The following is a 55,134-nucleotide window of genomic DNA, read 5'->3' as shown; positions in this document are numbered from 1 at the left end:
GTCAGCGACCGGGCGCTGAACGTGCATTTCGCGCCCGGTGTCGTCGCCACCGCCGTCGATGCGGTGAGCGGGATGCAAAGCCTGCAAGGCTTTGTCGAGGCGCGCCAGCAGGTGGCGCTGGCCAGCCGGCTGCTGATCACGAAAACGGATATCGCCGACGACGACGGGATCGCTGTGCTGGAGCGGACGCTTGCTGGCCTCAACCCGCTGGCGCCGCCGGTGCGGCTTTCCATGCAGGCGGCGCCGCGCTTCGCCGACCTGTTCGCCCTCCGGCCGCAGGACGATCCGCTCCCCGCCGGAAGCGGCTTCTCCGCCAGTTGGACGTCGCATAGCGACGGTATCGGCTCCTTCACCGTTTCGCTCGACTGCCCGGTGCCGCGCGCCGCTTTCATCGAATGGCTCGAACTGCTGCTTGCCGCCCGGGGCGAGTCCATTCTGCGGGTCAAGGGCCTTCTGGCCGTCACCGGCAGCGACCTGCCGCATGTGGTGCAGGGGGTGCAGCAGCGCGTGTTTCCGCTGGAGACTTTGCCGGCGTGGCCGGCGGGCGCGACGCGGACCGGCCTCGTCTTCATCGCGCGCGACCTGACCCGGACGGCGATCCAGAGATCGCTGGAAAGCCGGCTGAGCTGAGGGCTCGGCCGGCGTCCCTTCCGGTCAGGCGGCGGCCCCGGTCTCGTAAAGCTCGATCTTGGTGCCGTCGGGATCGCGGACATAGATCGACAGGCCATAGGGGCCGTCGTGCAGATCGTTGAAGAAATGCACGTCAGCCTCTTTCAGCCGGGCAGCAAGGCCGCGCACGTCATTGACTTCGAAGGCGATGTGATCGATCTGGCGATGGCCCGCCTCCTTGCCTGCGATCAGGGCGATGCCCTGCCGGAAGGCGGTGAAGGGGCGCCCGTCCGCCAGCGGCTTGGCCGGGCGGATGCTGAAGCCGAGCAACCGCGTGTAGAAGTCCACCGACCGGTCGATGTCCTCGACCATGATCAACTGGTGGCCGTATTCGAGCACGCGCGGCCTGCTCTTCTCATCGATCCACGACGCGACTTCCGCGCTGGTCGACAGCTCGCAGAAATATTGCTGCCAGACCTCCTTCGCCGTCGTCTCCCACGTGCCGTTGACGCCGGCGATGCAGTCGTCAACGGCAACGACGTCGAGATCGCGCAGATAGGCCTCCCGGATGGAGGTCTCGACGCAGGCGTTCGTCGTGGCGCCGGTGACGAACAGGTGCCGCACGCCCAGTATCCGCAGCAGGATCTCCAGCCGGGTTTCGTGGAAGGCGCCGAAACGGTGCTTGCGGATGACATGGGCGGGATTGACAGCGGCAAGGTCCTTCAGCTCGTCGACGATTTCCTCGTCCCAGGTGTTGGCGAGCGCGGAAATCTGCTTGCGGCGCGCGGTGTGGTTCGCAAGCTTCTTCCCGGCACGGCTGTGATCGGTCGCGAAGTGCTCCTGCAGCGTCCACAGTACGGGAATATCGGCCTGCTGGAAGCGCTCGATCAGCGTCTTCAGCGGCGGCACGATGGCCGACAGGCGGCGGGTGTCGACACCCGAAACGCCGAGTGTGCCTTCCTCATGGATGAAGGCGTTCTGCAGATCGATCACGAGAAGGGCGGATTTGCCCGGCTCCAGTACGTCGAGACTCATTGCCCCTTCTCCTCTGCGTCCGCGGCTGCCTGCGCCTGCTTGTTTTCCTGCATGTCGATGCCGAGAACGCCGGCCCGGCCCCAGCTTGCCTTCGGTGTTTCGTGGATGACCACATGCAGGTGGTCCGGCTTGCAGGCGGCCTCATTGACCATGGCATCGGTGATGGCACGCACCAGATTGCGTTTCTGCTCGACGGTGCGGCCTTCCCACATTTCGACGATGACGAATGGCATCGGTTAATTCCCCTTATCGCTCGGCCGGTTCTGCGGCCCTTTCATCGAAACCCGGCGTTAGGCGGCTGGCGCGACGGCCTCGATCCACACCGGGACGGTCATCGAGAAGCCGCGCACGAGATCGCTGCCGCCCCGGTTTTCACCGGCCAGCAGCCATAGCGGGCGGTTCGTGTAGTTGATCAGCACCTGTTCCTCCATGCAGCACCGGTTGGCGGGGCTGCGCGGATCGCGGTCGTAATGGCTCGTTGCGGGCATGACGCGGATGACATAGAGCGGCCTACCAGCGCCGCGCGCGGCCAGTTGCGGAACGGTACCCCGGCCGATGGCCGCGATATCAATCGCCTCGATGGCGGTTTCCCGGTCCTCGAAAGCGACCAGTATCACGGCGCCGGCAAGCGGCGTGGCCGGCCAGTAACGTCCCTCGCGGTCTTCCCGCAGGAAACTGCAATAGTGCGCACCGTCGAGATACAGCTCGCTGTCCCACAGCAGGATGTCCGGCCCGAGTAGCGACTGGGCCGTCGCCACGACGGGCGCGCTTTCACACAGGTCGAGAAAGGCCCATGGATCGGTGATGGCATCCGCGAGCCCCCACGGATTGTGGATGCCGGAGAGCCGCTCCTGCCGGATCGTTGTCCCGCGTGCGGCGAGATCGGCGACGTGCGCGCCGGCGCTGCGGCGTTCGGGCAGCAGCGGCAGGCGGCCTGCGAGATCGGGCAGGGCGGCCGCTTCCGGCATGGCGCTCACGCCGGCACCGTCACGCAGCGGCCGCGGCCGAAGTGCCTGTCGTCGACGGCGCCGTCTTCATAGACCACCTCGCCGCGCGCGACGGTGAGCACCGGCCAGCCCCTGAGCGTCCAGCCCTCGTAGATGCAGGTGCCCTTGCCGGTGTGACGCACCGTGCGCTCCTCGTCCGGATCGACAAGAACGAGATCGGCATCGAAGCCCGCATCGATATCGCCCTTGCGCGGCCACAGCCCGAAGCGGCGGGCAGGGTTGTAGGAATTGAGCGTCACGAGGCGCGACAGCGGCAGCCCGCGCTGATGTACGCCGAAATGCAGCATCAGCGGCAATTCCCAGGGAAAGCTGACCACGCCCGGGAACTCGGTCCAGATGTCTTCCAGCTTCTTCGGCAGGAAGGGAACGTGGTCGGTGCCCAGGCTGTAGACGGAACCGTTGAGGATGCCCGCCCACAGGCCTTCCAGCTCGGAGCGGTCGCGCAGCGGCGGCGAGATCTTGGCCCGCATGTCGAGATCCTCGTCATAGCAGGTGCGCGTCAGGTAGTGCGGGCAGGTCTCGACCGTGACCTCGATGCCGCGCGCCTGTGCTTCCGCCGCCAGCACGGGGCCCATGCCCACGGAGGTGTGGACGAGATGCAGGGAGCAGCCCGTCTTCTCCGCCAGAAAGATCATGCGACGGATGGTCTCGACCTCGCACAGCGCAGGGCGGGATTCGGTATAGGCGCCGAGATCCTGCCGGCCGGTGGCGATCATCTCCTTCTTCACCCAGGCGGCGATCTGGGTGTTCTCGCAATGGACGTTGATGACCCCGCCGGGGATTTTCGCCAGGATGCGCATCGCCGCGTAGACCCAGCCATCGGTGGCGGGGACGATGCCGATGGGGTTGTCGGGCTCGTAGCCGAAATAGCACTTGAACGAGCGGACGCCGGTTTTCGCGACAAGCTCCGGTATCTCCGCGATGTGCTCCTCGCGCTGGATGCCGAAGTGGAAGCCGAAATCGATGGCTGCATTGGCCTCGCCGATCGCCCTGCGCTCCGCGTAGAACGGCAGGTAGGATTCCTTCAGGTTGCGGATATAGAGCAGCGCCGTCGTCACCCCGCCCGATGCGGCGGCGGCTGTTTCGGTGCGCATGTCCTCATCGAACGGGAACTTGACCCCCAGATGGCAATGGGGATCGATGAGGCCCGGCATCAGCACCAGCCCTTTTGCGTCGATGATGCGATGCGCGTCGGGCAGAAGGTCGTCCCTGCCGGTGAGCGCGATCTTTCCGTCATGCACGGCGACCCCGCCATGAAATTCGCCGTCGTGGCGCACCACGCGCGCATTCCTGATAACCAGATCGACTTTCATGCCCGCTTCTCCCGCAGTTCCGCGATGCGTCTCCTGATGCCGCTCCACTGGCTGCGGCCGACCGTGACCGGCGCCCGCGCGCCCATGCCGCGCGCCCATACCGCCTTGAGGCCGAGCGCTGCCGCCGCCTCCCGGTCGATGGTGCCTGGCGGGGCGGCGATGTCGACGAGCAGCGTCGACGGCCGCAGCGTCGCCAGCAGATCACGTCCGATGATCTGTTTGGGCACGCTGCCGATGACCATGTCCATGCGCGGCAGCAGCGACGGCAAATCCTCCAGGCTCCACGACTCCGCCCCCGCCGCATAGGCGGCTGCGCGCTGGACGGGATTGCGCGCCGCCACATGCACCCGCGCGCCGAGGGAAACCAGTGTGTGAGTGAGCAGCGAGCCGATCGTGCCCTGTCCGACGAGCAGGATATCGGCCCTGTGAATGGTGATGTCGGTGTTCTCGATGAGCACCTTGAGAACACCCTCGACGATGGCCGGACCGCGCAGCAGCATCAGGTCGACGTCCCACTCGTACTCGTGCAGCGTGATCCCGAGCGCTTCGCAATGGGCCTTCAGATTGGCGTCCGCCCAGCCGAGGATGATATGGCCGGGCTGCTTCATGCCGGCGAGCGCCTCTCGGGTCGGGATGATCCGCCCGCCCGCCGCAGGTGCAAACAGTGCCCCGTCCGGCGCGATGCCGGGAATGGGAAAGAGGGCGATGTCGGCGCCATTCAACGCCTGCTCAAGGCTGTCCGCGAGCGTCACGCCCTTGATGCCGCCTTCGGGCCAGGGAAAGCCGAAGGCGCGCACGCTGGCGCCCGCGTCGCGGGCGCAGCGGGCGATTTCCTGCTCGCGCGCGTCGCCGGCGACGACGGCGATGGTGATGTCGTTCCAGCTATCTTGCCAGCTGTCTTGCCGGGTCATGACGCCCTCACTTTTTCCAGAAGCTGATCCTTCGACAGGCCGGCGATGCCCATCGCCTGCGCCGTGCGCCCGCCCTGCCGGTAATCGACGCCGACGGCAGTCTCCGCCAGCGTGTAGAGCGCCTCGGCGACCGGCACGTCGACACCGGCGATGCGTGCCAGTTCGATGAATGGCAGCAGGCCGTGGCCGAAATCCTCGCGGTAATAACGGTGTTTGAAAGAGTCGGGGGCCATGATGCGGCGGTTCGCCTCGCCGCCGGCGATCGCCGCCCGGTAGTTGCCCGGATCGTCAAAATCCGCCTCGACCGTGCCGACAAGCTGCATCTCGCCGATGAGGTCGGGAAGCGCGTGGCCAAAGGCCTGCGCCACCGCAAGCCGCTCCCCGTCCAGCCGGCGCATGGTGCGCGCGACACCGTCCGTCATGCCTTCGACGTAGAACGTGAAGTCGCCGCCGGTCGCCTCGACCCAGGCCGCGCCCAGCACGGCGCCGGGCGGGTGCAGCACAAGATTGGTGCTGCTGAGATCCGCCGCCAGCACGTCGCGCACTGGCGCCGCGCCCGGAAACAGGTGCGCCGCCAGATCAAGCTCCGCCGCCCCGCCGCCCAGCGCCGCCGCGCGAACCTGCCGGGCGCGTCCGCTGACGGTGACGCCGTCGGGGCGGTATTTGCGCGCGACATAGGTCAGCGTCGAAAAGGCGACCACCGGCGGCGGTGCGGCTCCCGCGCTCCGGAAAGCATGCGAGAATTCCAGCGCACCGCCGGTATGGCCGGGGTTGAGGATGATGGGCTTGCCGGCGGACCACCCGGCCCGCGCCAGCGTCGCCGCCATCGGCGCATGCGAAAAGGTCGGCAGTGCAATCACCGCCGCATCGACGTCCTCGATCGCCGCCGCGACGTCGCTCGTGATGCGGGCCATTTTTGCGAGGCCCGTGCCAAGCACGCCCTCATATTCCACGCCGCCCGCCGCCTGATGGGGGGCAAGCGTTTCCGGCGAGCGCGCCCAGAGATGGACGTCGTGCCCGGCGAGAAACAGCTCGCTCGCTGCCGCCGCGCCGCCTGCACCCGCGCCCAATACCGCAATCTTCATCCACTCCTCCAACGTCCGCTATCGCCGGCGGCCACGCGCCGGCCCTGTTCCCCTCGGCTGTTCGTGCAGCCGAATTCTTGTCATCCGTGCTGTTGGCGGTTTTATTTGATCACAGTTTATGATCACATAAGGGAATGTCAAGCGCGGTACACGGGCCGGGCATGACTTCCCCCGGGATGGCGGGCGCCGGCGCCCGCCGCCTTTCAGTTGCCCTCGTCGTAGAGCGTCGTGGCCGTTTCCACGTCGTCCTTGTGGAGGCCGGCGCGCACCACGGCGGCGGCGGCCAGCTCGCGCGCCTTCCGCCGCACGTGGCGCTCGTCGACGCCATGCACCTTGCCCTCGCCGTAGACCTTCACGCCGTTGACCCATGTCTGGCTGACGGAGGCTGTGGAGGCGGAGAACACGAGCGCCTGCAGCGGATCGTGGAAAGGCGTCCATTCGACGTGATCGAGATCGAACAGCACGAAGTCAGCCTTCTTGCCGATTTCCAGCGAGCCGATCTCGTCGTCCCACAGCAGCGCCTTCGCGCCCTCGATGGTGGCGGCGCGCAGCGCCTGCCTCGCCGTGAAAACGTCCGGCTTGATGCGCGCGTCCTTGAACATGCCTGCGACGAGCAGCATCTGGCGCATGAGGTTCAGGTTGCCGGCCGCCGACACGCCGTCGGTGCCGAGGCCGACCTTGACGCCCGCCTGCGCCATTTCCGGATATTTGCCGATGGCCGTCGCGCCCTTGCCGAGCTTGAAGGACGAGCAGGGGCAGAAGGCCACCCCCGCGCCGCGCTCGGCCAGCAGTTGCACTTCCTCATCCGTCACCGCCGCGCAATGGGCGATGACGAGATTGCGACGGATGCCGCCGACGCGATCGATGCGCGTGATGGGCCAGCAGCCGTATTTGCTCTCGCACACCCTGGCCTCCTCGATGGAGGTCGTGAGGTGATACGTCGTGCCGACGCCGAGCTTCTCAGCCAGCGCCACGGCACCGACATGCAGTTCCAGGGTGCAGGGCTCCTTGCCCTCGATATTGACCCAGCAGCGCGCGCGTCCGTCGAGCGCGCCGTTATACTTGACGACGCAGGCTTCGAGTTCCCGAAGCGCGGTCTGCGCATCGGGAAAGAAATGATGGTCGGCCATTTCTTCCGTCCAGCCGCGCGGCAGTTCCGCAGGGCGGTTGTCGGCGGCGTGGCGGCCGGTGATACCGCGGATGCCGGTCGGCTCCATGGCGCGGACGACGATGCCGGGGTCGTATTGCGAGCCCATGTCGAGGAAGCAGGTCGTGCCGCCGCGCAGCATCTCGGTGATGCCGAGCAGCGCGCCCCAGTACTCGTCCTCGGCCGTGATGTGGGCGTAGAAGGGCTTCGCCCAGTGGAACACCCAGGCGCGGGTGTTGAGATTGTCGGGGAAGGCTGCCCGCGACAGGGTTTCGGACAGGTGCACATGGCTGTCGACGAAGCCCGGACACATGCCGAGCATGCTGCCGTCGATCACCTGATCGAAGCTCTCCGGCGCATGCCGGTCGGCGATGGCGGCGGCCGGGCCGATATCCGCGATGCGGTCGGCATCGATGACGATGCTGGCATTGCGCAGGACCGTGTCGCTCTCGTCGACGGTAAACAGGAAATTCAGGTTCCGGATCAGGGTGCGCATTGACGGGCTCCCGCTGTAACGTGACGAAAAGGATGGGGCGGCGAGCGTGCTGCCGCCGCTCAGGCGACGGCGGCGCGCGCGGCATCCTCCCGGCCCGCGGCGTTGCCTGCCCGCGCGGTTCCGGTGCGGATCAGGGCATCGGTGTCGGCATAATCGGACAGAAGCTCGGAACCGGTGGCGGTGACGAGCAGCATGTCCTTGTTCTGCATGCCGAAGCCGTGGCCGGTATCATAGCAGAGGGGCTCGAAGCCCAGCACCATGTTTTCCTCGATGACGGCGTCGCTCCCCGGCGCGCCCAGGATCGGCGTCGTGCCGAGATAGGGATCTTCGTGCAGATGCAGGCCGATGCCGTGGCCGACGAAGGAAATGGGCGGCAGGTCGAGCTGCGCCAGTTTCGCGCAGAAGGCGTCGTAGATGGCACGGCAGCTCGCACCGGGCTTCACCATGTTCATGATCTCGTACTTGCATTCGACGAGGTGGCTCCAGATCCGCCCGGCATGGGGCGGGGCCTCGCCGACGAAGGCAGTGCGGCAGACGCCGGCCTGATAGCCGCCGATGACCGAGAAGATTTCGACGCGGCAAACGTCGCCATGCCGCAGCACCCGTTCGCTCGGTCCGACATTCGGCAGCATGCTGCGCTCGCCGGTGGCCACGATCATCAGCTTGAAATGTTCGGCGCCGAGCGCATAGACGTTGCGCGTGAGGTGGCCCGCGATGTCCATCTCCGTGTCGCCCGCGTCGACGGCGGCGAGGGCGTCGGTGATCGCCTGGTCGGCGATGCGCGACAGGCGGCGCAGCAGGGCGATCTCCTCCGCCGTCTTGATCTGGCGCAGCCGCGCGAGGACGTTTTCGGCGCGTGTGAACGCGGCGTCGGGCAGCGCCGCCCTCAGGCGGGCGAAGTCGCCGGCCGGCAGATAATCCATCTCCAGCCCGATGTGAGCCCTCGCCAGTCCGCGTGCGCGCAGCTCCTCCGCGAGAACGGTCATCGCATCGTCGGAAAACTCCGCCCATACCCGCAACGGGGTGTCCGGAGCGCGGCGGCGGATGGTGCCGGCCTCCATGTCGACGCCGACGAGCGAGACGCCGCCATCGGCCGTCACCACCGCGAAGGCGTGGCGATGGCGGATCAGCGGCTGGGAAGGCACCACGAAACCCGTGACATAGGCAAAATTTTCCGGCGATACGGAGACGATGGCGTCAAGCCCGTGCTCAGCCATGGCCTTCTTCTGCTTCTCGATGATTTCCGGTCGCATTATCGTTCCCTCTGCATCCAGATCGTGTCATCGTTTCACGGAAACGCCGACACGATATAATTATTTGATTTATAATGGGTTTTTTCGATCGAATGCTTCCGTTCGATCGGCATGCGCTCTGGAGCCCCTGACAAACCTCGCGAGGTCGGCTGGCCGGTGTTCCGGCCTTGCCGCGTCGCCGATCCCCGCCGATGCGCCACGGCGCCGCCGTCAGTCGCGCACGCGGTATTGCTCGATCTTGCGCTCGTCGACATCGATGCCCATGCCCGGTCCGGTCGGTGCCTCGATGGCGCCGTCGACCAGGCGCATCGGCCCGGCAAGCAGGTCGTCCTTGTAGTAGATGCCGCCGATCTGGCCGGTCTGCGCCTCGGCCGGAACGGAGACGGGTATGACGCACGACAGGGTGACAGCAGGCGAGGCGAGGGCGAGCTGCACGTTGGCAAGATTGCCGATGCCGGTCTCGATGGAGCCGTTCACGTTGCAGACGATGCCCGCCGCCCGGCAGACGGCGGCAACCTCCTGCGCCTTGTAGAGCCCACCTGATTTCGTGGTGTAGATGGAGACGATCTGCACCGTGCCTTCGCGGATGATCTGGAGCACGTCGTGAGCGTTCCAGGCCGATTCATCTGCCATGACCGGAATATCGATCTTGCGCGCGACTTCGGAGATGCGCTCGATGCCCATCGTCGGCTGCTCGACATACTTGATGCGGCAGGGCTCGATGCGGCGGATGACCTGCAGTGCCTCGCCCGGCGTGGCGTAGCCCTCGTTGGCGTCGACGCAGATTTCCATCTGCTCGCCCGCCGCTTCGCGGACCGCGTGCACGATACGCACATCGCGCTCGGGGTCGACGCCGATCTTGATCTTGATGGTGCGGATGCCTTCCCGCGCGAGCTGCGCCGCCTCGGCCACCGCTTCCTCGACCGATATCAGGCCGATGGAATGGGTGACGGGCACGCGGGTGCGGGCCCGGCCGCCGAGGAGAACATGGACGGGAACGTCGAGCCAGCGGCCGGCAAGGTCATAGGCCGCAAACTCGACCGCCGCCTTGGAATAGGGGTAGCCGCGGATGATGGCGTCCATGCGCCGGTGCAGCTCGACGATGTCGCCGACCTCGACGCCCGTGATAGCCGGGGCAAGATAGGTATCGATGACGGCGCGCGTGATCAGTGCGGATTCGCCGAAATAGCGGCCGAACTCGCCGCCCCAGTCCTTGAGCGCCGGCGCCTCGCCCCAGCCGACGCGCCCGTCGCTGTCCGTGATCCTGACGATCACATAGCGCCCGATGACCTCCGTCAGCCCGGTCCACTTGTGCTCGCGGCGGGTGGGCAACTGGACGATCATGGTCTCGACGGACTTTATGACTGGCATGTCGATTTTCCCCCGCAATGGTCGCCGCCGTTTGCCGGCTCTGCCGACAGAAGCCGGGCTGCCGGCGGCATTGTGATGTGATTGGAGCTGTGCTTTAATGTGCGAGATCACTTAGTGTGATCACATAATATGATCTTTGATGTCGGCCGTCAAGCGCATCGGAAATCCGGGCGCAGCCCAGGGATGGAGAAGCCGGTCATGATTGTGGAAACCACGAATTACCATGCGCAGGAAGAAAAGGTGGAGGCCGTTCTCGCCCAACGGCGGGCAGCGTGCGCCATACGCAGGGAGCTTGGCCTCGACCCGGGCGTGATCCATGTCAGGCTGGAGGGCGACGGGCCCGTCGTGCGCTGGCAATGCGCGTTCGCCAGCCGTGAGGCTTACGACGACGACATGCGTGTGCGTGGCGGTTCACCGGCGTTCCGGTCCGCGCGGGAGGCCATGCATCGGCTGATCGAACGATTCGAACGCACGCTGTACCTTGTGGATGGCGAGCAGGACGGCCCGGAAACGCAGGCTGGACGTGCTGCCGCACCCGGCAGATCACTGCCCTGAAAACGGGCAATCGGCGTAATCGTTCATCAGCGAGAGGCCGAAAACCCGCAGAAGGCCTGCAATTCGCCAATTGTCCGCCTGTTTATTATAGCAGCTTGACAGCGTATCGTTGTGATCACAGTATGAGATCAAGAAAGCGACGTCCGACGGGCCCCGTCATGACCCGCATGATGGACGGCGCCGGTCCAGAATGAAGCGCAGACAAATGCGCGTGAGGAAGGGGAATGACATGATATTCAAACGTTCGCTCGCGAGAGTGGCGGCGACCATTGCAGCTGTCGCATTCGCCGGGGGGCTTGCTATGTCCTCCGCCAGTGCCGCGGACCAGGTGAAGGCCCGTTTCAGCTGGAAGCTCAAGGGCGAGTATGCCTTTTTCTACCTTGGCCAGGAACGCGACCTCTACGGCAAGAAGCAGATCGGGCTCTCCCTCGGCGAGGGCGCGGGGGCCCAGGCGGCGCTCGGCGCGGTGCTCCAGGGGCAGGAGGATGTGGCTATCCTGCCGGGCATTTTTGCCATTTCCGCGATCCAGAAGGGCATGCCGGTCAAGCTGATCGCACTGTATCAGCCTGCCGCGCCGGTGGTGATCATCTCCCATCCGGAAAACCCTGTGACGAAGCCCGGCGAACTTGAGGGCAAGACGATCGCCCACGCCGTCGGCGAGACGGGCACGTCCTATCTGTCCGTTCTGTGCGCGAAGAACAATGTCGATTGTGGCAAGCTCAGCAAGGTGCAGATGGACTCGCAGTCGCGCGTGCCCCAGTTCCTGCAGAAGAAGATCGATCTCGTCAGCGTCTATCTGACCAACGATCTCCCGTTGCTCGCCGAGCGGACGGGCGTCGACTATCCGGTGCTCGATCTCGCGCAGTTCGGGCTGGAGGTGCCGGGCCTTGCCATCGTGGCGAGCGAAGAGGGCATCCGCAAGCGCGGCGACGTCCTGCGCCGGTTCCTGGCCGCGACCAACGAGGCGATCGAGGCAACGCGCGCCGATCCGGCGGCGGCTGTGACGGCGCTGAAGGCCGCCTGGGCGGGCAGCCCGTCGGACAAGGTGCTTGAAAAGCAGATCGTGGAGACGTCGCGCTCCATCCCCGCGCAGGGAGAGAAACCGCTCGGGTGGATCAGCGAACAGGCCATCGAAAATGCCCTGGCGCTGCTGGCGACGGAGCCGGACTTCGGCAAGCCGCGCCCGACCGCCGCTTTCTATACGAACGATCTCCTTTCCGAGTGAGGCAGCCGTGGCCAGATCCAATGTCCTGAAGCCGGAAGCCCTGAAGCCGGACGCCCGGGAGGCCCTTGCCGGCCGTGGCGGCAAGACGGCCCCGATGGCGGTACCCGTCCGCAAGAAGCGCAAGCGCCGTGTCCTCGAAAGATATTCGGCGATCATGCTCGCCGGTTTCATCCTTCTGCTGTGGCAGATTCTCGTGCCGCTTTCCGGGCTCTCCGAGTTCATCCTGCCGACGCCGGCCGCGATCGTCGCAAGGATCGTTGAAGACTTCCCGCTGCTTGCGATGCATGGCTACGTGACGCTGTTCGAGGTGCTGGCGGGCTTCGGGCTCGGCGTGCTGATCGGCGTTCCGCTCGCCCTCGCCATCTTCTATTCGCCTCCGTTCCAGTCCGCCGTCTACCCCCTGCTGGTGGCCCTGCAGACGGTGCCCAAGGTGGCGCTTGCGCCGCTGCTCGTGCTCTATCTTGGCTATGGATGGGCGCCGAAGATCACACTTGCCTTCCTGATCGCGCTGTTTCCCATCGTGATAGGGACGGTGGTCGGGCTGCAAAGCCTCGACAGGAACCTCGTCGATCTGACGCGCTCGATGGGAGCGAGCGAGTGGCAGACGTTCCGCAAGGTGCGCCTGCCGGCTGCACTGCCCAACATCTTCGGTGGCTGCAAGGTGGCGATCTCGCTCTCGGTGATCGGCGCGGTGATCGGTGAGTATGTGGCGGCGGAACGCGGTCTTGGCTATCTGCAACTGCAGGCCAATGCCCAGTTCGACACCACGCTGAACTTCGCGAGCGTCGCGGCCATTTCGGCGCTTGGGGTGACGCTCTTCTTCATCCTCTCGTTCATCGAGTCCAAGGTGGTGTTCAGGCGCGACACGGCCCGGTGACAACCGCGCGGCAATCCGGCTGTTCCCTTCGGAAAGCCGGATCATCAGAAAGGAAGTAGCCAATGAACGTTGCATCCCGGATCGCCGGCGCGCGGGTCTCCATTTCCGGTCTAGTGAAAACCTACCAGACACGGGACGACGTCGACGTGCTGGCGCTCGACAATATCGACCTCACGATCGAGCGGGGCAGTTTCGTCGCCGTCGTCGGCCCCAGCGGTTGCGGCAAGAGTACGCTGCTATCGCTGGTGGCGGGGCTTGTCGAGGCCTCCGACGGGCGGATCGAGATCGACGATCAACATATCGTCAACAGACCTCACCCCAAGATCGGTGTCGTGTTCCAATCCGATCTCCTGCTCTACTGGCGCACGGTGCTCGACAACATCCTGCTGCCGATCGAGATCAAGCATCTCGACGTCAAGCGTCACATCCCGAAGGCCGAGGAACTGCTGCGGCAGGTCGGCCTCAAGGGCTTCGGCAACAAATATCCCTCCGAGCTGTCAGGGGGGATGCGCCAGCGCGTCGCCATCTGCCGCGCGCTCATTCAGGAGCCCGGCCTGCTGCTGATGGACGAGCCGTTCGGCGCGCTGGATGCCCTGACGCGCGAACAGATGATCATGGATCTGCAGGAGATGTGGACGCGGCTCGGCAACACCGTGCTGTTCATCACCCACGGCATCGACGAGGCGGTGTTTCTCGCCGACCGCGTACTGGTGATGTCGCCGCGCCCGGGCCGCATCGCTCTCGATCTGACGATCGACATGCCCCGGCCCCGCCGCTGGAGCAACGCGCACGAGAACCCCGGCTATCAGGGCTACGTGCGCAAGATCCGCGAGATCTTCGAGGCCCAGGGCGTGCTTGTCGCGCATTGAGCGTCAGGGGAGACCGCGTCCGGGAGGCCACTGCCGCGGCGGGAATACCGCGCCGCTGCCGTGGCCGGCGTCGCGTATCATATGCCTGACGCCGCCGCCTATGCCGGTGCCGCGCGACTTTCGGTCGTCTTTCCGATGATCCATTCGGTGAACGCACTGATCAGCGCGCTGTGCTGGGTTTTCAGCGGGGTTACGATGTAGTAGGCGCCAGGCCCGGCAAATGGAACCTCATTGAGCTTGATCAGCCGGCCGTCGGCCAATTCCTGCTCAACGAGAAAGCCGGGCGCAAGCGCCACGCCCATGCCGACGGCCGCGGCCTGGATTGTCATGGCGAACTGGTCGAATATCGGACCGCGATAGGGGTGCGGATGGTCGATATGCGCCTCGTCGAACCAGTGTCGCCAGAGGCCGGGCCGCGACGCCTGCTGCAGCAAGGTGGCGTCGAGCAGATTGGCGGCGTCTCGCAGCCCCCGCGCCTGCGCATACGCGGGGCTTGCCACGGCGATGATGTTCTCGTCGCAGAGATAGGTCGCCTCGCCCTGAGGCCAGGTGGGCGCGCCGTAATGGATCGCGATGTCGACGGACTTTTCGGAGAAGTCGAACGGCTTCGGCTCCGACGTCAGGTTGACGGTGAGCGACGGGTGCCTGGCGATGAAATCCGGCAGGCGCGGAATGAGCCAGCGGGAACCGAATGTCGGCAGCACCGCGATGGTCAGTGTCGTGTCGCTTCCCGCCGACGCGACGATGGCATGCGTCTCCACCTCATAATCGCGCAGGATCTTGCGCACCGAGCGCAGGTAGCGCTCGCCGGGCCGGGTCAGCGTGACGCGGCCTTTGGTGCGGTCGAACAGCACGACGCCGAGCGTGTCCTCAAGCTGGCGTATCTGCTTGCTGACGGCGCTCTGGGTGAGGGCGAGTTCCTCGGCGGCCCGGGTGAAGTTGCCATGGCGGGCGGCCGCCTCGAAGGCCGTCATCTCCTGAAACGATGGCATCAGACTGCGCGAGAACGCCATTGCGGGCTCCTGTCATTCCGGAATGTCATGGGGCGACAACATACCATCGCTTGTCGCGATCGGCGCAAGCCGGAAGATGGGCCATCTCGCGGTTCCGCGCACAAAGCCCATACGACAACATTCCAGAGCCTGACATGCCCCGCGCGCTCATCGTCCACGAAAACTTCTTGCGGCGCGTCGGCGCCGGCGACCTGCCGGCGGGCGGCGCGCCCGCTCCCGGCCTGACGCATCCGGAAGCCGTCAGCCTGTACCGCTCGCAATGCCTCAGTCGAGCGCTCGACCGCACGAGCCGCGCCATGCAGAAGGCCGGGCAGGGCTTCTACACCATCGGCTCCTCCGGCCATGAAGGCATGGCGGCCGTGGCCCATGCACTGCGGCCAACGGACATCGCGTTTCTGCACTATCGGGATGCGGCGTTCCAGATTGCCCGGGCCGCGCAGGTTCCCGGCCAGACCATCGCCTGGGACATGCTGCTGTCCTTCGCGGCGTCGTGCGAGGACCCCATCTCCGGCGGTCGCCACAAGGTGCTGGGCTCGCGGGCTCTGAACATCCCGCCGCAAACCTCGACCATCGCGAGCCACCTGCCCAAGGCGGTCGGCGCGGCCTACTCGCTCGGCCTGGCGCGACGCCGCCCGCCGGAACATCGCGCGCTGCCGGCGGACGCCGTCGCTGTGTGCTCCTTCGGCGATGCTTCCGCCAATCACTCGACGGCGCAGGGCGCCTTCAACACCGCGCAATGGACGAGCTATCAGGGCACGCCGCTGCCGCTGCTCTTCGTCTGCGAGGACAATGGCATCGGCATCTCGACGAAGACGCCGAAGGACTGGATCGCGGCGAGCTTCGCCAACCGGCCGGGCCTGAAGTACTTCCACGCCGACGGTCTCGACATCTACGACACGTTCGTCGTGGCCTGCGAGGCGGCCGACTACGTGCGCAACCGGCGCAAGCCCGCGTTCCTGCATCTGCGCACGGTGCGCCTCTACGGCCACGCGGGCGCGGACATGCCGACCACCTACATGAGCAAGGGCGAGGTCGAGGCCGAGGAAGCGAACGACCCGCTGTTGCATACGGTGCGCCTGTTGCAGGAGGCGGGTGCGCTCGCGCCCACCGAGGCGCTCGCCATCTATGAGGAGACCTGCGCGCGCACGGAGCGCATCGCGGCGCACGCCGTCACCCGGCCCAAACTGCGCGACGCCGCAGGCGTCATGGCGAGCATCGTGCCGCCGCGCCGGGAGTGTCAGCAGGGCAATGGACCGTCCGCCGAGGCGCGCGCCGAGATGTTCGGCAGCGACATGCGCGCCATGGACGAGCCGCAGCCCATGAGCCGCCTGATCAACTGGGCGCTGGCCGACCTGATGCTGGAGCGGGGCGAACTCGTCCTCGCCGGCGAGGACGTGGGGCGCAAGGGCGGTGTCTATGGCGTCACACAAAAACTGCAGACGCGCTTCGGGCCGGACCGCGTCATCGATACATTGCTCGACGAACAGGCCATTCTCGGGCTCGCCATCGGGCTGGCGCATAACGGCTTCCTGCCCGTGCCGGAAATCCAGTTCCTCGCCTATCTCCACAACGCGGAGGATCAGATCCGCGGGGAGGCGGCCACGCTGTCCTTCTTCTCCAACGGCCGCTACGCCAATCCGATGGTGGTGCGCGTCGCCGGGCTCGGTTACCAGAAGGGCTTCGGCGGCCATTTCCACAACGACAACTCGCTCGCGGTGCTGCGCGACATTCCCGGCCTCGTCATCGCCTGTCCCTCCACGGGCACGGACGCTGCACGGATGCTGCGCGAATGCGTGCGGCTGGCGCGCGAGGAGCAGCGCGTCGTGGTGTTCATCGAGCCGATCGCGCTCTATCCGATGCGCGACCTCCATGACGACAAGGATGGCCTGTGGATGACCCGTTATCCGCCGCCGGACGAGCGCATCGGGCTTGGCGAGATTGGAATACATGGCTCCGGCACCGATCTCGCCATCGTCACCTACGGCAACGGTCATTACCTGTCCCGGCAGGCGGAGAAGGTGCTGCGTGAGCGCGGCATCGGCCTGCGCATCATCGATCTGCGCTGGCTCGCGCCGCTGCCGGAGGAGGCGCTGCTGGCGGCAACGGCCGAATGCCGGCGCGTCCTCATCGTCGACGAATGCCGCCGCACGGGCAGCCAGTCGGAAGCGCTGATGGCGCTGTTCGCGGAGCGCACGGGCATACCGGCGGCGCGCGTCACGGCTGAGGATTCATTCATCGCCACCGGCCCGGCCTATGCCGCGACGCTGCCGTCTGCCGCGGCGATCATCGGGAAGGTACTCGAACTCGTCGGAGTGAAGGCATGAGAACCGCGGTCGTCATCTGTCCCGGGCGCGGCACCTACAACAAGGGCGAACTCGGCTATCTTGCCCGCCATCATGCCGACAAGACGGAAATGCTCGCCGGCTTCGACGCCGAACGCCGCCGGAAAGGGCAGGAGGAACTCGCCTCCCTCGACGGCGCGCCAGCCTATTCGGTGGCGCGCCACACGCGCGGTGACAACGCCTCCGGCCTGATCTACGCCGCGACCTGTTTCGATTTCCTCGCCATCGACCGCACGGCTGTCGATATCGTGGCCGTCACGGGCAACTCCATGGGCTGGTATTCGGCGCTTGCCTGCGCCGGCGCCCTTTCCCCACAGGCGGGTTTCACGGTCGTCAACACCATGGGCACGCTGATGCAGGAGCACCTCATCGGCGGGCAGATCGTCTATCCCGTCGTCGGCGAGGACTGGGCCGACGACGATGCCCGGCGGCGGGAACTGCTGGCGCTCGTCGCGGGCATCCACGCGCCGCCGGAACGCCATCTCGCGCTATCCATCGACCTCGGCGGGATGCTGGTGCTGGCCGGCGATGCGGCGGGGCTCGCGGCGTTCGAGGCCGCCGTGCCGCCCGTGCAGGGCCGCTTTCCGATGCGGCTAGCCAACCACGCGGCGTTCCACACCGCCCTGCAGGAGCCCGTGGCGGGGAAGGGGCGGGCGCTGCTTGGCCCTGACCTGTTCGGCGAGCCGGATCTGCCGCTCATCGATGGGCGCGGGGCGATCCGGTGGCCGCATGCCTCCGACCCTGCCACGCTCAGGGACTACACGCTGGGCGAGCAGGTCATCGCATCCTACGACTTCACCCGCGCGGTCCTCACCGCCGCACGCGAGTTCGCACCGGACCTGTTCATCATCACCGGGCCAGGCGCGACGCTCGGCGGGGCGGTGGCGCAATCGCTCATCCGCGCGAACTGGCGCGACATGCGCACCAAGGCCGATTTCCAGCGGCTGCAGGAGACCGATCCCGTCATCGTCTCCATGGGGCTCGACGAGCAACGCCGGTCGGTAACCGCTTCCGGCTGAAAGGCTCTTCGGCCTGCGTTGTTGCCGTTCCGGACCGGCGCCTTCGGGAATGCCCGACAGGTCGTACCGTTTCCTGCGGGAATGGAATACTGATAACATGGCACTATCAAACATCGGTCGGTGCTGATTTTATCGATTCAGCCGCATACTGGCCGCCGGTACAAGCCGTGACGAAGGGGAGCGGGATGACCGCGCAAGCCCGGTCTTGTTCCGGGGCGATGCATTCCGCCGACGCTGACAGTGGGACCGTTTCCATCCGCCCGCCGTCGTCAAACCAGAGAAGGAAACTGTCATGCCATCTCATTCCTCTCCCCCTCTTTCCTTCGCTGCGGAAGTTCCGGCGCTGCTGGCGGAACTCGGCGTGGATGCGGCGCGCTACACCGGCGGCGCGCTGAAGGCCCGTTCGCCCATCACCGGCGAGATCATTGCGGAAGTCTCCGGGACCGGCGAAGCGGAGGCAGGGGCCGCCATCGCGCGTGCCCATGCCGCTTTTCTGGAATGGCGGCTCGTGCCCGCGCCCCGGCGTGGCGAACTGGTGCGCCTGCTCGGCGAGGAACTGCGCGCCCATAAGGAGAGGCTCGGCCGCCTCGTCTCCATCGAGGTGGGCAAGATCACCTCGGAGGGTTTTGGCGAAGTGCAGGAGATGATCGACATCTGCGACTTCGCGGTCGGCCTGTCGCGCCAGCTCTACGGCCTGACCATCGCCACCGAGCGACCTGAACACCGCATGCAGGAAACGTGGCATCCGCTCGGTGTCACCGGCATCATCTCGGCCTTCAACTTTCCCGTCGCCGTGTGGTCGTGGAATGCGGCGCTGGCGCTCGTCGCCGGCAATGCAATCGTCTGGAAGCCGTCGGAGAAAACGCCGCTGACCGCGCTCGCCACCGACGCACTGCTCGACCGCGCGCTCCGGCGCTTCAAGGCGGAGGGCGGCAGCGCGCCGGACGGGCTGTCCGCCGTGCTCATCGGCGGCCGCAACGTAGGTGAGGTGCTGGTGGATCATCCGCAGGTGCCGCTCGTTTCGGCCACGGGCTCCACGGCGATGGGCCGCGCCGTCGGCCCCCGCGTCGCGGCGCGCTTCGGCCGGACCATCCTGGAGCTTGGCGGCAACAACGCCGCCATCGTCACCCCCACAGCCGACTTCGACCTGACGCTGCGCGGCGTCGTCTTCGCCGCCATGGGCACGGCGGGCCAGCGTTGCACCACGTTGCGCCGCCTGTTCGTGCATGACAGCGTCTACGACAGTTTCGTGCCGCGCCTGAGGAAGGCATATGAGTCCGTTCCGGTCGGCAATCCGCTGGAGGAGGGCAATCTCGTTGGCCCGCTGATCGACAGGGCGGCTTTCGAGGCCCAGCAGGCCGCACTGGCGGAGGCGAGAGCCGCGGGCGCATCGGTGACCGGCGGCGGGCGGGAAGACGCGGGCTTCGGCCCCGATGCCTACTATGTCCGCCCCGCGCTGGTCGAAATCGCGGAACAGGCCGGCCCGGTGGAGAAGGAGACCTTCGCGCCGATCCTTTACGTGATCCGCTACAGCGATTTCGATGCCGTGCTCGACCTGCACAACGCCGTGCCGCAGGGCCTGTCCTCCTCGATCTTCACCAACGACGTGCGCGAGGCGGAGACGTTCCTGTCGGCGCGTGGCTCCGATTGCGGCATCGCCAATGTCAACATCGGCCCCTCGGGCGCGGAGATCGGCGGGGCCTTCGGCGGCGAGAAGGAGACGGGCGGCGGGCGCGAGTCCGGTTCGGACGCATGGAAGGCGTACATGCGGCGCGCCACCAACACCATCAACTACGGCCGCACGCTGCCGCTTGCCCAGGGCGTGAAGTTCGACGTGGTGTGAAGCAACGCGGAGCAAAGGGCCTGCGCATGCTCCCGAAAAGCAGATGCCGCTTATTGGAAAAGATCATGTTTCATGGGGCTATTGACCTGCCCCATGCAACTGACTACAAGGAAAACGCTGTCGCCGATTGAGCGAGAGCGGGGAATGGAGTCTCCCGAAACCGCCATCCGGCTGATGACCCCTGCCAACCGTCCCGTTTCGGGGATAACAAGGGCGCGATGCGCCTGACGGCAGGAGACATGGTGGTTTTCAGCAATCATTCAGATACCGATGGCGCGGTGGCCGTTATGCCGCTCTCCGCTTTGCGGCACCTTCAGCAAGCCGCCGGGGGGGCGACAGCGTGATACAGACCACACTATGGGTCGCCCTCGGCGGCGCGATCGGCACCGTTGCCCGTTTCTGGATCGCTCTCTGGATGGCACCGCTCAGCCGCGACCTGCCATGGGGTACGATGCTGATCAATGTCGTCGGGTCCTTCGCCATCTCGTTTTTCGGCGCGCTGACGGTCGAGCATGGCCGCTACCCCGCGCCGGAACTCTGGCGTGCCGCCTTCATGGTGGGCATCTGCGGGGGCTTCACGACCTTTTCCTCGTTCAGCCTCCAGACGCTGGAGCTGATCCGTGCGGGTGCGCCCGGGCGCGCCCTGATCAATATCGGCCTTTCCGTCGTTCTGTGCCTGATCGCCGTGGCGCTCGGCTATCTTGCCGCCGAGCGCGTCAACGGCGGTATCCGGCAGGTCGTCCAGGAGCAAATCGAGGAGGATGCGGGATGACGGGCGACGTCAGCCTGAAGCCGGGCACGATCCTCGCGGTTCTCGCGGAGCGGGCGGGCAAGCCCGTCTCGCCGCCGCTACGACGGAGGATATCCGGCGACGATGCGCGCCGGAACGCTCGCCCCGTCAGAGGTAGCGGCGATAGTCGTAGGCGTCCGCCGTCACGGCGTCGGTTTCGGCCAGCGCCAGCATGTGCGCGTGCAGGGGCGACTTGTGGCAGGCCGGGTCGGTAGCGGCGGCGTCGCCCGCGATCGCCATCGCCTGGCAGCGGCAACCGCCCCAGTCGATCTCGCGGCGTTCGCAGCTCCGGCATAGTGCCGGCATCCAGTCCGTGCCGCGAAAGGCGTTGAAGGCGGGCGAGCCGGTCCAGATGTCCGCCAGCGCGTGCTCGCGCACGTTCCAGAAATCGAGGTGCGGGATGGTCTCCGCCGCGTGGCAGGGCAACACCTTGCCAGACGGCGAGACGTTGAGCGACTGCCGACCCCAGCCGTTCATGCAGGGCTTGGGGTATTTCGCATAATAGTCCGGCACGACGGCGTCGATGGTCAGGCGCCCCTTCAGGCGCTCCCGCGCCTCCTCCACGATGGCCAGCGCCTCAAAAACCTGCGCGCGCGTCGGCATCAGAGCGCCACGGTTGCGCAGCGCCCAACCGTAGTATTGCGCGTGGGCGATTTCGATGCGCCGCGCGTCGAGCGCGAGTGCCAGTTCGATGAAGGCGGGAATCTGGTGGATGTTTGCCCGGTGCACCACAGCATTGACGGTGAGCGGCAGGCCGAGCCTGCGCACCTCGCGGGCGACGGCAAGCTTGCGCCCATGCGCGCCGGGGAAGTTGGAGACGTGGTCGGTCGTCTGCGCATCCGCGCCCTGGAATGACAACTGGATATGGTCGATCCCGGCGTCCGCGATCGCCCGCAGGCGCTCCGGCGTGACGCCGACGCCAGCGGTGATAAGGTTGGTGTAGAGCCCGACAGCGACGCAATGGCCGATCATCAGTTCGAGATCCCGCCGCGCCGTCGGCTCGCCGCCGGACAGATGAACTTGCAGCACGCCGAGTTTGCCCGCCTCGGAGAATACGCGCAGCCACGTTTCCGTGTCGAGTTCGCCGTTGCGGCGCTCCAGCTCCACGGGATTGGAGCAATAGGGGCATTGCAGCGGGCAGCGGTGCGTCAGCTCCGCCAGCATGCCGTATGGCGCGGGCGGCGGGGGAGGGGCGGGCATCTCGCTGCGCGCCGGTGCATCCGCGAGGGCGTTCATGGTCCTGCCTCTCCTGATCCGCCGAACTCGATCAGCCCCTTCTCGACGAGCCCGGCGAGGAAGGCGCCGACATCCGCCGCGACACGCGCGCGGTCAACCGAGAAGGCGCTCGCCAGCTCGTCGACGATGAGCGAAAGAGGGCGGACGCCGTCGACTTTCCGCAGGATTTCGACACCGACGGGATCGGGCTGGAATACGCGCTCGGGCGCCAGCAGCACCCACTGCCCGCGCGCCTCGTCATGGCGCAGGCGCACGCCGCGCGCGAGCCTCGGCACCCCGCCGGCGGACAACGGGGCGCTCATCGCCTTTCTCCCGGCGCGTGGCTTTCCGTCGGCAGAAAGGCGCCGGGATAGGCCATCTTCGGGTCCACATAGGCGAAATACAGCGCGTCGAGCTGCACCCAGAGCACGTCGCACTTGAACTCCAGCGCACGGATCACCGCCTGCTGCTGTTCCGGAGTGCGCGCGTGCGTCTTCACGTAATCCAGCGCGAAATCCGCGTCGCGCGGGGCCTGCGTGAGCCGGTTGTCGAAATAGGCCAGCGTCTCGCGGGAAACGAAGTCGTAGTTCTTCAGCATGCCGGCGACGCGCTCCTCGATGATGCCGGGCGAGAACATCTCGGTCAGCGAGGAGGCGATGGCTTCGAGCAGGCTCTTCTCGCGCACGAAATGCACATAGGCCTCGACGGCGAAGCGGGTCGCCGGCAGCAGGCCAACGAGCGAGGTGACGTAGCCGCGGTCCAGCCCGAGCCCGTCCGTGAGCTTCAGCCAGCGCGCGATGCCGCCTTCGCCCGCGTGATCGCCGTCATGGTCGATGATGCGCTGGCGCCAGACGCGGCGCAGTTCCGCGTCCTCCATGCGGGCGAGGACGGAGGAATCCTTCACCGGGATCATCGCCTGATAGTAATAGCGGTTGAGCGCCCACGCCTGCACTTGCCCGAAATCGAGCCGGCCGCCGTGCAGCAGCCTGTGGAACGGATGCAGGCTGTGATAGCGCCGCGTGCCGACGTCGCGCAGCCGCGCCTCAAGTTCCTGCGGGGAGAGCAATCCGGTCATCCTGCAATCTCCATTCCGTCCCCTGCGATTTCCCAGCCCGCGCGGTTCGTCGCGTGCCTTTCTGGCGATCCCTCGACCAGCACCGGGTTGGTGTTGTTGATGTGTATGTAAATCTTGCGGCCGACGCGCAGGTCCGCGAAGGCGGCCATGGAGCCTTCCGCGCCCGACATCGCCATGTGGCCCATGCGCCGCCCGGTCTTGCTGCCGACGCCGGCGGCGATCATCTCGTCGTCGCGCCATACCGTGCCATCGAACAGCACCGCGTCCGCACCTTCGATGCGGGCGCGCAGCGTGTCGGTCATGCGTGCGCAACCGGGAATGAACAGGACGCGGCGCGTGCCGTCGCCGAGTTCGACCCCGACGGTCTGCTCGCCCTCCGCCGCCGTCTCGACCTCTCCGCGCTCCAGATAAAGCGCGACCTTGCCCGGCACGGGAAAAATTTCGGCGGTGACGCCCGCCACGGGCTCGAAGGGCACGCCGAAAGCCACGGGCCGCCGGTCGACGACGCCGGGCGCGAGAACGTCGAAGGCGCTGTTGGCGCGGATCGTGTCATGAACCGCGCCTGTCGCGTAGAGGGAAAAGGGCTGCGCTTCCCGAAGGCTCAACAGGCCGGCGATGTGGTCGATGTCGGCGTTTGTCAGCAGCACGGATTCGATCGGCGTGTGCCGGCCGCATCCGCGTGGATGCAAGGCCGGCACCGCCTGGATCTGGGACAGGACCTCCGGCGCGCAGTTCACCAGCGCCCACCGCTCGCCGTCGGCGCTAACCGCGACAGATGTCTGGGTGCGCCGACGGACGCGCGGGTCCCCCTCCCACGCCAGCGTGCAGACCGGGCAACGGCAGTTCCATTGGGGAAAGCCCCCGCCGGCTGCCGAGCCGAGCACCACGAGACGCAGATGGAACGGGTGATCGGGCATTTTCATGCCCGCACCGCTTCCTGCTTTCCTCAGGCTTCGATATCAGCCGGGAAATAGGCGTTGACCTCAAGGCCGACGCAGACTTCTACAATATACGGAGTGGTCCAGCTCATGTTATCCTCCTCGTTGGTTGAGAAATATATTTTCTTTTGTCTCTCTCATAAGAGAGAGTATTTTTACGATATTGAATGCGAATTGTAAAGCATTCAATGGCACCGTAAACTTTACAATTAGAGTGGAATTCTATCTGTCGACTTTCGCTTTCGCAACAAGAGGGCGCGCAGGCGCGTTCAGGGAAGTGCCGCGAACGCCGCTTCCATCCGTTCGGCGGCCTTCTTCGGCAGCTTCACCGCCTTTGCGGCGTCGAGATTGGCCGGCGCGTCGCCCACCCGGATCACCGCCACCATGCCCATGGCGAAATGGGGCGTGCATTTCACGCCATAGATGCCGGGCGCGGCGACGGTGAGCACGTACTCCTCGTTGACCTTGCTCTTGAAGGGCTCCACGCCGTCCGGCAACATGCCCTTGATCGCCTCGACATTGTGGCTCTTGTCCGCGGGGACGAAGCGGATCGTATCGCCCGGTTCGGCTTTCACCGCGGCGGGCTCGAATACCATGGCCCCGTCCTTGCCCTGATTGAGCATCCGGACCTCATGCTCGGCGGCAATCGCGCCGCCGGCCGCCAGCCAGGCAGCCGCAACGATCCCCAAACCTGCGCGCATCCCTTCCTCCGTCGATTGTTCGTTACCTACAGAGGACATGGAAACGCCGCCGGGAACAATGCGACCTTGGTCGCGATTTGGTCGTAGTGCCCTATCATGGCCGTGCCGGCATCGAGGCGACGCTGGCGAGGAAGGCGTCGAGCGCGGCGGCGTCGACAGGCTTGCGCATGCAGCCGATCCCTACCGCCCACGTTCCGCAGGCGGGGTCTGCCGTCAGGATGCACGTCGGCCTGTCGCCATGGCGGTCGCGCAAGGCCAGCACGGTCTCGACGCAGCGCATGCCTGTGCCGGATTGATGGTCGGACTCGTGGTCGACGAGATAGAAATCAGGCACGATGCCGATCTCGTCCAGCAGCGCCAGCGCCTCCTCGCCGCTGCCCACCTCCCATACGGCGATAGCGCGCCTTTCCAGCAGCAGGCCGATGTCGCGCCGCAGGTCGGGGTCGCTGCCGACCAGCAGTGCGATCCGGTTGCTGCCGTCGCGCGGCTCGTCGGCGATGGCCGCCATCACGTCGGGATGCAGGGCGCGGGAGGCGACGAGCCCCATCTCGACCGAGAACGACGTGCCCCGCCCGGGTTCCGACGCCAGCGACAGCCGGTGGTTGAGCAGCGCGCAGGCGCGCTCGACGATGGCGAGGCCGAGCCCCATTCCCTCCGAGGCGGAAGCCGACCCGTCCAGCCGGTGAAACTCGCGGAAAATGGCCTGCTGGTCCTCGCGTGCGATTCCAGGCCCGGTATCGTGCACCTCGATCCGCACGTTGCCCCCGATGCGCCGGGGACCGACCAACACCCGCCCCGTGCGGGTGTAGCGGATCGCGTTGCCGATCAGGTTCTGCAGGATGCGCCGCAAGTAGGCGGGATCGCTCGCCACCGTGAGACGGCAGGGGAGGATCGTCAGCCGCAGCCCCTTGCCGGCGGCGACCGGCGCGAATTCGTCCGTCAACTGCGCGAGCAGGGGCGCAAGCCTCACCGGCACGACCTCGACGGCGGATTCGCCCACCTCCAGCCGGGAGATGTCGAGCAGCGCATGCAGGATTCCCTCCACGCTGACCAGCGCATTGAGGGCCTTTTCCAGCGGGGAGCGCGTCTGCGGGTTCTGCGCGTCGTCGCGCACGGAAGCCACGAAGAGCTTTGCCGCCGACAGCGGCTGCAGCAGGTCGTGGCTCGCCGCCGCCACGAAGCGCACGCGCGATGCGTTCGCCCGCTCCGCGTCCGCCAGTGCCGCTTCCAGATCGAGCGTGCGCGCCGCGACCCGCGCCTCCAGCGAGGCGTTGGCGCGCAGCATCGCCTGCACGGCGAGCCGCTCGCGCGTGACATCGCTGAAGGAGATGACGAAGCCGCCCTCGGGCGTTTCCTGCGCGAAGCCGTCCAGGATCACGCCCGAGGGGCGGCGTATCTCGAAGGAGAGCGGCGGGCGCGGTCCGTTCCCGTGCGCCCAGACGGAAAGCGCCTCGAACGACAGGTGCTCGTCATAGACGCTGTCGTGGCCGAAACGGCGATGCAGGCTGTCGAACCCCGTCCCCTGGCGCAGCACCGCCGCCGGTACGTCGAGGAGCTGCGCGAGCCGCTGGTTCCAGCCCACGAGCCGCAGCCCGGCGTCGAAGACGCAGACGCCCTGGTTGATATGCTCCAGCGTCGCGCGGATGATGCGGGCCTGATCGTCGAGCATCTTGCCGCGCTCGATCCGCTCCAGCCGGATGATGTCGGTCACGTCGGTCTGGAACATGACCGTGCCGCCGCCGTTGATGCGCTGGGCGCTGACCTGCAGCCAGCGGTCGCCGGCAAGCGCCACGTTGAACACCTGCCTGTCGTGGTGGCGTTGCATCCGCGCCGCCACCCAGTCCCGCCGCGCCTGGCCGGGCGGCAGGGCGAGCGCGGCCGAAAGGCTGACGAGTTCCACATATTCGGAAAACGGCATGCCGGCGCGCAGGCTCTGCCGCACGTCCGGCATGTCGCGGCAGAAGCGGGAGTTGTAGAGCCGCAGTGTGTCCGCCTCGTCGAACAGCGCGAAGCCCTCCTGCACGGCTTCGATGGCGTTGGCGAGGTCGCGCTGCGCCCGTTCGGCCGTCCGCTTTGCCGTCGCGAGGCGGCCGTTGGTTTCGCCGAGAAGCCGCAGGGCGTATTCAAGATCGCGCGTCCGCTGACGCACACGGTCCTCCAGCAGCGCCGCGCGGCGGAACTGCTCGTAGGCCGCGCCGCGCTCGCCGGAAGCCTGTTCGACCTGGCGCATCAGGACTTCGGTGACGGTCAGGAGCTTTTCGACGGTGCGCTCCTGCGTGTCGGCGGGATCGATCAGCCAGTCGGAGATGCGCGCCATCAGCCGTCCTCCGGCAATGCCGTGCCCGGCGGGTAGAAGGCGATGCCCGTCATGGTGTGGTTGACGTGCATCGCACCCAGTTGCTCGCCATAGGTCGAGAATCCGGTGACGCCGTGCCGACGCAGGATGTCCGACACACGGCCCGTAAGCTGCTTCTCCTGTGCCTCAAGCCGGCGCAGGATGCAGTCGAAGGCGAGGATGGCAGCCGGCTGCGCCGGGTCGCCGAGCCGGTCGAGTTCGCGTTCCAGATGCAGCGCGAGGTCCTGCGGCTCCGCCACCGTCAGCACGACTCCTTCGTCGATGGCGCAGAAGAACAGCAGATCGCCGTTCGGCGCCACCTGCTGGATGGCGCGGACGTGATGGCGCCCGCCCATGCGCACCGCTAGCGGATGCGCGGCGAAGGTGAAGGGTGTGAGCTGCTGCCCGTCCTTGCCCAGAAGCCTGGCGTATTCCCGCGCCGCCGGCTCGTCGTTGATCCGGCGCACGATGCGGCGGCGCGGCTCGGCCAGCGTCACGACCATGCGCTTCGCGGTCGGCACCAGATGGTCGAGGTTGAATATCCGCACCGGACAGGCGCTGCGCACGAAGCTCAGCACGGCGGCGTTGCGCAGCAGCCGGTCGCCGTCCATGATCAGCGTCTGCCGGAAGCGTGTGCCGTCCCCCGCCGAGCCGCCGAAGAGCGGCATGGAGCCGAGGCCCGTGGCGAGCGCCGAGGCAAGCTCGTCCTCCTTCACCGACAGCCCGTCCACAAGCAGCATGGCGAATTCGTGCGCGAAGGCGGGATGGTCCTGGGCCAGCGCCTCGCGCGCCCGCACCACGGCGGTTGTCAGGTCGCGCGGCTCCAGTCGCGACAGGTCGGGAATGGTCAGGGTCTCGGCGCCGAAATGCGATGCGGGCAGTGCGACGGCGACGATGGTGTCCTCGTCGTAGCCGGCGCGGGAAATCTCTCCCGCCGTCGTGCAGCCGACGAGCCGCGCCCCGGTGAAAATCCGCGCGGCCTGCCCGGCGAGCCGCACGAGGTCGGCCTCGGGAGAGGCGAAGAGCATGACGAGCGCGAACGGCCCCGGCCCCAGCTCCTCGGCCAGTTCCTCGGCCGGGCGCGGCCCCCGCGCCGGCACGGAGGCACGCCGGACGATTGGCGCGCGCGCATCCGTGTGCCTTCCCGCCATGGTCATCGTCTGTTTCCCCTGAAGGCCCGCGGGATGGGCGGAATGCTCATCCCTCGGGGGTCATGGCGGCGAAGCTAGCCTCTTTCACGAACAGGACGGCCTGCATCCGTGTCTGCACGCCAAGCTTGCGCATGATCGCGGTCAGATGTGCCTTCACCGTCGTTTCGGCGATGGAAAGCTCGTAGGCGATCTGCTTGTTCATCAGGCCCTCGCAGACCATCTGCAGGATCTTCGCCTGCTGCCGCGTCAGCAACGCCAGCCGCGAGACGACCTGTTCGGACGGCGAGGCGGCTGCCATCTCCAGCGCCATGCGCGCGGCATGGATATCGCCGCGGGTGATCGCGGCGAAGGCGGCGCGGAATTCCTCGCGGTCGGCGTGCTTGGGCACGAAGGCGTTCACCCCCGCCCGCAGCGCGGCACGCACCACCCGCAATTCGTCGAGCGACGACACGACGACGATCGGCGTCGCGGGGACCGCCTTGCGCAGGCGCACCACGCCGTCGAGGCCGTTCACGTCCGGCAGGTTGAGGTCGAGCACCACGACATCCGGCAGCGGGCCGGCCTCCAGCCGCAGCAGCGCCATCTCCAGCGTGCCGACCGCCTCCACTGTCTCGATGCCGACGAGGCGCGTCAGCGTCATCGCCAGCGCGTCACAGAACAGCGGATGGTCGTCAACGATGAGCACCGAGTGCAGGTCCACCGCGACCGGCGGGGGCTCGGTGCGGGGCGCGACGGCGGTTTCGCGGAAAGTTTCATAATAGCCGGGCATCTTTTGCATACTCCGGTCGATCCTGGCCAGAAACGGGGCTAAGGGGGCAGGGCGGCCTGCCCCCGTCGCCGGGCATCAATTGGCTGCGGCCACTTCCTTCGGCAGGCGGAAGGTCCAGACCATGCCGCCCTGGTTGAGGTAGTTGACCTTCTTCGCCACCTCGCCGCCCCACAGCGGCACAGCGCCGCCCCAGCCGGAGATGACAGACACATACTGCTCGCCGCCGTGCTCCCACGTCACCGGCTGGCCGACGATGCCCGAACCGGTCTGGAACTTCCACAGCACCTCGCCCGTCTCGTCATCGAGCGCGAGGAACTCGCCCTCCGGATTGCCGGTGAACACGAGTCCGCCGGCCGTGGTCATGACGCCGCCCCACAGCGGCGCGGCGTTCTTGTACTCCCACCGGATTGCGCCGGTGTTGGGGTCGATGGCCTTCAGGCTGCCGATATAGTCCTCGAACAGCGGCTTGATGGTGAAGCCCGCGCCGAGATAGGCCGCGCCCTTCTTGTAGTTGATCGGCTCGTTCCAGATGTCCATGCCCCATTCGTTAGAGGGCACGTAGAACAGCCCGGTTTTCTGGCTGTAGGCCATCGGCATCCAGTTCTTGCCGCCGAGGAAGGACGGCACGGCGAAAACCTGCTGGCCCTTGGCGCCGTCTGCCGCCGCGGCGGGGTTGCCCGGGCGGTTCTCCTCGACGTAGATCGGGCGGCCGTCCTTGTCGATACCCTTGGCCCAGTTGATGTTCTTCACAAATGGCCAGGCATTGACGAATTTCCCGTCCTCGCGGTTCAGGATGTAGAAATAGCCGTTCCGGTCGGCGGTGGCCAACCGCTTCGCACCGTCGGCGGCGACGAAGGGCACGACCTCGTTCACGCCGTCGAAGTCCCAGCCCTCGCGCGGGGTGGTCTGGAAGTGCCACTTGATCTCGCCGTTCGCGGGGTCGATCCCGAGGCGGGTCGCGGCATAGAGGTTGTCGCCCTTGTTGCCCTCGACAGGTGTGCCGGCGCCGCGCAGGTGGCTGTTCCAGGGGGAGGGGTTGCCGGCTCCGAAGATCAGGGTGTCGGTATCCGCGTCATAGGAGCCGCCGAGCCAGGTTGCCCCGCCGCCGGTTTTCCAGGCGTCGCCCGGCCAGGTGGCGTTGAGCGTGCCGGTCATGCTCGATTCCTTGCCCTGAAAAGTGCCCTTGTGGCCCTCGATGGTCGGGCGGGACCAGACCAGTTCGCCGGTGTTGGCGTCGCGCGCCTGCACCTCGCCCACGACGCCGAATTCGCCGCCCGAGTTGCCGGTGATGATGAGGCCCTTCACGATGAGCGGCGCGGCGGTGTAGGAATAGCCTTCCTTGTACTCTGCGAGCTTCTTGTTCCAGACCACACGCCCCGTCTTGCGGTTCAGCGCGATCAGCCGCGCGTCCAGCGTGCCGAAGTAGACGTTGTCGCCATAGATGGCGGCGCCCCGGTTCACCACGTCGCAGCAAGGCAGGATGCCCTCGGGCAGCCGGGCGTCGTACTGCCAGAGTTCTTTCCCGGTTGCGATGTCGATGGCGAAGATGCGGCTGTAGGAACCGGTGATGTACATCACGCCGTCGTGGATGATCGGCTGGCTCTCCTGTCCGCGCTGCTTCTCCCCGCCGAGGCTGAAGGCCCAGGCCGGTACGAGCTTCTGCACGTTGTTTCTGTTCAGCGTCTTCAGCGGCGAGTAGCGCTGCAGCCCGCGGCCGAGGCCGTTCGTCAGCACGTCGCCGACGGTGTCGGCGTCCTTCGCCAGATCTTCTTCCGTCACCTGCGCCTGCGCCAGCCCGACGCAAGCCACGGCCGTGACCGCGGCCAGCATGATTCTTCTCATTTGTTTCCTCCCTCTACGGCACGGGCAGCCGGGGTTTCGCCGCCGGCGGCCAGCCATCTCCTTCTCATTACTTTCTCATTATTGGTGCGCGCGGGGCGACGGTATATTGCACCTTGGTCGTAACATCGGACAACGGCCGTGCCTCCGCTCCAACCCGGACCTTGGTCGTATATGCGGCTACGGTGACGCGATTAGAGTAAACTGAAAAGGGAGAAATTGTCATGGGCATCCGGGCGTTTGCCGCGGCAGCGGGGTCCGCGCGGCTCGTCTCCGGCGCCGACGGCGCATCGCTGCTATAGCCGCGCCTCAAGCCTTGCGCGCGGCGAGGCCGCGGGCGGGGTCGTAGCCCCATATCGCGCCCCCGCCGAAGACGGCGAGCGCTCCGAGCGTGACCGCGCCCGCAAGCCAGTTCGCCTGCCCGTGGAGCGCGAAGCGGATCAGCTCCACCGCATGGGTGAAAGGGTTGGCGACGCAGACGTCGCGCAGCAGCATCGATGCTTCCGCCATCTTCCACAGCGGATAGAGCGCCGAGGACAGGAAGAACATCGGGAAGATGACGAAATTCATCACCCCGGCGAAGTTTTCGAGCTGCCTGATCAGCGAGGACAGCAACAGGCCGAGCGCCCCCAGCATGAGCGCGGCGGCGAAAATCGCCGGCAAGGCCCCCAGGTAGCCCCACCATGTGAAGCGCACGCCCCATGCAGCCGCCACGGCGAGGAAGGCGTAGGCCTGCAAAACGGAGATCAGGCTGCCCGCGACGAGCTTGCAGAACAGCAGCCACCAGCGCGGCAGCGGCGCCGTCAGCAGCAGGCGCATCGAGCCCATCTCGCGGTCGTAGACGAGGCTCAGCGACGACTGCATGCCGTTGAACAGCAGGATCATGCCGACGAGGCCGGGAACGATGTAGATTTCGTAGGTGATGTAGGTCTGGTAGGGCGGGGTGATCGAAAGTCCCAGCGCCGCGCGGAAGCCGGAGGCGAAGACGATGAGCCAGACGAGCGGCCGCACCAGCGCGGCGACGAGCCGCCCGCGCTGGCCAAGGAAGCGCAAGGCCTCGCGGTGGAGGATGGCGCAAAGCGCCACGAGCGCATGCCGGGCGGCTTTACTTGCGGAGATGTCCGGTGGCGAACCCGTCATGCCTGTGCTCCATCGGTGAGGGCAAGGAACCGGGCGGTGAGATCCGCGCCGCCGATCTCCCCCGCCTCGCCGTCGGCAAGGACGCGGCCGCGATGCAGGATCGCGAGCCGGTCGTCGGCCCGCACCTCGTCCACGAGATGCGTGGCCCAGAGCACGGTGAGCCCGTCGTCGCGGGCGAGCGCGTGAACGTGATCGGTGATCGCCCGGCGCGAGGCTGCGTCGAGGCCCACGGTCGGTTCGTCGAGCAGCAGAACGGAGGGCCGGTGGATCAGGGCGCGCGCGATCTCCATGCGTCGCCGGTGGCCGCCGTTGAGCGCGGCCGCCCGCTCATGGGCACGCTCGGCCATGCCGAGCCGCTCCAGCGCCGCAGTGATGCGCATGCCGGCCTCGCGGCCGGAAAGCCCGTGCAGCGCCGCGAAATAGAGCAGGTTGCGCCGCACCGTGAGGTCGAGGTCGAGCGTCGATTGCTGGAACACGACGCCGATGCGCGCCAGCGCGGCGCGCGGCTCGCAGGCGAGGTCGTGGCCCGCGATGACGATGCGGCCCGCGCGCGGCGTGAACAGCCGCGTGAGCAGGCCGAACAGCGTGGATTTTCCCGCGCCGTTCGGCCCGAGCAGCGCGCAGAACCGGCCGGGTTCAACGCGAAAGCCGACATTGTCCAGGGCGCGCCTGCTGCCCCAGTCGTGTGTCAGTCCCTCGGCCACGAGCCCGGCCATGATGCGCCTATTCGATGGTGATGGCGACGGTCTGCAGGTCGCCCGTCGTGCCCGGCACCTTGAGGTGGTAGCTGCCCGGCTTGACGGCGACGAAGCTGATCTCGGCCTCGCCGGCCTCGTCGAACTCCAGCGAGTCGACGCCGAGCGGGCGAACCTCGATCCCCTCGATGACGATCTCGTTGACCCAGACCGCGCGGAAGAAGCCGGGGCCTTCGAGCGCGAGTTCCTGGCTGCCGTCCGCCTCGATCGTCAGCTTGTAGTACTTGCCGGATTTCAGCGTCATCGGCTTCTCCGCCAGCGGCGCGCCGGCGGAAAGGGTGAGCTTCGGCAGGGTCTCGCGGTTCTGCGCCGACAACAGGCCCGCGAGGCCGAGCTTGCCATTGGCGCCATCGTCGTCGCCGTCCGCCAGCGCCGCGAGCGGCATCGCCGCCGCGAGCAGGGCCGCGATCATCGTCATGCGTTTCATCCAGTCCTCCCTTCGTTCAGTTATGCTTATGGCCTCGTCGCCGCGCCCCATGGGAAACGGCCGACCTTGATCGATTTCAGCGGCTCGCGCGTCGCGACATCGACCACCGTCACGTCGCCGGAAACACCGTTCGTGGTGAAGAGCCTGCTGTGGTCGGGCGAGAAGGCCAGGTGCCACACCCGGCGGCCGACGAGGATGTAGTCTTCCACCTCAAGTGTCTCGGCATTGACCACGGCGACGTGGTTCGCCGGGCCAAGGGCCACGAAGGCAGTCTTTCCATCGGGCGTGAACTCGAAGCCCACGGGCTGGATGAGGTCCGCGTTCACGCCCTTGATGGCGAAACGGATTTTGCCCTTTTCGCTCTGGTCCGCGACGTTGAAGACGGTGACCGTGCCGCCGATTTCGGAGGACACCCACAGCTCGCGCCCGCCCTTCGTGAACTCCGCGTGGCGGGGGCGGCTGTCGACAAGCGTGTTGGCGAAGACCTTGTGGGTGGCCGTGTCGATCCAGTGGGCCATGTTCGTCGTCTCGGAGGTGGTGATGGCGATCTTGCCATCGGGCGAGATCGCCATGCCTTCGGGCTCGATGCCGACATCGATCTGCGCCACGACCTGGCGGGTCTCGACATCGACGACCGTCGTCACCGCGTTGTCCTCGTTGGCGATCCACAGATGCCGGTCGTCGGGCGCGAGCACGAACTGTTCCGGGTCCTCGCCCGACGGCAGCTCGTGCAGGATCTTGCCGGTCTCCGGGTCCATCACCTGCACGGTGTCGCTGTCGGAGGCGCAGATGTAGACGCGGCTGTGGTCGGCGTTGAAGGTGATGCCGCGCGGGCGCTCGCCCGTCGGGATCGTGCGGACGACTTCGAGCCTTTCCGTATCGATGACGGAGATGTTGTCGTCCTTCTCGTTGGTGACCCAGATTTCCCCGGCCGAGGCTTCCATCGGCAGCGCGGTCATCATGAGGATTGCGGCAAGGCGGGTGCGGGGGCCCATATCATCCTCCAAAGGCTTTGCAGGCGCTTTCCGGCCGGTCGAGGCCAAGCGTGTCCATCTCGTTGGTCTGGTGCAGGTAGCCGTCGAGCGGCGCGAGTTCGACCAGCGCGCGGGCGTTCACCACAGCCATCGGCTGGCGCAACTGGCCGTTCCACTGCCTGTAGGTCAGCGTCCGGCCCTTGAAGCCGTCGAGACCGAAGGCGTTCGACAGGATGTAGCCGCGCAGTGCGGCCGGATCGGCCGAGCCGGTGCGGGTCACCGCTTCGCCGACAGTGCGCAGCGCCGTCCAGGCGGCATAGTCGCGGCTGCGCATCTCGCGCTTCGCGGCCTTCTCGAAGCGGTTCTGTAGCTGCACAGCGGCCCATTGCTCAAGCACCGGCGCCCAGCCCTCGCTGCGCAGCCCGTCCGAACCCGCGACGGGCCGTGGAAGCCAGGTGTTGTGCTCCACATAGCGGGCGAAGTCGTCGGCCTCGTCCGCGACGAGGAGCACGTGATGGTCGGGGAAGTCTTGCGTGAACAGCGGAATTTCCTGCCCGGCCGCCCGGCGCAGGTCGGTGTTGAAGGTCCATTCCTTCTCGGCCAGTATCGCCACGCCGAACTTGACGGCCGAGGCGCGCAGCGTGTCGGCGAAGGCCCGGTCCTGCGGCTTCGGCCCCACGATCAGCGCGGTCCGCGTCCAGCGCCGTGCCTTCAGCACCTGCATCAGCGCGTCGGCGCGCATCGCGTCCTCGGGGATCGTGTGCAGCAGGTTCGCCCGGCAGTCGCCATCGCGCAGCCGCCGCTCGCCCGAGGCCACGTTGAAGATGAGCTTGCCCGCCGCCTCCGGCAGGTCCGCGATCTTCAGGATGTCGTTGGCCGGCGCGTCGAGCAGCAGGAAGGAAGCGGCCGCGAGCGCCGTCTTCGCCGCCCCGGCGAGGTCGCCGCCCGGCGCAACCGACACCACATCCAGGCTGTAGAGGTGGCCGAGAAAACGCCCGGTGGTTTTCGTGTCGGTCAGCGCGACCTCGGCGCCGGCGATGCCAAGATCCTCAGGCACGGGGTCGAGGTTCGAGAGAACGGGAGGCGCTTCCACCTCCTGGCGCAGATAGGTGAGGGAGATGGCAATCTCCGCCGAGGCGTTCGTTCCGAAGGCTGCCGTTCCGAGCGCGGCGACCCAGGCCGCAGCGAGCAGGCAGGCCCTTCCGGCCCCCCGCATGCAGGCTTTCCGCATTATGATTTCCTCCCCTTCTCAAAGAATAGGAGCGGACACTTGCGGGGTGAAATACGACCAAGGTCCTATGCAGATCGCGACCAAGGTCGCATATCGCGCGTGCGCCGCGTGGCTCTACACCTTGAAATAAGTAAAAAGCACGTTTGAAAAGACACAGGTGGAGGAAAGATGTCCAGGAACCACATGCGCGGCGGCATCGCCGCACTGGCGCTTCTCGCGACGGTCAGCATGGTCGTCGCCCACGGCGATGTGGCGCCGCAGCCGGTGAACACGGACGCCCTGCCCGAAGTGGGCGAGGAATGGCTGACCGAAAACCCCTACCGGGAGGGCAAGGCCGGCCATGATGTCTGGCTGAGGGCTGTCGAGGCCGGGGCTTCGGGTTTCACGCAGAACTGCGCGCGCTGCCACGGGCTGGGCGCGGTTTCCGGCGGCCTCGCGCCCGACCTGCGTTTCATCGAGGCCGAGGAAGTCGGCGACGAGTGGTTCGTCGACCGCTTCCGCCACGGCTATACGCAGGACGGCGTCACCAAGATGCCCGCTTTCGGCGACGTTCTCGGCCAGAAAGCGGCCTGGGCGATCCGCACCTATATCGAGACCCGGCCGGAGGATGGCGCGGTGGACGCCCACTCGGACCGGCTGCACGCGATCCGCAACGAACTGGCTTCCGGCCAGGTGGCCGACCCGGCGGCGCTGAAGACGGAGCTTGAGGGGATCGCCAGCGAGATCAAGACCGCGTCGGGGGCGCCGGTGGCCGACAGCGTGGCCTATGAGGCGGCGCGCGTTCTGGCGGATGCGCCCGATAGCTGGAAGCGGGCCGGTGAAATCCTGACCGTGGGGCTTTCGGCGACGGAGTAAGGCATGGCCCGGTTCCTGTCCGCGCTGCCGGCGGCCATTCTGGCGTTTGCGCTCGGCGCCGTCCTCCCCGGCGGCGCCTTCGCGCGCTGCGAGGATTTTACGCCCCAACCCAAGCCGCAGAACACGTTCGCGCAGGATGTGGGGCGCACGTTCGACCGCATCGTCGACGAGGGCTGGATCGAGTTCGCCGTCTATGAGGATTTCCGCCCCTGGTCGTGGGAGGAAGGCGGCAAGGCACGGGGCGTCGATGTCGAAATCGGCCGCCTCATCGCCGCCGAACTCAAGGTCGAGCCGCGCTTCCGGCTGGTGCAGGCGGGGGAGAACCTCGACGCCGACCTGCTGAATTACGTCTGGAAGGGCGCAGCCGTCGGCGGGCGCGTCAGCGACGTGATGCTGCACGTGCCCTATGACAGTCTGCTGACCTGCCGGATCGAGCAGGTGGTGTTTACCGGCCAGTATGCGACCGAAGCCATCGCGATTGCCTACAGCGCTGCGGAATACCCCGAAAAGGGGCCGACGGCGCCCTTCTTCCGCTATGATCCTGTGGCGGTGGAGAACGACTCCATCTCGGATTTCTACCTCACATCGCTGATCGGCCCGGTGGACAAGATTCACCGCTTCCGCAGCACGCCCGTCGCCGTCGATGCACTTGCGACGGGGGAGGCCAGGGCAGCCATGGGGCCGCGCGCCGAGCTGCAGGCGGGGATGGCGCGGCATCCGGAAGCCGGCATCAAGATGCACGAGCCGCCGCTTGTCGGCTTTTCCCGGAGCCGGTGGACCGTGGGCGTCGGCGTCAACTTCCAGCACCGCGACCTCGCCTATGCGGTCGACGCGGCCATCGAGGCGGCGCTGGCGGACGGGCGCATCGCTGCCATTTTCGCGCGGCACGGGCTGACTTTCGAGCCGCCGCAACGCTGACATCCACGTTTCAATTCCACTATCTTGAGCGGATTCTTGGCAGCCAGATAATTGCGCTTGATCGGCAAGCGCTCAGAACGTCGTCACATCGCCCGAAAAGCTTGCCGCCGTGACGGCCGAGACTTCCGGAAGCCGCGCCAGCGCCGTGCGGATCGCGGGCGCGTCCATCAGGCAGAAGGCGGTGGAAAGCCCGTCCGCTAGCGCCGCGCTGGCCGCCTGCACCGAGACCGTGGACCACACCGGCCGCTGTCCCGCCGGGCCGAGGATGTGGAAGGCGCCTCCGAGCCGCATCGCGCCGGGGCTCGATGTGGCGATAGCATCTCCCAGAATATCGTGGATGGCGATCTGGCCGAGTTCCGGATCGTCGACACCGATCCGGAACGGGCCGGAAAGGGCGGCGAACTCGCCCATGTCGACGAGGACGCGCCCATAGCCCGCCGCGTGCAGCGTCTCGCGCACCCGGTCGGCGGCGTAGCCCTGCGCGAGGCCGTTGAGCGTCAGCGCCTGACCGGTGCCGAGGATGACGGGCGGACCGGGGCGCACCCGTTCCCAGCCGATCCGGGCGCGGGCGGAAGCGGGATCGGCGCCCTCCGCCAGCGCCTGCCACAGCGGCTGGACGGTCGCGTCGAATGCACCTGCCGTGGCGGCATGCACGCGCCCGGCGAGTGCCAGCAGATCACGCAATGCTGGCGGCGGATCGTCGAGGCGGCCGGCGCGGTTGAGCCGCGAGAGCCCGGATTCCGGGCGGAAGAGGCTCGCTGCCGCCTCCACCTCCTCGATGGTCGCGGCGATGGCCCGCGCGGTCTCCGTCGCGAGCGCGCGGGGGCCGCGCAGGTCGACGCGCACCAGGCCGCCCAGCGCCGGCGCCTGCCAGGTGATCACTTCCGCCCGCGCCGGCGCGGCGAGAAAGGCGGCGCCAATGGCCATGAAACGGCGGCGGTTCATCATATTGCGGCCTCCCGCGCCCGCGCGGGGCGTCCCTTCTGCCGGGCCCTTGCCGCCAGCACCAGCGGGACGCATTGCTTCGCGTCGTCGTGGATCGTTACGCAGTCGAGGCACTGGAAGCATTCGGAATAGGCGATCCTGCCCGATTTCGCGATGGCGCCGTAGCGGCAGCGTGCCTTGCAGAGCTGGCACGGCGAGCCGCACTCGGTCCGACGGGGGATCCAGTCGCGCAGCCGCAGCCAGCCGCCGATCGCCATCAGCGCCCCGAGCGGGCAGACGTAGCGGCAGAAGCCCTTGAAGGTCACCATGCCCAGCACCAGCCAGAAGGCCGCATAGGCGACATAGTACCATTCGCGCTGGAAGGCGGTGGTGACGGCCGTCTTGAACGGCTCGATCTCTGCAGCCTTCTCTGCCTCGCCCGGCAGCAGGAAAGCCGTGGCGACGAGGCCGGCGAGCGCGACATACTTCCCCGCCTTCAACCGCCCGTCCCAGCGGGGCGAGGGATTGCGCTCGGGCAGGCGCAGCAACCGGCCGGCGCGATGGGCGAACTCCTGCATCGCCCCGAAGGGGCACAGCCAGCCGCAGAACAGCCCGCGGCCCCAGAGCACGAAGCCGAGAATGGCAGCCGCCCACACCATCAGCGAGAATGGATCGTAGAGCAGCACGGCGAAGGAGCCGCCGCCGATGGCCGCGCGCAGCGCCGCGAGCACGGTGACGATGGAGAGCTGACCCTGCCCCCACCAGCCGACGAAGCCGATCACCACCGCCAGCACCGCGAGCCGCAGCAGGCCGAAGTGCGGCAGCGCGGCCAGCCGGCGCATCGCCGGGCCGAGCGCCACGAGCAGCGGCAACAGCAGAAGGGCGAGCGCCACGAGATCGTATTTGCGGCCGAGCATCGCCTCCTGCCACGGCGGCAGGGCCGGAGCCCCGCCGACGCGCGTATAGAAGCGGGCATCGGCACGCAGCACGAGCGGGAAACTCCGGGTGCCGGTTTGCGGCTGCAGCATGCCGTGGGCGCGCACGGCCTGCGCGGACAGCGTCCAGTCGCGCGTCGGGTCGAAGCCCAGCCGGCGGTCGATGCGCAGGATCATGGTCTTGCCCTCCGGCACACCCGGGCGCGTCGCGACAGCGAGATCGGCATCGCGCAGCGCGACGGGCAGCCCGCCCTGTTCCGCCAGCAGCCGGTCTGGCGCGGTGTTGCGCACGAAGTCGTCGGAGACGAGGCCATGGCGACCCGCGTCGATCAGCAGCAGCGGCTCGTCGTCGCCGGAGACATCAAGGAAGCGTTGAAGCTCGGCGAGGCTCGCGTCGTCCAGCACGGCGCGGGCGACGGCCGGTGGCCCGATGTCCACCGCCCAAAGATCGAGGTAGAGCGCGCCGGGATCGGCCGAGGCGTCGGGATCGTCGTCGGCCCAGACAGTGCCAGCGAAGGCGGCGTCGAGTTCGGCGTTAGTCACGCGCAGATTTATGGCAAGCCCTTGCCTGATCAGCGCCTGCCAGTCGAGCGTCTCGTCCACCGAGGGATCGGGACGCACGGGCGTGGCGCCGCCGATGCCCGCCATCTTCTCGCGGGCCACCGCGAAGGCGGCGGCCATGATCGAGTCGTGCGCGATGCGCACCGAGGCAGTTGCCTTGCTCACGCCGTCGAGATGGACCTGTCCCGCGCCCGCGCCGCCCGTGCCATAGGGCGTGCCGACGACCAGGGACTCGCGGATCGAGCGGCCACGATATTGCTCCAGAAAGGCACGAAACGGCGCTTCGCCCAACCCTGAGACGAAGATCGGCTCGTTGTGCGAGATGAGCCGCACGTCGAGAAAGCGGCCGCCGGGATCGAGCATCACCAGCATGTCGATCGGCGCGCCGGAAAAGCCCGGCAGCGGGGCAAGCGGGCCGGTCTGGAACACGTAGCCCGCTTCCGCGCCGCCCGAGTTCAGCAGGCTCCACACGCCCTTGTCATTTACCGGTTCGCCGAGCGCATAGGGCGGCACGATCATCGGCTCCAGCGCCTCGCGCGGCAGCGGGCCGGGCACGTCGGCCATGGCGGGCAGCAATGCGCCGTGCAGCGCAACAGCCCACAGCGCGAACGCCTGCGCGGCCAGCCGGACCGCCAGTCTCCTCCACATCGGCCGGTTCCTCCCAGGGAACGTTTCGGGACCGGTTCTTTTCGCGCCGGCTCTCCCTATGGAACGATAGGCCGGAAGCGCCGGACGCGACATACGACCAAGGTCGCGGGGGCAGGGGGCCGATGCGGAGGCGCTGACCCGCGTGAGGCCTGCTTCATGAACGAAGTGCCCGGACGATCTGTCGAGCGTTGCCGCCAACCGATGCGCATTTGCAACACGATCCGGAATTTCTCATTAATAACGATCTGGTGACCGTCGACGGGGATGGTGTAAGCCGAGGCGTCACGCGACCCTGCGATATGGTGGAAGCGTTTGATTCGGCACTGCTACGCGCTGTCGGATGAGGTGAAGGATTTCTATCTTGATCAATGTCGGCTTGGCGAAGCTTGCCTCTCTTATCGCGTTGGCGCTGATGCTGCAGGCGTGTTCCCCTACGACACGGTCGGCGGCCGTCGGCACAGGCTCCACGACCGCAGGGCCGCAGTCGCCTCCCGCCGAGGCTTTGCCTTCCGTCGATGTCTCTGCCGTCGATACTTCGCCTCTCGCCCTTGCCGAGGTGTCGGACGCGAGAGCGTGGCAGGTGGAGGATTGGGATCCGCGAGTCATCTATGACGAGAAACTCGACGGCCAGTTCCAGCTGGCGCGCATCGACCCGGCCAAGGTCAAGCCGCGCAACGTCCGGCAGGTGGTCGACTTCAGGACGAAGGAGCCGCCGGGCACGATCGTCGTCAACACGACACAGCATTCCCTGTTCTTCGTGCTGCCGGACGGAAAAGCCGTCCGCTACGGCATCGGCGTGGGAGCTGCGGGTCTCAGTTTCGAAGGCGAGGCGGTCGTCGAGCACAAGCAGCAGTGGCCACGCTGGATACCGACGAAGGACATGATCAAGCGCAGTCCGGATCATTACGCCAAGTATGCCGACGGCGTAGACGGAGGCCTGGGCAATCCCCTGGGCGCGCGGGCGCTCTACATGTTCCAGAACGGCATCGACACCTATTATCGCATCCATGGGACCAACGATCCGTCCTCGATCGGACGGTCTGTCTCCGCCGGTTGCATTCGCATGTTCAATCAGGACGTCGTCGACCTCTATGAACGGGTTCAGCCCGGCGCGCGCGTTATCGTGACAAGCCACGATGCGCCCGCGCGCGCGGCTTCCCGGCCCGCGCGGACGAAATCCGCTTCGTGAAGCAGAGTGGCAGCGCGCCTCAGCTTGAAGGTCCCGCGCGCTATATGACCGCCTCTTCCATGAAGGGCTCGTCGAGCGGGATACGCTCATAGCGGAACGGCGTCAGATCCAGCGTTTGGAACGCGCCGTCGACGATCAGTTCCGCGACCGCGCGGCCGACAGCGGGCGACTGTTGCAGCCCGTGGCCCGAAAAGCCGTTGGCGAACATGAAGTTTCTCACCTCCGGATGGAAACCCACGATGCCGTTGTGGTCGAGCATGTTGTATTCGTAGTGCCCGGTCCAGCTCTGCATCACGCGCAGGGCCTCGAAATCGGGAATACGGTGCCACAGCGCCGGCCAGATGCGGTCGTCGAACTCCTCATGACGGGTCTCGAAGTCGTCATAGTCGGCGGGTCCGTCGTCGAGCGGGGTATTGCCGGTCAGGAACAGCTCGCCTTCCGGGCGCACGAAAGTGCCGGAGAGATCGATGACATTCGGCATGCGGCCGGGAATGGGCGTGTTGCTGGCGAAGACGAAGCTGTAGCGCTTGTACGGGGCGACGGGGATGGACAAGCCGGCCATGGCGGCGACCTGTTGAGCCCGCGGCCCGGCGGCATTGACGAGGACGCCGCACGAAACGGTCTCGCCGGTCGACAGCCGTGCGGCCGTGACGCGCCCGCCGGTCAGTTCCAGTCCGGTCACGGCATTGTCCACATAAGCGATGCCGCTGGCCCGGGCGGCGCGGCGCAGGCCGTTCAACAGCCCCATGGAATCGAACCATCCCTCGTCGCGCGAACCCCAGGCGCCGCCGCCGAGATCGTCGACGTTGAGCCACGGGAAGAGATCCTTGAGAGGACCGGGTTCGAGAAAGACAGTATGGGCGCCGAGACTGCGCTGCAGTTCAACGCGCTCGCGCGCCGCTTCTATCCCTTCCGGAGAAATGCAGTAAAGATAGCCGTTCTCCCTGAATCCCAGGTCGGGCGCCGGTTCATTCGTGTAGAACGGCGCCATCCTATCCCTGAATCCCTTGATGAATTCGACGCCGAACTGGCTGATCTTCACATTGATGGGGTTCGAATATTGCTGGCGTATCGCGCTGGTCGACAACGCAGTCGAAGAGAACTCATAGCTGCTGTCGCGTTCGACAACGAGGACGGAAGCGCGCGCCCCCAGCTTCTGGCTCAGCCAGTAGGCGGTGGAGGAGCCGATGACGGCGCCGCCGACAATGACGACATCGTAGGAAGTGCGGGACGGGGATTTATAGGAAGGGATGGCCATGGTGGCAGCTTTCAGCGTGAGAAGGATGCAATCAGGTTGTCGGCGCCGCGCGCCAGAAGGCCGAGGTCCGAGCCGACCGCAACCATGGTGAAGCCGTCGCGAAGATAGCGGTCGGCGTCGGCCTTCGCCGGTGCGAGTATCCCGCTTGCCTTGCCGGCGCCGGCCGCCGCCTGCCGGACGGCGGCGATGGCCTGTTGCACATGGTCCGCACCGGGATTGCCCATGGCATCCATATTGGTGGAAAGATCGCCCGGCCCGACGAACAGCACGTCCACGCCATCGACGGCGGCAATCTCGCGGGCATTGGCGACGCCCGTCCTGCATTCAATCTGCACGGCGAGAAGCTGGTTTTCCCGTGCTTTCTGATGATAACCGGCGATGCGGCCGAACTGGTTGGCGCGGTGCCCGACCGAAAAGCCCCGGAAGCCGTCGGGCGCGTAGGTCATGGCCGCGACGATGTCGCGTGCCTGCGCCGCAGTGCGGACGTTGGGAATCATGAGGCTGCGCGCACCGGCATCCATGAACTGCTTGATGAGCACGGGATCGTCGGAGGGAAGCCTCACAGCCGCCTCGCAAGGAAAGGCGGCGATGACCTGAAGCTGCGCCATGACGCTGCGCAAGTCGTTGGGACTATGCTCGCCGTCGACAAGCAGCCACCCCGCGCCGGAGCCGGCCACGATCTCGGTTGCCAGCGTCGATGCCAGAGAACACCACAACCCGATGCAGGGCTTGCCCTCTCGCAAGGTCGCTTTCAGCAAATTGGGACGTTCCTGCAATTTTGGTGTCTCCGTGTCTTGAGGCCGATTGAAATTTGTATGATGTCATATATCATATCTACTGTCTGCTGCAACAGCGGCAGCCGAACGCGGAAAGGACAATCGCTGTGAAAATCGGTTTCATCGGGCTGGGGGTGATGGGGGCGCCGATGGCGCGCAACCTTGCCGCGGCGGGCCACGAGATCGTCACGTCGCTCAATCGTTCGGCGCTGCCTGAAGGTCTGGCGGCAACGGTCGTTCCCGATCCTCGCGAGGTGGCGCGCGCCAGCGAAATCGTCATCACGATGCTGCCCGACACCCCCGATGTGGGGCGTGTGCTTCTCGGCGATAACGGCGTCGTCGGCGGCCTTTCGGCGGGCGCGCTGGTGATCGATATGAGTTCGATCAGCCCGATCGCCACGGCGGATTTTGCCAGGGCCGTGCGGGAAAAAGCGGCGGGATATCTCGACGCCCCTGTCTCGGGCGGGGAGGTGGGCGCCAGGGCCGCCAGCCTCACCATCATGGTCGGCGGCCCCGCTTCCGAGTTCGAGCGTGCCTTGCCGATTTTCGAAGCTCTCGGCAAGAACATCACCCTCGTCGGAGAAAACAATGGCGCGGGACAGATTTGCAAGATCGCCAACCAGATCGTTGTGGCGCTGAACATCGAGGCCGTGGCCGAAGCGCTGGTTTTTGCCAGTAAGGCGGGCTGCGATCCGGCGACGGTGCGCAAGGCGCTGCTGGGCGGTTTCGCAGCCTCGCGCGTGCTCGAAGTCCACGGCCAGCGGATGATCGAGCGCACCTTCGCGCCGGGGTTCCGCGTCCGGTTGCACCAGAAGGACCTTGGTCTTGCGCTGGAAAGCGCGCGTGCGCTCGGCGTGGCGCTGCCCAATACCGCAACCGTGCAGGAACTGTTGAACGCCTGCGCGGCGCGCGGCGCAGGCGATGCCGATCACGCGGCGCTGGTGCAGGCTCTCGAAGTGCTGGCAAACCATCCCGTGGCTGAGACAAGAGGAGTTGCCTGATGCGCGGAACCGGTAAAGCAGATGTTTTCGTGATGCTGGCCCACCCCGTGGGGCACGCGAAAAGTCCCGGCATCTTCAACGAGATTTTCGAGCAACGCGGCCTCGACAGCCTGATGGTTCCTTTGAGTTGCAGGCCGGAGGACTTCGACACATTCTGGGCCGGTATCACCGCCGCCGAGAATGTTCGCGGCGTCATCGTTTCCGTGCCCTACAAGACGGCCGTCTTCCATAAGTGCGGGGCGGCGCATGACAGGGCGGCGCGGGTGAAGAGCGCCAACTCCGTTCGCCGGCAGGCCGACGGGAGCTGGTATGCCGACAATTTCGACGGCGTCGGCTTCATCGACGGTCTCAGGGCCGGCGGGCATCGCATCGAGGGGCAGCGCATTCTTCAGGTCGGCGCAGGTGGCGCGGGTGCATCGCTGGCCTACTGTCTGGCAGAGGCGGGCGCAGGCGATATCCGCCTCCACGACATTGACGAAGGGCGTGCCTCGCAACTTGCGGGCCTTGTCGCCGAAGCGTTTCCCGCCTGCCGCATCGCCGTCGGTCCTGCCGATGCGGCCGGGATGGACATGGCCATCAACGCAACTCCGTCGGGCCTGCGCGCCAGCGATCCACTGCCGTTCGACGTCAGCCGGCTGAGCCCTGAAACGACGGTGGTGGACATCATCATGGAGCCGGCGGAAACCGCGCTCCTGCGCGCGGCGAAGGCGATCGGATGCCCCGTTCAGCCCGGCCGGCCGATGATGGATTTCCAGGTGCAGGCCATGGCTGAATTCTTCAATATAGACCGTGCGAGGCGCAATCATGAATGAAGCACGCACCGTCGTCGTCATCGGCGGCACCTCGGGCATCGGCCGCGCCATTGCCCTCCGCTTCGCGCAGGAAGGGGAGAACATCGTTGTTGCGGGACGGGATGCTGCGCGCGGCAACGAAGTTGCGGCGGAATGCGGGCGGCAGGGTGCGCCGGCCGCGCGGTTCATCGCCGCCGATGTCGCCGATCCGGCCTCCGTCGAGGCGCTCGGCCGCGAGACCGGGGCCGCCTTCGGCATTCCCGACGTGGTGGTGAACTGCGCCGGCATTCTGCAAAGCGGCAAGCGCGTGCTCGATCAGGATCTCGACGAAGACGAGCGCCTGTGGCGCATCAACTATCGCGGCACGCTTCTCGGCTGTCAGATTTTCGGCCGCCTGATGGCGCGCAAGGGCGGGGGCGCCATACTGAACGTGGGTTCGCTGGCCTCCTTCGCGCCCCTGTCGCTGCCGGCCTACACACCCGGAAAGCACGCCGTTCTCGGCCTCACGGGCATTCTCGCCGCCGAGCTTGGTCCGCAAGGCATCCGTGTCAATGCGGTCGCGCCCGGTTATACGCTGTCGGACGGGCTGAAAGCCAGGATCGCCGCCGGAGAGCGCGATCCGGACGCGATACGTGCCACCACGGCGTTACGCCGTTTCGTGGCCCCCGAGGATGTCGCCGAGGCGGCGCTCTTCCTGTGTTCCTGGCGCGCGGCCTCGATTACCGGCGTAACGCTGCCTGTCGATGCCGGCTGGCTGGTTCAGGCGCCTTACGCCCACTACCTGCGCGGCAATCCGATCAGGACTGTTTCCGACCAACAAGGTGATTGAGAAGAGATGACCGAGATCAGACGTTTCGATTTCGACACCCGTATCCATCATGGTGTCATCCACAACGGCACGGTCTATCTGACCGGACAGGTGGCCGCGCCCGGCCAGTCTGCCGCAGGCCAGATGCGGGAGGTTCTTGCCAAGATTGATGCTCTCCTCGCGAAGGCCGGCACGGACAAGACGCGCATTCTGCACGTACAGATGTGGCTTGACGATGTGCGCGATTTCGATGAGGTCAATGTCGTCTGGGACCAATGGATGCCGAAGGAATACGCGCCGGCCCGTTCCTCGGGGCAGGGCCGCATGGCAAAGCCCGGAATGCTGGTGGAACTCATCGTGACCGCGGCCGTATGACGGTTTTTGTGGCCATCGCCCGGATTGGTTCCGCGCATGGCCGCAGCAAGGTGAAGGAAAAACTCGTGGCGAAGCGCAAACCCCTGTCCACCATGGTGGCTGACAGCCTGTCCGAAAAGGTGCGGTCCGGGGCGCTGGCGCCGGGTGCCCAGCTCGCGACGGAGGCGGAACTGGGCGCCGAATACAACGTCAGCCGGACGGTGGTGCGCGAGGCCATCGCGCGACTGCGTTCTGCCGGTCTTGTGATCCCCCGGCAGGGAAAGGGTATCTTCGTCAGCGAGGCGCCGCACCAGCAAGGCTTCATGATCCCGGCCGAGGCGCTCGCGACCCTGCCAGAAACCATTGCTTTGCTTGAGCTTCGTCTCAGCGTCGAGGTCGAATCGGCGGGGCTGTGCGCCCAGCGGCGAACCGATGAGGAAGCCCGCGCCATCCGCAGCCTGATGGAACAGGTGGATGCGCTTCACGAAGATCCCGAACAGGTCCAGATCCACTACGACTACGATTTTCATCTCAAGATCGCCGAATGCACCCGCAATGAGTTCATCTTCGGCTTTCTTGATTACCTTCGCCCGATCATCGCGCCACGCTTTCGGCTCGGCCATATCGTGGCCAGCGAATACAAGGAAGCTTACTACGCGCGCATCCACGCGGAGCACGACAGCATCGTCGCGGCCATTGAACGGCGCGACGCGCCTGCCGCGCGCGAGGCCATGCGCCAGCATCTCCAGAACAGCCTCGAAAGAGTGCGCGCCCTTGCGCTGGCGACGGGCATCAACGCCGATGATGCGACGCAGCCGCAGGCGTCCGGCACACTGTTCGCCGGTCTGAAAATACCGGCGGGGGGATAAGCCGGGCCGCGGCGTCCGCCAGGGCAGCCGGTGCGAGAAGATAGCGAAAGCGACGGTTTCGTTCAGCAACGGAAGCCGCGCCGCGTCATGGCGCGGGCAAAAATGCCGATACCGCAGAAGGTTCCATGCGCGCGGCGGCGGGCACGCCTCTCCGCGGTGGCATGGATGTTGCTCTTGTGCGGGGAGCAACCTGTCCGGAGAGGAAAGTCATTCTTTCCTATTTACCGATTTTCTTGATTTTTTGCCGCCGCGTGAGCCAGCAAACTGAGCATATAAAAATGACAAGGGGAACGAGAAGTGAAAACAGCCTTCGTGACAGGGGCGACGAGCGGCATTGGCCGGGCGATCGCCATCGGTATGGCTCAAGCCGGGTACGGGGTCTACGCCGTCGGTCGAAGCCGGAAAGCCCTTGAAGAACTGCGCGCCACGCAGGGCGGTATTACGCCCATCGCCGTCGATGTTACCGACCGCGAGGCGCTCGAAACCGTCGTGAACGGCCTCGACATCGACGTTCTCGTCAACAACGCCGGCATGATGCCGCCGCTCGGCAACTTCGCCGACATGCAGGTCGCGGATATCGACGCCGCGCTGGAGGTAAACCTGAGCGCGGTCATCCTGCTGACCCGCCTCGTCGTGCCGCAGATGCGCGATCGCGGCAGCGGCCATATCCTGTTCACCGGTTCGGCTGCGGCTCATACCGCTTTTCCCAACATCGCGGTTTATTCCGCCACCAAGGCCGGCATCTCCGGCTTCGCCGCCGCGCTGCGCGCCGACATGTCTCCCCATGGCGTGCGGGTGACGGAGATCGTTCCCGGGCGCGTGGAGACCGCGCTTTACAAGGACATCCTCGACGCCAGGGCGCGCGAGGCGATGTATGCCGCGACCAAGGCGGTACAACCCGATGATATCGCGCACATGGTTCTTGCGGTCCTGAGCCTGCCCGCGTGGGCGGATGTATCCCGTTTCGACATCGTGCCAACCCGTCCGACTTCCCCCAGCGGCACCAAGTGAGGATATGAACGTGAACGGACTTTCAGTTGTAATCGTCGGCGGCGGTTCGGGTCTCGGCGCGCTGCTCGCCCGCATGGCCGTGGAGGCGGGCGCCACTGCGCTCGGCATCATCGATATCAACCGCGACGCCGCGGAGGCCGCGCTGGAAACCGCGCGCGCAAAAGGCCTGCCGGCTGCGGCCGCGAGCGCGGACATTCAGATCGGGCCCCAGTGCCATGAAGCGTTCGCGGCCATCACCGCCGATATCGGGCGCGTCGATACGCTCATCAACTGTGCGGCGATCTATCCCCGCCGGCCGGTCATGGAAATCACCGACGCCGAGTGGGACGCCTCCAACGGCATCAACATCAAGGGCACATATCACATGATGGTCGCCGCGGTCCGGCACATGGCGGCACAGGAGCCGAAGGATCATGTCCGCGGCCGCATCGTTAACCTGACTTCGGTTGATGCGTTCAAGGCCCACCCGCAGAACGCCCATTACGCCGCGACCAAGGCCGCCGTTGTCAGCCTCACGCGCTCCTTCGCGCATCATGTCGCCAGGGATGGCATTCTGGTCAACTCCGTAGCGCCGGCGGGCATGGCTACCGAGCGTGCCCGCGCCCTTGGCTTCCTGGAGGAACTGGCCAAGGCCAGCCCGCTCGGCCGCGGTGCGCAGCCGGCGGAGATAGCCGAATGGGTACTGATGACCGGTGGCCCGAAGAATACGTACATGACCGGCGAGAACGTCATCGTCTCCGGCGGATACATCTATGCCTGACCGCATCCGGTCCCGCTCCGGTCGGGCAGCCCGGATGGCCTTGCATCCAGCGGCGACGGCCTGAACAGAAGGAGGGAATGACGATGAGCGGCAAGCCACGCCTTCCCCCGCTCAACGCCCTGCGGGTCTTCCATGCGGTCGCCCGCCACCGGAGCCTGCGTCAGGCCGCCGACGAGTTGCTGGTGACGCCGCAGGCGGTAGGGCAGCAGATCAAGCTGCTTGAGGATACGCTTCAGGTAACCCTGTTCGAGCGCAGAGGCCGTTCGATCGAGCTGACGGAGTCGGCCATCCTCCTGTCTCACTATGTGGAGGCAGGCTTCAGCGAGTTCGCGGAAGGGGTGCGGCGGGTCACGAAGGCCGCCTATCGCAACCGCATAAACCTCAACGCCAGTCCTTATTTTGCAACTCGCTATCTCCTGCCGCGTCTGTCCTCTTTCCGCGAGATTCTGCCGGGCGCCGACCTGCGTCTGACCACGATGATCGACATACCGGACTTCGGCCGCGACGACATCGATATGGCGGTGCAATGGGGGTATGGCGATTGGGCGGAATACGAGTGCAAACTGCTTGTTCCTGACCCAAAGCTCATCTGTTGTACGCCGCAGATCGGAGCGGAGATTTCCGGGGCTGCCGACCTTATCAAGTTCACGCTGCTCGATACGGTCAAGTCCCTGCGTCTGTGGCCGGATATTCTGCGTTTCCTCGGCAGCGAGCAATCGGACGGGGACCGAAGCGTCAGCTTCGACACTGCCGCCTCGATGCGGCGTGCCACTTTGCAAGGCATCGGGATCGGTCTCCTCTCCTCCGCCGACGCGGAGGAGGACTTGCGCTCCGGCGCGTTGGTCGCGCCGCTCGGGCGCGATGTGCTGGCCGGCATGAACGCCGACGAGGTTCCGGGCTTCTATCTCGTGCTTCCGCGCGGGCATCTGAGGGTGAAGGGCGTTGCCGCGCTTCACCGCTGGCTGGTCCAGCAGGAGTGGAGCGTGTTGTGAAAACTCCGTGATTCCGGAGATCGACGCGGCATTGCTGCCAGCTTCCGGACTGTGTTCGGGCTCGGCTCCGATCACCGATCCGATGACGGGTTTTACCAGAGGAGATCACAATAATGGAGAGGACGATGAAAACACTGAAATTGGGAGCCATGGCGCTTGTACTTGCCATGGGCCAGTTCACGCCCGCCGCCCAGGCAGCCGGCGGAAAGACGCTTGAAACCGTCAAGGGACGCGGCACGCTCCTGTGCACAGGGCACGACGGCTCGTATCTCGGTTTCGCCGAGGTCGACGACAAGGGCAACTGGAGGGGCCTCGACATCGACCTGTGCCGCGCCGTGGCGACCGCGGTGCTGGGCGATCCGTCGAAGGTGACCGTCATCCCGATCAGCTGGGCGCAGCGCTGGCCGGCACTACAGTCTGGCGAGGTCGATCTCGTCATCAAGGCGTCTGGCGCGACACTGAGCCGCGATGCCGAACTCGGCCTCCAGTTCTCGCTGTCGTATTATCTCGGCACCACCAAGATCATGGCGCACAAGGAACTGGGCATCAAGTCGCTCAAGGAGGCCGACGGCGGAACGATCTGCATTCCCGCAGGCACGACCCAGCAGCAGCAGATCGCATCCTACACCGCCAAGCTCGGCATCAAGCTCGAACCGGTTCTGATCGAGAAGACGGAGGAACTGGAGCAGGCCTATTTCTCCGGCCGTTGCGACCTCTACACGCAGTGGGGGCCGGTGCTGGCCATCGCACGCACCGCGAAGGGAAAGGTCGAGGAACACGACATTCTCCCCGATGTTCTGGCGGTGGAGCCGGAGGTCATCGTGTTGCGGCAGGGTGACGACAACTGGGTCGATATCGCCAACTGGACGCTTTCCGCCCTCTGGTTCGCCGAACAGGAGGGCATCACCTCGAAGAATGTCGACGAAATCCGCGCCAACCCGCCAAGCCCCGAAATCGGCAAGTTCCTGGGGGTGACACCGGGCATCGGCACGGGCCTCGGCTTGGGCGATGACTGGGCCTACAACGTTATCAGGAAGGTCGGCAATTACGCCGAGATATTCGACCGCAATCTCGGCGCGGGCTCGCCCTACAGGATGGAACGCGAATTGACGGCGCTGTGGAACGCCGGCGGCGTTCTCTACCCCTACCTGATCGACTGATCGGACCGGCTCCGCCCGGCTCCGGGCGGAGCCGCTTCCACACCCGGAGAAGCCTTCATGTTCGCCCTGCTGCGCAACCAGAAAGTCCGAAATGCGATTCTGCAAGTATTCTTCGTCGGGGCGATAGCCTGCATCGTCATCGGCGGCTGGTTGAACGCGCAGCAGACTCTGGCGCAGCAGCGCATCACCTCCGGCTTCGGCTTCCTGTGGAAGTCGACCGGCTGGGAAGGCAACTTCTCTATCCTGTCTGCAGCTCCGAATGATCCGTACTGGTGGTTTTTCGTCGTCGGAATTGCCAACACGCTTTTTCTGGGCACGGCCGGGTTGATGTCGGCCACGCTGGTCGGCGCGGCGGTCGGGCTGGCGCGGACGTCGTCGAACGAAATGCTTCAGCTTCTGGGGCGGATCTATGTCGATTTCTTCAGAAACATTCCGCTGATCTTGCAGGTTTTCTTCTGGCATGCGTTCGTGACGCATCTGCCGGCGCCGCGTAACGCCCATGACCTGTGGGGCATGAAACTCAGCAGCCGCGGCCTCTACGTTCCTGTGTTCAACGTGGACGGAATCTATCTGCTGGCATCCGCCGTTTGCCTTGTCGCGGCTGTTCTGCTGCCGTTCTGGCTTACCCGGACCCGCAGGATCCCCCGCCCGCCCGAGCAGAGGCGCGGTCTGTGCCTGGTTGCGTCTGTCGGCCTTCTGGCGCTCGCCTCGCTGATTGTCGTCGCGGGTCGTGTTCCGGGGGAGCCATTTCTGAGCGTGCCGCAACTGCAGGGGCTGAATTTGCGCGGCGGCACGCGCATCTCGCCCGAGTTTTCCGCTCTCGTGATTGCGATCACACTCTATGGCGGCGCCTATATCGGCGAGATCGTGCGCGGTGGCTTCAAGGCTGTCGGGCGGGGGCAGGTCGAGGCGGCCGCATCCCTTGGCCTGACGCCGTGGCAGGCATTCAGCCGCATTCGCCTGCCGCTGGCGTTGCGCGCCATGCTGCCGATCCTGGCCAATCAGTACATATGGCTCATCAAGGCAACGACACTGGGTATCGCCATCGGTTTCTCGGATTTCTTCATGATCGTGGCCATCACCATCAACCAGTCCGGCCAGACGCTCGAAGCCATCGGCATTCTGATGGCTGGCTTCCTTCTCATCAATCTGTCTCTGGCCGCGATATTCAATCGCGTCAATAAGGCCATCGCCCTCAAGGGCAACCAGTTGCGGAGCTAACGGATGACGGCTCTTCACCCTGCTGCCGGCTATCGGCTTTCGAGTTTGCGCAAGCGCTTCTTCCGCACGCCGTTGCAGGCCGCCCTGTCGCTCGCCTCGCTGCTGCTGCTCGGCACGCTCGCCTGGAAGGCGTTCGACTGGGCGGTCCTGTCGGCGGTGTTCACGGGTGAGGGCGGACCCGCCGCCTGCAAGGCGGCCGAGGGCGCGTGCTGGTCGGTGATCGCCAATCGCTGGCGCATCATCATGTTCGGCCTCTATCCCTATGAAGAGCAGTGGCGGTCGGCGCTCTCCTGCGTCATCGTCGTCGTGATGATCGTGCTGAGCTGCCTGCCGGCTTGCTGGACCGGCAAGAGGATTGCCGCGATCTGGATACTGGGCGTGGGCCTGTTCTACGGCCTCATGAAGGGTGGCGTCTTCGGCCTGCGCTATGTCGGCGAGGAGGCGTGGGGCGGCCTCGCGCTGACGCTGTTCATCTTCGTTTCCACCTGCGTCATCGGCTTTCCGCTGGCGATCTGCCTGGCGCTCCTGCGCCGGTCCCGGTTGCCCTGGATTTCGCGTGTGACAGGTCTCATCATCGATTCCATCCGCTCGCTGCCGCTGATCTCGATCCTGTTCGCCTTTGCGGTCGTGGTGCCGTTCATGCTGCCGAGCTGGCTTCAGGGCGACAAGCTTTACCGGGTGATCTGGGGAGCGGCGCTGTTCTTCGCGGCCTATCAGGCCGAAATCGTGCGCGGCGGTCTTCAGGGCGTGGCGCGCGGGCAGGAGGAGGCGTCCATGGCGCTCGGCATCGGCTACTGGCACCGCATAAGCCGCATTCTCCTGCCGCAGGCAATGCGCAATGCGCTGCCGGCGACGATCAACCAGTTCGTGATCTCCTTCAAGGAAACGTCGCTGGTCATCGTCGTCGGCTTCTTCGAAATACTGGCCTCCGGCAACGCGGCCTACGGCACCGGCGAATGGACCTTCGCCTATGTGGAGGTCTACGCCTTCATCGCCCTCGTCTACTTCATCTTCGTCTACAGCCTGTCCCGCTACGGCGCCTTCCTGGAGCGGCACATGGCAATCGGCACACGCTAAAGCGTTTTCAAGCAAAATGGATACCGGTTTGCGTGAAAAAGCGCGTAATATCAAAAACTTATAGCATTTCGGCGCTTCAATGAAATGTCGAGATGCTATAGAGGCTCCAGGAAATCACCATGACCCAGACGTTACCGGAAACGCCGGCTGTCCAGATCGAGGCAATGAGCAAGAACTACGGATCGTTCAGGGCCCTGCGCAACATCAACCTGACTGTGCGCAAGGGCGAGAAAGTGGTTGTGTGCGGCCCTTCCGGCTCCGGCAAGTCTACGATGATCCGCTGCATCAACCGGCTTGAGGAGCATGACGAGGGTCGTATCGTCGTGCTCGGCATCGAGTTGAACGACGACGTCGCCCGCATCGACGAGATCCGCCGTGACGTCGGCATGGTGTTTCAGCATTTCAATCTTTTTCCACACATGACGGTGCTCGAAAACTGCGTGCTGGCGCCGATGCTGGTGCGCAAGATTCCGCGCGCGCAGGCCGAAGCCACCGCCATGCGTTATCTGGAGAAGGTACGTATTCCCGAACAGGCTTCGAAGTATCCCGGCCAGCTTTCCGGCGGCCAGCAGCAGCGCGTCGCGATCGCCCGTTCCCTGTGCATGCAGCCGGAAATCCTGCTGTTCGATGAACCGACGTCGGCGCTCGACCCGGAAATGATCAACGAGGTGCTCGACGTCATGGTCTCGCTCGCCTCCGAGGGCATGACGATGATTTGCGTCACGCACGAGATGGGTTTCGCCCGCCGCGTCGCCGACCGCGTCATCTTCATGGATGCGGGCGAGATCGTCGAGGAGGGGAATCCCGAAACCTTTTTCGTCTCACCGGCCAATGAACGCACGAAGAAGTTTCTGTCGCAGGTTCTGAGGCACTGATGCGGTTGATCCGTCTCCCGAAAGAATAACTTTATAATAAGCCGGATTTCTTCATTTCCCTTTGGCGCGCTGACCGTCACATTCGACAGGTCGATCACTCCGGCGATGCCGGCTGAAAGCAAGAGATACATGATGCGGAATGGCGGTCAGCTTGTCGTTGAATGTCTTCCGGCGCTCGGAGCAACGAAAAGCTTCGGTGTCCCCGGCGGGAGCTATCTTGCTGTTATCGATGCGCCGTACGATCGCGCCGGGGAACGCGATCACGTCCTTTGCCATAACGAAGGCCGCGCCATCCGCGCCGCCATGCGGGACAGCGCGTCATGATCCTGTTCATCGGGCCGGCTGGCACCGGCATGAAGGGCCGCAAGGCCCTTCAGGATCGGTTCGACAACCATTCGCCGATCTTCGCCGACGCGGTCCTCGCCGTCGGCGTCCGTCTCGGCAATTCGATATCTCCCCGGAGGCGCTCACGCCGCGCCAGACCCTTTCCCAGATGCGCGCCGCCGCGCTCGCTTCGCTGAAGGCCAAGGAATGACAAGAAGGGCAAACGACATCCGCCTCGGAGCGGACATAGGAGGAACGTTCACGGATATCGCGCTCGACGTCCGTGGCACGATTTATTCGACCAAGGTGCTGACCAGCTACGCCGCGCCCGAACAGGCGATCCTCGACGGCATCGAGGAGGTGGTGAAACAGGCAGGCGTCGCATTCGGCGATCTCGATCTCGTCATTCACGGGACAACGCTCGCCACCAACGCGCTGATCGAGCGGCGCGGCGCGAAGACGGCCTTCATCACCACTGAAGGATTTCGCGACGTCATCGAAATGCGGACGGAAAACC

General features: G+C 66.2%; 54 protein-coding genes, 1 pseudogene and 1 riboswitch (2 of these 56 only partly in view). Of the genes and pseudogenes, 27 read left to right on the top strand and 28 right to left on the bottom strand.

The window, feature by feature from the left end; all coding sequences use genetic code 11:
- Nucleotides 1–630, top strand: the 3' portion of a protein-coding gene (locus FHS82_RS14655) for a CobW family GTP-binding protein (RefSeq protein ID WP_166954154.1). It extends 369 nt beyond the left edge of the window; 630 of the gene's 999 nt are visible here — the last part of the coding sequence; the start codon falls outside the window, past its left edge; its stop codon occupies nucleotides 628–630.
- A 24-nt stretch (nucleotides 631–654) separates the two neighbouring features.
- Here the strand turns inward: FHS82_RS14655 and FHS82_RS14650 are convergent, their stop codons facing one another.
- From FHS82_RS14650 to FHS82_RS14610, 9 genes are all read right to left on the bottom strand, one after another.
- The gene (locus tag FHS82_RS14650) at nucleotides 655–1,644 is read right to left on the bottom strand and encodes an isochorismatase family protein (protein ID WP_166954152.1); all 990 of its coding nucleotides are present in this window, start codon (nucleotides 1,642–1,644) and stop codon (nucleotides 655–657) included.
- Nucleotides 1,641–1,877 carry a 2-hydroxymuconate tautomerase gene (gene thmT, locus FHS82_RS14645; RefSeq protein ID WP_166954150.1) on the bottom strand — a complete coding sequence of 79 codons (237 nt, stop codon included), beginning with the start codon at nucleotides 1,875–1,877 and terminating at the stop codon, nucleotides 1,641–1,643. Before thmT ends, FHS82_RS14650 begins: the two co-directional genes overlap by 4 nt.
- A gap of 57 nt (nucleotides 1,878–1,934) precedes the next feature.
- Nucleotides 1,935–2,612, bottom strand: coding sequence for a resolvase (locus FHS82_RS14640; RefSeq protein WP_166954487.1), 678 nt, complete (start codon nucleotides 2,610–2,612; stop codon nucleotides 1,935–1,937).
- Between the two features lie 5 nt (nucleotides 2,613–2,617).
- On the bottom strand, nucleotides 2,618–3,964 hold the full coding sequence (locus FHS82_RS14635; protein WP_166954148.1) for a dihydroorotase: 1,347 nt from the start codon (nucleotides 3,962–3,964) through the stop codon (nucleotides 2,618–2,620).
- The gene (locus FHS82_RS14630; protein ID WP_166954145.1) at nucleotides 3,961–4,875 is read right to left on the bottom strand and encodes a dipicolinate synthase subunit DpsA; all 915 of its coding nucleotides are present in this window, start codon (nucleotides 4,873–4,875) and stop codon (nucleotides 3,961–3,963) included. The genes FHS82_RS14635 and FHS82_RS14630 overlap by 4 nt, the downstream gene beginning before the upstream one ends.
- Entirely contained in the window at nucleotides 4,872–5,960 is a 1,089-nt protein-coding gene (locus FHS82_RS14625) for an NAD/NADP octopine/nopaline dehydrogenase family protein (RefSeq protein ID WP_166954142.1), read from the bottom strand. The genes FHS82_RS14630 and FHS82_RS14625 overlap by 4 nt, the downstream gene beginning before the upstream one ends.
- A 203-nt stretch (nucleotides 5,961–6,163) precedes the next feature.
- Nucleotides 6,164–7,603 carry an amidohydrolase family protein gene (locus tag FHS82_RS14620; RefSeq protein ID WP_166954138.1) on the bottom strand — a complete coding sequence of 480 codons (1,440 nt, stop codon included), beginning with the start codon at nucleotides 7,601–7,603 and terminating at the stop codon, nucleotides 6,164–6,166.
- 59 nt (nucleotides 7,604–7,662) lie between these two features.
- On the bottom strand, nucleotides 7,663–8,856 hold the full coding sequence (locus FHS82_RS14615; RefSeq protein WP_166954135.1) for a M24 family metallopeptidase: 1,194 nt from the start codon (nucleotides 8,854–8,856) through the stop codon (nucleotides 7,663–7,665).
- A 210-nt stretch (nucleotides 8,857–9,066) separates the two neighbouring features.
- The gene (locus FHS82_RS14610; RefSeq protein ID WP_166954131.1) at nucleotides 9,067–10,227 is read right to left on the bottom strand and encodes a mandelate racemase/muconate lactonizing enzyme family protein; all 1,161 of its coding nucleotides are present in this window, start codon (nucleotides 10,225–10,227) and stop codon (nucleotides 9,067–9,069) included.
- A gap of 198 nt (nucleotides 10,228–10,425) precedes the next feature.
- Here FHS82_RS14610 and FHS82_RS14605 point away from each other — a divergent pair, with 198 nt between their 5' ends.
- The 4 genes from FHS82_RS14605 (at nucleotide 10,426) to FHS82_RS14590 (ending at nucleotide 13,753) form a co-directional block, all read left to right on the top strand.
- Nucleotides 10,426–10,782, top strand: a complete 357-nt coding sequence (locus FHS82_RS14605; protein ID WP_166954128.1) for a hypothetical protein — start codon at nucleotides 10,426–10,428, stop codon at nucleotides 10,780–10,782.
- Between the two features lie 229 nt (nucleotides 10,783–11,011).
- A complete protein-coding gene (locus FHS82_RS14600; protein ID WP_166954125.1) occupies nucleotides 11,012–12,007 on the top strand; it encodes an ABC transporter substrate-binding protein in 996 nt (331 codons plus the stop codon).
- 7 nt (nucleotides 12,008–12,014) lie between these two features.
- Entirely contained in the window at nucleotides 12,015–12,884 is an 870-nt protein-coding gene (locus tag FHS82_RS14595; protein ID WP_343042588.1) for an ABC transporter permease, read from the top strand.
- Nucleotides 12,885–12,946: 62 nt separating this feature from the next.
- Entirely contained in the window at nucleotides 12,947–13,753 is an 807-nt protein-coding gene (locus tag FHS82_RS14590) for an ABC transporter ATP-binding protein (RefSeq protein WP_166954121.1), read from the top strand.
- 98 nt (nucleotides 13,754–13,851) lie between these two features.
- On the opposite strand, the gene FHS82_RS14585 is transcribed toward FHS82_RS14590, so the two are convergent.
- Nucleotides 13,852–14,766 (bottom strand): LysR family transcriptional regulator, encoded by a 915-nt coding sequence (locus FHS82_RS14585; RefSeq protein WP_166954117.1) that lies wholly within the window; start codon nucleotides 14,764–14,766, stop codon nucleotides 13,852–13,854.
- A gap of 134 nt (nucleotides 14,767–14,900) precedes the next feature.
- Between FHS82_RS14585 and FHS82_RS14580 the strand changes: the two genes are divergently transcribed.
- The 4 genes from FHS82_RS14580 (at nucleotide 14,901) to crcB (ending at nucleotide 20,742) form a co-directional block, all read left to right on the top strand.
- The gene (locus FHS82_RS14580; protein WP_166954115.1) at nucleotides 14,901–17,090 is read left to right on the top strand and encodes a dehydrogenase E1 component subunit alpha/beta; all 2,190 of its coding nucleotides are present in this window, start codon (nucleotides 14,901–14,903) and stop codon (nucleotides 17,088–17,090) included.
- Nucleotides 17,087–18,127: an ACP S-malonyltransferase gene (locus tag FHS82_RS14575; protein ID WP_166954113.1), complete on the top strand. Its 1,041-nt coding sequence runs from the start codon at nucleotides 17,087–17,089 to the stop codon at nucleotides 18,125–18,127. The genes FHS82_RS14580 and FHS82_RS14575 overlap by 4 nt, the downstream gene beginning before the upstream one ends.
- Nucleotides 18,128–18,419: 292 nt before the next feature.
- Nucleotides 18,420–19,970, top strand: coding sequence for an L-piperidine-6-carboxylate dehydrogenase (gene amaB, locus FHS82_RS14570; RefSeq protein ID WP_166954111.1), 1,551 nt, complete (start codon nucleotides 18,420–18,422; stop codon nucleotides 19,968–19,970).
- A gap of 131 nt (nucleotides 19,971–20,101) precedes the next feature.
- A riboswitch (Fluoride riboswitch) is annotated at nucleotides 20,102–20,161 on the top strand.
- Nucleotides 20,162–20,313: 152 nt separating this feature from the next.
- A complete protein-coding gene (crcB, locus tag FHS82_RS14565; protein WP_166954483.1) occupies nucleotides 20,314–20,742 on the top strand; it encodes a fluoride efflux transporter CrcB in 429 nt (142 codons plus the stop codon).
- A 126-nt stretch (nucleotides 20,743–20,868) separates the two neighbouring features.
- Here crcB and pqqE read toward each other — a convergent pair whose 3' ends face one another.
- The 14 genes and pseudogenes from pqqE to FHS82_RS14490 form a co-directional block, all read right to left on the bottom strand.
- Nucleotides 20,869–21,960 carry a pyrroloquinoline quinone biosynthesis protein PqqE gene (gene pqqE / locus FHS82_RS14560; RefSeq protein WP_208394275.1) on the bottom strand — a complete coding sequence of 364 codons (1,092 nt, stop codon included), beginning with the start codon at nucleotides 21,958–21,960 and terminating at the stop codon, nucleotides 20,869–20,871.
- Between the two features lie 32 nt (nucleotides 21,961–21,992).
- Nucleotides 21,993–23,050 (bottom strand): annotated as a pseudogene (gene pqqC, locus FHS82_RS14550) (pyrroloquinoline-quinone synthase PqqC).
- Nucleotides 23,047–23,946: a pyrroloquinoline quinone biosynthesis protein PqqB gene (gene pqqB, locus FHS82_RS14545; RefSeq protein WP_166954481.1), complete on the bottom strand. Its 900-nt coding sequence runs from the start codon at nucleotides 23,944–23,946 to the stop codon at nucleotides 23,047–23,049. Before pqqB ends, pqqC begins: the two are co-directional and overlap by 4 nt.
- 50 nt (nucleotides 23,947–23,996) lie before the next feature.
- Complete coding sequence (pqqA, locus tag FHS82_RS14540; protein WP_166954478.1) at nucleotides 23,997–24,080, bottom strand: pyrroloquinoline quinone precursor peptide PqqA; 84 nt, start codon at nucleotides 24,078–24,080, stop codon at nucleotides 23,997–23,999.
- Between the two features lie 177 nt (nucleotides 24,081–24,257).
- Entirely contained in the window at nucleotides 24,258–24,689 is a 432-nt protein-coding gene (locus FHS82_RS14535; protein WP_166954102.1) for a pseudoazurin, read from the bottom strand.
- Between the two features lie 94 nt (nucleotides 24,690–24,783).
- Nucleotides 24,784–27,006, bottom strand: coding sequence for a PAS-domain containing protein (locus FHS82_RS14530; RefSeq protein WP_208394263.1), 2,223 nt, complete (start codon nucleotides 27,004–27,006; stop codon nucleotides 24,784–24,786).
- Nucleotides 27,006–28,181, bottom strand: coding sequence for an FIST signal transduction protein (locus tag FHS82_RS14525; protein WP_166954100.1), 1,176 nt, complete (start codon nucleotides 28,179–28,181; stop codon nucleotides 27,006–27,008). The genes FHS82_RS14530 and FHS82_RS14525 overlap by 1 nt, the downstream gene beginning before the upstream one ends.
- Nucleotides 28,182–28,221: 40 nt before the next feature.
- Complete coding sequence (locus FHS82_RS14520) at nucleotides 28,222–28,944, bottom strand: response regulator transcription factor (RefSeq protein ID WP_166954474.1); 723 nt, start codon at nucleotides 28,942–28,944, stop codon at nucleotides 28,222–28,224.
- A 75-nt stretch (nucleotides 28,945–29,019) separates the two neighbouring features.
- On the bottom strand, nucleotides 29,020–30,786 hold the full coding sequence (locus FHS82_RS14515; protein WP_166954098.1) for a PQQ-dependent methanol/ethanol family dehydrogenase: 1,767 nt from the start codon (nucleotides 30,784–30,786) through the stop codon (nucleotides 29,020–29,022).
- Nucleotides 30,787–31,092: 306 nt separating this feature from the next.
- A complete protein-coding gene (locus FHS82_RS14510; RefSeq protein ID WP_166954096.1) occupies nucleotides 31,093–31,923 on the bottom strand; it encodes an ABC transporter permease in 831 nt (276 codons plus the stop codon).
- Nucleotides 31,920–32,639 (bottom strand): ABC transporter ATP-binding protein, encoded by a 720-nt coding sequence (locus FHS82_RS14505; RefSeq protein ID WP_166954094.1) that lies wholly within the window; start codon nucleotides 32,637–32,639, stop codon nucleotides 31,920–31,922. Before FHS82_RS14505 ends, FHS82_RS14510 begins: the two co-directional genes overlap by 4 nt.
- A gap of 7 nt (nucleotides 32,640–32,646) precedes the next feature.
- Nucleotides 32,647–33,105, bottom strand: a complete 459-nt coding sequence (locus FHS82_RS14500) for a cupredoxin domain-containing protein (protein WP_166954092.1) — start codon at nucleotides 33,103–33,105, stop codon at nucleotides 32,647–32,649.
- A gap of 26 nt (nucleotides 33,106–33,131) precedes the next feature.
- Nucleotides 33,132–34,100, bottom strand: coding sequence for a YVTN family beta-propeller repeat protein (locus FHS82_RS14495; RefSeq protein ID WP_166954090.1), 969 nt, complete (start codon nucleotides 34,098–34,100; stop codon nucleotides 33,132–33,134).
- Nucleotide 34,101: 1 nt separating this feature from the next.
- Nucleotides 34,102–35,295, bottom strand: coding sequence for an ABC transporter substrate-binding protein (locus tag FHS82_RS14490; RefSeq protein WP_166954089.1), 1,194 nt, complete (start codon nucleotides 35,293–35,295; stop codon nucleotides 34,102–34,104).
- A gap of 183 nt (nucleotides 35,296–35,478) precedes the next feature.
- On the opposite strand from FHS82_RS14490, the gene pedF reads away from it, so the two are divergent.
- Both pedF and FHS82_RS14480 read left to right on the top strand, forming a co-directional pair.
- Nucleotides 35,479–36,165: a cytochrome c-550 PedF gene (gene pedF / locus FHS82_RS14485; RefSeq protein ID WP_166954087.1), complete on the top strand. Its 687-nt coding sequence runs from the start codon at nucleotides 35,479–35,481 to the stop codon at nucleotides 36,163–36,165.
- A 3-nt stretch (nucleotides 36,166–36,168) separates the two neighbouring features.
- On the top strand, nucleotides 36,169–37,083 hold the full coding sequence (locus FHS82_RS14480) for a substrate-binding periplasmic protein (protein ID WP_166954085.1): 915 nt from the start codon (nucleotides 36,169–36,171) through the stop codon (nucleotides 37,081–37,083).
- Nucleotides 37,084–37,155: 72 nt separating this feature from the next.
- Here FHS82_RS14480 and FHS82_RS14475 read toward each other — a convergent pair whose 3' ends face one another.
- Together FHS82_RS14475 and FHS82_RS14470 are read right to left on the bottom strand one after the other, a co-directional pair.
- Complete coding sequence (locus FHS82_RS14475; RefSeq protein ID WP_208394262.1) at nucleotides 37,156–38,028, bottom strand: FAD:protein FMN transferase; 873 nt, start codon at nucleotides 38,026–38,028, stop codon at nucleotides 37,156–37,158.
- A complete protein-coding gene (locus tag FHS82_RS14470) occupies nucleotides 38,028–40,151 on the bottom strand; it encodes a 4Fe-4S binding protein (protein WP_208394261.1) in 2,124 nt (707 codons plus the stop codon). Before FHS82_RS14470 ends, FHS82_RS14475 begins: the two co-directional genes overlap by 1 nt.
- Before the next feature lie 361 nt (nucleotides 40,152–40,512).
- Between FHS82_RS14470 and FHS82_RS14465 the strand changes: the two genes are divergently transcribed.
- A complete protein-coding gene (locus FHS82_RS14465; protein WP_246225355.1) occupies nucleotides 40,513–41,340 on the top strand; it encodes a L,D-transpeptidase in 828 nt (275 codons plus the stop codon).
- A gap of 40 nt (nucleotides 41,341–41,380) precedes the next feature.
- On the opposite strand, the gene FHS82_RS14460 is transcribed toward FHS82_RS14465, so the two are convergent.
- Together FHS82_RS14460 and FHS82_RS14455 are read right to left on the bottom strand one after the other, a co-directional pair.
- Nucleotides 41,381–42,598 (bottom strand): NAD(P)/FAD-dependent oxidoreductase, encoded by a 1,218-nt coding sequence (locus FHS82_RS14460; protein ID WP_166954081.1) that lies wholly within the window; start codon nucleotides 42,596–42,598, stop codon nucleotides 41,381–41,383.
- Between the two features lie 11 nt (nucleotides 42,599–42,609).
- Nucleotides 42,610–43,374 (bottom strand): HpcH/HpaI aldolase family protein, encoded by a 765-nt coding sequence (locus FHS82_RS14455; RefSeq protein WP_166954079.1) that lies wholly within the window; start codon nucleotides 43,372–43,374, stop codon nucleotides 42,610–42,612.
- Nucleotides 43,375–43,481: 107 nt separating this feature from the next.
- Between FHS82_RS14455 and FHS82_RS14450 the strand changes: the two genes are divergently transcribed.
- The 15 genes from FHS82_RS14450 to FHS82_RS14385 all read left to right on the top strand — a co-directional run.
- Nucleotides 43,482–44,375 carry a 2-hydroxy-3-oxopropionate reductase gene (locus tag FHS82_RS14450; protein WP_166954077.1) on the top strand — a complete coding sequence of 298 codons (894 nt, stop codon included), beginning with the start codon at nucleotides 43,482–43,484 and terminating at the stop codon, nucleotides 44,373–44,375.
- A complete protein-coding gene (locus tag FHS82_RS14445; protein ID WP_166954075.1) occupies nucleotides 44,375–45,187 on the top strand; it encodes a shikimate dehydrogenase family protein in 813 nt (270 codons plus the stop codon). The genes FHS82_RS14450 and FHS82_RS14445 overlap by 1 nt, the downstream gene beginning before the upstream one ends.
- Nucleotides 45,180–45,995 carry an SDR family NAD(P)-dependent oxidoreductase gene (locus tag FHS82_RS14440; RefSeq protein ID WP_166954073.1) on the top strand — a complete coding sequence of 272 codons (816 nt, stop codon included), beginning with the start codon at nucleotides 45,180–45,182 and terminating at the stop codon, nucleotides 45,993–45,995. The genes FHS82_RS14445 and FHS82_RS14440 overlap by 8 nt, the downstream gene beginning before the upstream one ends.
- Before the next feature lie 6 nt (nucleotides 45,996–46,001).
- Entirely contained in the window at nucleotides 46,002–46,349 is a 348-nt protein-coding gene (locus FHS82_RS14435) for a RidA family protein (protein ID WP_166954071.1), read from the top strand.
- On the top strand, nucleotides 46,346–47,197 hold the full coding sequence (locus FHS82_RS14430) for a FadR/GntR family transcriptional regulator (protein ID WP_208394260.1): 852 nt from the start codon (nucleotides 46,346–46,348) through the stop codon (nucleotides 47,195–47,197). Before FHS82_RS14435 ends, FHS82_RS14430 begins: the two co-directional genes overlap by 4 nt.
- 297 nt (nucleotides 47,198–47,494) lie before the next feature.
- Entirely contained in the window at nucleotides 47,495–48,208 is a 714-nt protein-coding gene (locus FHS82_RS14425; RefSeq protein WP_166954069.1) for an SDR family NAD(P)-dependent oxidoreductase, read from the top strand.
- 10 nt (nucleotides 48,209–48,218) lie between these two features.
- Nucleotides 48,219–48,968, top strand: a complete 750-nt coding sequence (locus FHS82_RS14420; protein WP_343042587.1) for an SDR family NAD(P)-dependent oxidoreductase — start codon at nucleotides 48,219–48,221, stop codon at nucleotides 48,966–48,968.
- Between the two features lie 83 nt (nucleotides 48,969–49,051).
- The gene (locus FHS82_RS14415; protein ID WP_166954065.1) at nucleotides 49,052–49,960 is read left to right on the top strand and encodes a LysR substrate-binding domain-containing protein; all 909 of its coding nucleotides are present in this window, start codon (nucleotides 49,052–49,054) and stop codon (nucleotides 49,958–49,960) included.
- Nucleotides 49,961–50,085: 125 nt separating this feature from the next.
- A complete protein-coding gene (locus tag FHS82_RS14410; protein ID WP_166954063.1) occupies nucleotides 50,086–51,120 on the top strand; it encodes an amino acid ABC transporter substrate-binding protein in 1,035 nt (344 codons plus the stop codon).
- Nucleotides 51,121–51,177: 57 nt separating this feature from the next.
- Nucleotides 51,178–52,341 carry an amino acid ABC transporter permease gene (locus FHS82_RS14405; RefSeq protein WP_166954061.1) on the top strand — a complete coding sequence of 388 codons (1,164 nt, stop codon included), beginning with the start codon at nucleotides 51,178–51,180 and terminating at the stop codon, nucleotides 52,339–52,341.
- 3 nt (nucleotides 52,342–52,344) lie between these two features.
- Entirely contained in the window at nucleotides 52,345–53,418 is a 1,074-nt protein-coding gene (locus FHS82_RS14400; protein ID WP_166954059.1) for an amino acid ABC transporter permease, read from the top strand.
- A 119-nt stretch (nucleotides 53,419–53,537) separates the two neighbouring features.
- On the top strand, nucleotides 53,538–54,293 hold the full coding sequence (locus tag FHS82_RS14395; RefSeq protein WP_166954057.1) for an amino acid ABC transporter ATP-binding protein: 756 nt from the start codon (nucleotides 53,538–53,540) through the stop codon (nucleotides 54,291–54,293).
- A 105-nt stretch (nucleotides 54,294–54,398) separates the two neighbouring features.
- Entirely contained in the window at nucleotides 54,399–54,617 is a 219-nt protein-coding gene (locus tag FHS82_RS21180) for a thiamine pyrophosphate-binding protein (RefSeq protein ID WP_343042585.1), read from the top strand.
- Complete coding sequence (locus tag FHS82_RS21175; protein ID WP_246225354.1) at nucleotides 54,614–54,814, top strand: hypothetical protein; 201 nt, start codon at nucleotides 54,614–54,616, stop codon at nucleotides 54,812–54,814. Before FHS82_RS21180 ends, FHS82_RS21175 begins: the two co-directional genes overlap by 4 nt.
- 10 nt (nucleotides 54,815–54,824) lie before the next feature.
- Nucleotides 54,825–55,134: the 5' portion of a hydantoinase/oxoprolinase family protein gene (locus FHS82_RS14385; protein WP_166954055.1), read on the top strand. The gene runs 1,787 nt beyond the window's last position; the window shows 310 of its 2,097 coding nt (coding positions 1–310); the start codon lies at nucleotides 54,825–54,827; its stop codon lies beyond the right edge, outside the window.

It is taken from the genome of Pseudochelatococcus lubricantis, from assembly GCF_011762225.1.
In the GTDB taxonomy this organism is placed as follows: domain Bacteria; phylum Pseudomonadota; class Alphaproteobacteria; order Rhizobiales; family Beijerinckiaceae; genus Pseudochelatococcus; species Pseudochelatococcus lubricantis.
Note: the sequence above shows the minus strand (reverse complement) of the source record. Positions and strands in the feature narration are given on the sequence as shown.

What these genes read in the sequence shown, in the direction of transcription:
- FHS82_RS14650 (WP_166954152.1), bottom strand. Translation starts at nt 1,644, where the DNA reads ATGAGTCTCGACGTACTGGAGCCGGGCAAATCCGCCCTTCTCGTGATC.
- thmT (WP_166954150.1), bottom strand. Translation starts at nt 1,877, where the DNA reads ATGCCATTCGTCATCGTCGAAATGTGGGAAGGCCGCACCGTCGAGCAG.
- FHS82_RS14640 (WP_166954487.1), bottom strand. Translation starts at nt 2,612, where the DNA reads ATGCCGGAAGCGGCCGCCCTGCCCGATCTCGCAGGCCGCCTGCCGCTG.
- FHS82_RS14635 (WP_166954148.1), bottom strand. Translation starts at nt 3,964, where the DNA reads ATGAAAGTCGATCTGGTTATCAGGAATGCGCGCGTGGTGCGCCACGAC.
- FHS82_RS14630 (WP_166954145.1), bottom strand. Translation starts at nt 4,875, where the DNA reads ATGACCCGGCAAGACAGCTGGCAAGATAGCTGGAACGACATCACCATC.
- FHS82_RS14625 (WP_166954142.1), bottom strand. Translation starts at nt 5,960, where the DNA reads ATGAAGATTGCGGTATTGGGCGCGGGTGCAGGCGGCGCGGCGGCAGCG.
- FHS82_RS14620 (WP_166954138.1), bottom strand. Translation starts at nt 7,603, where the DNA reads ATGCGCACCCTGATCCGGAACCTGAATTTCCTGTTTACCGTCGACGAG.
- FHS82_RS14615 (WP_166954135.1), bottom strand. Translation starts at nt 8,856, where the DNA reads ATGCGACCGGAAATCATCGAGAAGCAGAAGAAGGCCATGGCTGAGCAC.
- FHS82_RS14610 (WP_166954131.1), bottom strand. Translation starts at nt 10,227, where the DNA reads ATGCCAGTCATAAAGTCCGTCGAGACCATGATCGTCCAGTTGCCCACC.
- FHS82_RS14605 (WP_166954128.1), top strand. Translation starts at nt 10,426, where the DNA reads ATGATTGTGGAAACCACGAATTACCATGCGCAGGAAGAAAAGGTGGAG.
- FHS82_RS14600 (WP_166954125.1), top strand. Translation starts at nt 11,012, where the DNA reads ATGATATTCAAACGTTCGCTCGCGAGAGTGGCGGCGACCATTGCAGCT.
- FHS82_RS14590 (WP_166954121.1), top strand. Translation starts at nt 12,947, where the DNA reads ATGAACGTTGCATCCCGGATCGCCGGCGCGCGGGTCTCCATTTCCGGT.
- FHS82_RS14585 (WP_166954117.1), bottom strand. Translation starts at nt 14,766, where the DNA reads ATGGCGTTCTCGCGCAGTCTGATGCCATCGTTTCAGGAGATGACGGCC.
- FHS82_RS14580 (WP_166954115.1), top strand. Translation starts at nt 14,901, where the DNA reads ATGCCCCGCGCGCTCATCGTCCACGAAAACTTCTTGCGGCGCGTCGGC.
- FHS82_RS14575 (WP_166954113.1), top strand. Translation starts at nt 17,087, where the DNA reads ATGAGAACCGCGGTCGTCATCTGTCCCGGGCGCGGCACCTACAACAAG.
- amaB (WP_166954111.1), top strand. Translation starts at nt 18,420, where the DNA reads ATGCCATCTCATTCCTCTCCCCCTCTTTCCTTCGCTGCGGAAGTTCCG.
- pqqE (WP_208394275.1), bottom strand. Translation starts at nt 21,960, where the DNA reads ATGCCCGCCCCTCCCCCGCCGCCCGCGCCATACGGCATGCTGGCGGAG.
- pqqA (WP_166954478.1), bottom strand. Translation starts at nt 24,080, where the DNA reads ATGAGCTGGACCACTCCGTATATTGTAGAAGTCTGCGTCGGCCTTGAG.
- FHS82_RS14535 (WP_166954102.1), bottom strand. Translation starts at nt 24,689, where the DNA reads ATGCGCGCAGGTTTGGGGATCGTTGCGGCTGCCTGGCTGGCGGCCGGC.
- FHS82_RS14530 (WP_208394263.1), bottom strand. Translation starts at nt 27,006, where the DNA reads ATGGCGCGCATCTCCGACTGGCTGATCGATCCCGCCGACACGCAGGAG.
- FHS82_RS14525 (WP_166954100.1), bottom strand. Translation starts at nt 28,181, where the DNA reads ATGACCATGGCGGGAAGGCACACGGATGCGCGCGCGCCAATCGTCCGG.
- FHS82_RS14520 (WP_166954474.1), bottom strand. Translation starts at nt 28,944, where the DNA reads ATGCCCGGCTATTATGAAACTTTCCGCGAAACCGCCGTCGCGCCCCGC.
- FHS82_RS14515 (WP_166954098.1), bottom strand. Translation starts at nt 30,786, where the DNA reads ATGAGAAGAATCATGCTGGCCGCGGTCACGGCCGTGGCTTGCGTCGGG.
- FHS82_RS14510 (WP_166954096.1), bottom strand. Translation starts at nt 31,923, where the DNA reads ATGACGGGTTCGCCACCGGACATCTCCGCAAGTAAAGCCGCCCGGCAT.
- FHS82_RS14505 (WP_166954094.1), bottom strand. Translation starts at nt 32,639, where the DNA reads ATGGCCGGGCTCGTGGCCGAGGGACTGACACACGACTGGGGCAGCAGG.
- FHS82_RS14500 (WP_166954092.1), bottom strand. Translation starts at nt 33,105, where the DNA reads ATGAAACGCATGACGATGATCGCGGCCCTGCTCGCGGCGGCGATGCCG.
- FHS82_RS14495 (WP_166954090.1), bottom strand. Translation starts at nt 34,100, where the DNA reads ATGGGCCCCCGCACCCGCCTTGCCGCAATCCTCATGATGACCGCGCTG.
- FHS82_RS14490 (WP_166954089.1), bottom strand. Translation starts at nt 35,295, where the DNA reads ATGCGGGGGGCCGGAAGGGCCTGCCTGCTCGCTGCGGCCTGGGTCGCC.
- pedF (WP_166954087.1), top strand. Translation starts at nt 35,479, where the DNA reads ATGTCCAGGAACCACATGCGCGGCGGCATCGCCGCACTGGCGCTTCTC.
- FHS82_RS14480 (WP_166954085.1), top strand. Translation starts at nt 36,169, where the DNA reads ATGGCCCGGTTCCTGTCCGCGCTGCCGGCGGCCATTCTGGCGTTTGCG.
- FHS82_RS14475 (WP_208394262.1), bottom strand. Translation starts at nt 38,028, where the DNA reads ATGAACCGCCGCCGTTTCATGGCCATTGGCGCCGCCTTTCTCGCCGCG.
- FHS82_RS14470 (WP_208394261.1), bottom strand. Translation starts at nt 40,151, where the DNA reads ATGTGGAGGAGACTGGCGGTCCGGCTGGCCGCGCAGGCGTTCGCGCTG.
- FHS82_RS14460 (WP_166954081.1), bottom strand. Translation starts at nt 42,598, where the DNA reads ATGGCCATCCCTTCCTATAAATCCCCGTCCCGCACTTCCTACGATGTC.
- FHS82_RS14445 (WP_166954075.1), top strand. Translation starts at nt 44,375, where the DNA reads ATGCGCGGAACCGGTAAAGCAGATGTTTTCGTGATGCTGGCCCACCCC.
- FHS82_RS14440 (WP_166954073.1), top strand. Translation starts at nt 45,180, where the DNA reads ATGAATGAAGCACGCACCGTCGTCGTCATCGGCGGCACCTCGGGCATC.
- FHS82_RS14435 (WP_166954071.1), top strand. Translation starts at nt 46,002, where the DNA reads ATGACCGAGATCAGACGTTTCGATTTCGACACCCGTATCCATCATGGT.
- FHS82_RS14430 (WP_208394260.1), top strand. Translation starts at nt 46,346, where the DNA reads ATGACGGTTTTTGTGGCCATCGCCCGGATTGGTTCCGCGCATGGCCGC.
- FHS82_RS14415 (WP_166954065.1), top strand. Translation starts at nt 49,052, where the DNA reads ATGAGCGGCAAGCCACGCCTTCCCCCGCTCAACGCCCTGCGGGTCTTC.
- FHS82_RS14410 (WP_166954063.1), top strand. Translation starts at nt 50,086, where the DNA reads ATGAAAACACTGAAATTGGGAGCCATGGCGCTTGTACTTGCCATGGGC.
- FHS82_RS14405 (WP_166954061.1), top strand. Translation starts at nt 51,178, where the DNA reads ATGTTCGCCCTGCTGCGCAACCAGAAAGTCCGAAATGCGATTCTGCAA.
- FHS82_RS14400 (WP_166954059.1), top strand. Translation starts at nt 52,345, where the DNA reads ATGACGGCTCTTCACCCTGCTGCCGGCTATCGGCTTTCGAGTTTGCGC.
- FHS82_RS14395 (WP_166954057.1), top strand. Translation starts at nt 53,538, where the DNA reads ATGACCCAGACGTTACCGGAAACGCCGGCTGTCCAGATCGAGGCAATG.
- FHS82_RS21180 (WP_343042585.1), top strand. Translation starts at nt 54,399, where the DNA reads ATGCCGGCTGAAAGCAAGAGATACATGATGCGGAATGGCGGTCAGCTT.
- FHS82_RS21175 (WP_246225354.1), top strand. Translation starts at nt 54,614, where the DNA reads ATGATCCTGTTCATCGGGCCGGCTGGCACCGGCATGAAGGGCCGCAAG.